The sequence below is a fragment of the Lacrimispora amygdalina genome (genome assembly GCF_900205965.1).
GTDB classification, from domain to species: domain Bacteria; phylum Bacillota; class Clostridia; order Lachnospirales; family Lachnospiraceae; genus Lacrimispora; species Lacrimispora amygdalina_A.
Window position 1 is genome coordinate 1 of record NZ_OAOF01000011.1, and the last position, 57,671, is coordinate 57,671.

Below are 57,671 nucleotides of genomic sequence, written 5' to 3' on the forward strand. Positions count from 1 at the left end.
TTGGCAGGTAAATGATGTTGCGGCTGGCGAACCTTTCAATGAGTCTTTAGACTCCAGTGCCGGTAACAGGCCCTTATAGGGCCAGAGCAAACCACCGGCTAAGCCGGTGGTTATGATTTACCATAGAATCATAAAAGGGGGAGTGCACGATTTTCGCGGCTGTCAGATTTTTTCGTTATTTTGTAGATTAATATTGCAAACAAGTGTTCGCGGTGATATACTTTCAGATAGGGAGTAACGAAAGCAGATTGCTTCCTTTAGAAAGGAGCGGCGTATGAGACATAAATCTACAGAGCTTATGGGTACTATTAAGGCATTTGTAGAGGAATACTACAAGAATTATCGCCACTCACCGTCTACGACAGAGATTGCCAATGCGGTCGGTATTGCCAGAGGAACTGCATATAAGTATCTGTTAGCCATGAGTGACAATGGCATGATCAGATATGATGGCCAGCAGATTTCTACTGAGCAGACCGAGAAGGTTCAGACAGAGTTTACAAGCGTAGCACTTCTAGGTGCTGTTTCCTGCGGTGTTCCCACACTGGAGGAAGAGTACGCAGAAGAATATGTGTCATTGCCTGTTTCTATGTTTGGCAACGGAACTTTTTTCCTACTTAGAGCAAACGGCGAGTCCATGATTGATGCTGGAATCTCTCCCGGAGATTTGGTACTCGTCAGAAAGCAATCAGAAGCCATGGATGGCGATATTGTTGTTGCACTTGTAGGGAATGAGAACACGCTGAAGCGCTATTTTGTAGACAAAGAGAATCAGAAGATCAGACTTCATCCTGAGAATAAGACCATGAAGGACATTATCGTTTCAGATTGTGAGATTCAGGGTGTAGCTGTTAAGGTCATTAAAGACCTCGCGTAATGTGTGCTAAACAGTTTTTACAGATCAGACCAGTCGTGCATTGATAATGGCAGTGTTGACTACACTACGGAAAGGCCATTATCGGGAGATTATAGTATGCTCATCATATCGGTTTCTTTCCCTTTTCCGAATGAGAGATATCAAGCTTGAAAGACAAAGGAGGCGTGATGTTGATGAGTTCAGCGGAGGAAAAAATTGGGGAATGCGTGGTTTGCTGCCACAGATGTGGTGGATTTCTTATGGAGTCAGCTAGTACAACTTCGTATATGGTCTGCCCGGAATGCGGTGCTCGCCTTGTTGTGTGCGTGAAGAAAGGCAAGGTATCCGTATTCGATGACAATAGATCCGAGGAGGAGCTTGCTAAGAAGAGGCATGCTCGTTTAACCGGATATGCTGCGAAGCTTAACAAGTTAGGCAAGTAGCAAATAGATTTACAATTAAATATTTATGAGGATGCCAGGGAGATTGCTGGATTGGTCGTCAGTATGACGTTAAAAGACTTACAAATGAGTGACGTCTGGTATCCAAGAGTTTGTGAAGAGAGTCGTATTTACTACGGATAGATGCAGCCAGGGAGCATAAGACATCTATTCAGATTAAAAAGGGCCTGCAAAACAGAAGCTAACTTGAAGTATGTTTTTACATACCAAGAGATTTAGTAGTTGTTTTGCAGTGCTCTTTTTATTTTTGCGCTCTTTTTCGGTTCGCTTCTGTTTTGGAAGGCACCGGAAAGGGTGCAGATTATGAAGAAGGTAAATAGAAACAATGGAACAATTGATGTAACAACAGTTGGTGGAAGAATAAAAAAGCTACGTACAGATGCAGGATTTACCCAGGAGGAACTTGCAGCAAGACTTCATCTTGAAGGTAAATCTGCTATTTCAAATTATGAGAATAACAGCAGAGGTGTTTCAGCTGAGATGCTTACCCAACTGAGCCGCCTGTTTCATGTATCTGCTGATTATATATTGAACGGTGATACGCCGGATAATCTTGATCCTGTTGAGAATGAAGCAATAGAGATTCTAAATAATCTGAAGACGGATAAGGCAAAGCAGTCTGCACTTGCGATGCTTAGGCAGATTCAGATTCTTGAGGGCTAAGGTACACATTATGTGTACTTTATGTCCACATCCGCGTTAACGATTATAAGGCGCATTCCAATTAGACTAGAACATGTAAAGAGTTACGAAGCGGCGCGCAGCCTAGTGACATAAACACAACTGAATATAGGAGGTGTATATGGCCACTATGGTTAATATCTATGAAAGCTACGGTGACAAATCAGCTAGGGAGAGGGCCGAACTGATTTATTCCAATTACTCTTCCTTCCAGGGAATCATCGAGGATTGCAAGATGAGACTGATCTACGAGATTAAGGCTGAGAAGGAAAGAAAGCGTAGCAATCACAAAGATGAACTTGGAGTCCGTATTCAGAATTTGGGTAACTATAGTAATCCTACAGCGGATGAAGCGGTTCTTGATGTAATGCTTGAGGGAGCTATCAATGGACTGAATTCAGCAGAGGATGCTTTATCAGATCCGGCTCTGGTACAGGAATTCAAACGAAGAGAGTATGTCATTGTGATGATGGCTGATGAATACGCTTCTTTTAGAAGACACCTGCATGCACTTAGCGTGAAGGAGCAGGAGATTATTATTCCGCTTCTTAAGCAGGAGAAGGACTACTACACACTGGCAGAAGAAGCTGGTGTAACGGTTCCTGTAGTCAGGAGAAAGGCAAGCCGTATTCATTGTGAATTGATTTCCTACATGGAAAACTATTTCATTGAGAAGCTTTAGGAGGAGTGATCATGAAGGAATTAAAAGAGATTACATTTCCTCCAGAGGCAGAGGAAATGGCTATTAAATATGCTGCTTTTGACATTATGAAGCAGCTTAACAAAGAAGGAAAGATAACAGACGAAGAACTGAGGTACATTGCGAAAAAACACAATATACCCGTTGAGTAAACAAGATAATAATTATATAATTAAGCTGTGTCTAGATCTCATCTAGTACAGCTTGGTTGTGGAATGCGAGGTGCGACATGGCGAGAAAAGTTGCCATCTACGCCCGTGTTTCTACAGAGCATGAGGCGCAGATATCTGCATTGGAAAATCAGGTGCAGTACTATGATGATATTTTGAGCAGGCATACGGACTGGACGCTGGTAGATAGATATATTGATGAAGGTATTACTGGTACATCAATTCATAAGCGTGAGTCTTTTATGCGAATGCTTAAGGATGCAAAAGAAAAGAAGTTTGATCTAATTGTTACCAGAGAGGTATCCAGGTTTGCAAGAAACACAGTTGATACACTGCAGCAGACCAGAACCCTCAAAACTTATGGTGTGGAGGTGTGGTTCACAGAAGATAATATCTGGACAATGAATGATGAGGATGGAGAGCTTAGGCTTTCTATCATGGCTACGCTGGCCCAGAACGAAAGCAAGAAGATTTCTCAGAGAGTAAAAGCCGGTCAGATGATTTCATTTAAAAATGGAGTCTTGTATGGTAACGGCAATATTCTTGGATATGACAGAGTTGGTGATAAGCTTGTTGTAAATAAGGAACAGGCCGACACTGTGAAAAGAATCTTTGAACTATACCTGGCTGGCAATGGTGTTCGTAAGATTCAGGACATCATGGAGCAGGAAGGGCGTAAGACAGCCACAGGCCTTACAAGATGGCAGTCCGGTAATATCAACAGAGTTCTTAGGAATCCATTTTATTGCGGTAGAATCGTATACCGTAAGCAATATGTTCCGGATTATCTGGTTCAGAAGAAAATCAATAATTATGGGGCCGTTGATAAAGTATATGTAGAAGGATCCCATGAGAAGCTGGTTTCACCGGAAGATTTTGATAGGGCTCAGGAGATAAGAGCAAAACATCGAATTGGAAAGCGTGACAAGAGAGGCAGATCTGTTGGTCAGTCACCATGCAAACATATCTGGGGTAATAAGGTTGTTTGTACTTGTGGTCATGCAATGAATCGAAGGATTGCTCATAAGGCTAATGATGGAACACTTAGTTATATCTATCAGTGCTACGGTCAGTTACGAACAGGTACTCCTGCAGGAAGACTTAAAAAAGGACTTGATATTGAAGGCATTTGTGATAACTCATCATTTATGGAATGGAAATTAGAGGTTCAGGCCGATTTTGTTTTCAAGAAGCTTCTTGGAAATAAAGATGCAATCTATAAGGAAGCTATGGCTATGGCACAGGATGTTGCTGAAGTAAAGGCTCCTGAGAGAAACGATAAAGAAAGGCTTGAAGCAAACAATCGTCAGATTGAGAAGCTGAACAGACAGCTTGCCAATTTGGTTGATATGTGCTCTGAAGGAGATATTTCCAGAGAAGTCTTCCGCAGTAAGAAAAAGAAATTAGAAGATCAGATTTCAAATTTAGAGAAATTAAATGATGAATGCAGACAACGGGTTTTAGAATTGGAAGATAATGGTGCAAAGGACAGACGCATTGATAGCCTTTCTGAGTTTATCAAGATGACTGCCTTTGATGCCAGGGCTAAGATACCTGATACTGTGATTGATAATTTCGTTGATCAGATTGTTTTTGATCACGGAGCATTTATCTGGTATTTAAATCCGACATACGGTAATGAGGTATATAAGCAAGAGGCTTCCGATTGGAAAAAAAAACAGCATCTGCAATCTTTAAATGATAAAACTACGTCATCTGCCTGTTGCAGCACAGGCAGCGCTTAACAATAAATAATTTTGGAATTTCAGCGTTTTTAAGTGATTTGACTTAGGTTATTCTTATTGACACCCTATCATGTAAAAGTGATAGGGTGTCTTTGGTTACATTAAAACATGACATATAGTTGCCGTATTATGCATGTTACAATAAGATAAAAATGATTGGGAGGAATATAACATGAATACAGAAATAATCGCTAAAGCAAATAAGATAATTGAAGAAAAGACGGTAGGCGGAGATGAGGGATTTTGTACGTTAACATTAATCGACTTGGATGACTATCCAACAACCTCAACAATATCCGTATCAAAAGCTGACGGAATAAACTGGCTTACATTCTGTACAGGTTTTGGCAGTGATAAGACCAAAAGAATTGAAAGATGCAACAAAGCGAGTGTTTGTTTTAATTCAGTTAATCATAATATTACGCTTGTGGGTACAATAGAAGTATTGACAGACGCTGAAATGAAAAAAGAGATGTGGTATCATGGACTTGAAAATCATTTCAGCGGTCCGGAAGATCCCAATTACTGTGTTTTACGTTTCATTACAAACCGTTACAATCTTTTTGTGGACTGGAAAGAAGCCAGGGGGGTCTTATAAACAAAATATACTATAAAGCAAAGGAGATCTTCAAATGAACACACTACGAATCTTTCATATGCCCTTTTCAGATATTTATCCGCTATATATAAAAAAAGCAGAGAGAAAAGGAAGAACCAAAAAAGAAGTAGATGAAATTATTTTCTGGCTGACAGGATATGACGAGGATTCATTGCAGCAGCAGTTAGAAAAGGAAGTGAGTATGGAAAACTTCTTTCATCAGGCACCGCAAATGAATTCCAATGCTTCTCTGATCAAAGGAGTTATCTGTGGTTACCGGGTGGAGGAAATCGAAGATGAATTGATGAGAAAAATCCGGTATCTGGATAAATTAATTGATGAGCTTGCAAAAGGCAGGGCAATGGAAAAAATATTAAGAAAATAAAGGGGGAAGTATAATGAATGTGTATGAAGAAGGACTTGGGGTTTTAGAAACATTATTTGCAAGAGATTATCAGTTTGCTCTGGCTACATCAAACGATAATATTCCATCAGTCAGGTTTATTGATACCTTTTATGATAGTGGAGCCTTTTATATTGTAACTTACGGGAATTCTCAAAAAGTAAAAGAGATTGAAAAGAATCCTATGGTTGCATTAAGTAAGGATCTGTATCGTTTTACCGGAACTGCACGCAATATCGGGCACCCATTATCAGAAAAAAACCGGAAAATCAGAGAAAAGCTGATCAGGATATTTGAACCATGGTATTTCGCACATAACAATGAAAATGACGAGAATATGTGTTATGTAAAAGTTGATTTAAATAAGGGATTCTTTTACAAAGACAATACCGGATACAAAGTTGACTTTGACAGGAAATCATCAGAAAAGTTTCCATTTATATTTGATATTATAAAGATAGACTGATGAAACTCGGAGGTAATGTATGTATTATATGAATACTAATGCCATTGAACGAAAAACAGCGGGATATAGAAAGCCTGGTAGCATTGTCTGTATCGTATTAATCATTGCTTATCTGATGAGCCTGTTATTTTATACCTCAGTATCTGCCAATTCAGCGGAAGCTCCCGGTTTCACCATAATCGTATTGAATTCCAGAGAGAATCTTTCGTTATCTCTCCAAATGCCAAATGACAGTTTAAGCGAATTAAGAATCAGAGAAAGCGAAAAAAAAGGCTGGGAAAAATACTATAAAGTATATTTCCATTACCGCGTGTATCCGCCGAAGATTGAGGATATAAAGGATATAAAACTTATTGTTAAAAGCGGCAGTAAAAACTTTTCGTGTAATCTTCCGGAAGGAACCTTTAACAAATACAATAATATTTTAACGCTTGATATGAAGTCGGAAACTCTTACGGTCGGTCAGTCTCCCTTACGGGTGCCTGCTCTGGTGGCTTTGCGGGTTATCCTGACGCTGCTTATTGAAGGTGCTGCCTTTTTTCTCTTTGGATACCGGCAAAAGAGAAGCTGGCTTGTCTTTGCATCGGTTAATCTGCTTACACAGGCAGGATTAAATGCTATGCTTACAGGTCCTAATTTAAGCAATTACTGGATACTTGGTTATATATTTGGTGAAATGGTGGTATTTATCGTAGAGATGATTGCATATCTTATTTTAATAAAGGAATACAGGAAAAGGCGTGTGGCGTTTTACGTAATGATTGCCAATACTGCCAGTCTGATATTAGGAGGTATGTTGATTACATATTTGCCGGTTTAATATTATTTTAAAGCCTTTTGAGGAGCCATAGTGTATAGCTATGGCTTTTTCTACGAACAAAATCGGAATAATTACGAGGTATAAATAATGATTCGAAATAATGGTAAAATAAAATAATTGTGCCCTGTTACAGCAAAACAATAATGCCAAAGAAGTTTAAAGGGGAAAGACTCATGAATAAAAAATTTTTCTTATTATGTTTTTTGGTTATAGCTTTAACCGGCTGCTCGGATTCAGAAAAAACCGCAGCTGCCACAGAGCAGACGCAAGAAAGCCAGACTGCCGCCTTGGTTCAGGATTCTTTAGCCGTTACGAAGCAGGAAGACAGCTGGCAGACGGCCTATAAGGATATAATCAGTCATGGGGGTGGTCATCTGCCTGATCCGTATAAATTAAGGGGAGAAGATGGCTTGAATCCATCGGTCTATCTGGGGATTCATGATTTTAATGGAGACGGGATTCCTGAATTAATATTGGGGGATGGGATTTCTGTTAGTGTGTATACTTATGAAAATCATGGACTGAAAAAGGAAGCGGACCTTTATGAGCCGGAAGGCTGGTATATTATTAATGAATTATACCTGCAGAATAATTGCCTGATACTTGTGAGCAATGGATCGGATGGATGCGGATATGTAGGATTTACCTGGAAGAATGGTGCCTATATTACCGGTACACATGATGATTACAATCCTGACCGTTCTTATTTGGATAATGCCGAGACTGCATACAAAGCTTTTAACGATGTATTTCATATAACAAACTTAGAAATCGACTGTAAAAAATCTTTAATTAAGAGGAACCGGGAGAGCGGTGATCTCACATGGGAGTGGAGCGATGTAAGATGGTAATAATGAATTAATTTAAAGCTATAACCGAATATTGGTGGAACGATAACGGTTTCAGGTGGTAATATGCCGAATAATATGGAGATTTCTCCTTGTTATTCGGCATTTTTTACGTGATTCCATAAAAAGATAGTTTTTTATCTACAATCATATTATGCGAAAAAAATAAAGATTCAGAAGAATTTAGTTTACAATATTACTCTTTTTTTCTTTTTGCCTTTTAGGAGGTAAGAAAATGGGAGATAGTGTTCATGTAATTATTGAGGAAATAAAAAAAGGTAATAAGGAAAAATTCTTACTGATTGTAGATAAAATGGCTCCGTTGATTAACAAGTATGTACGTCTTTTATACAAGGATGAAAAAGAGGACATGCATTCAGAATTTGTACTAAGTCTGCTTGAGGCCATCAATTCAATGCAATATTATAAGGAGGACGGGCAATGCATATATTTTTTAAGCAGAGCCCTAAAAAACAAATTCTTAGAACAGTATAAAAAAAGCAGGCAGCATTTTGACTCTGAGGCTTCTGTTGAGGATGAGTTTTTTACTGAGATCAGCATGGATCAGCCTGTTTACGATGACTGGCTGTTTCATGAAGATCTAAAAACTATGCTTTTAAAAACGGAAGGGAAACAGGCTGTTATATTGTGGGATATCGTCTTTCATGAGGAGTCGGATGCAGTGATTGCAGACCGGCATTTGGTATCCAGACAATACGTGAACCGCGTCAGAAGAAATTTTTATAATCTTCTGAAAGACCATTACTATAAATAAAAGAAGATGTTTAAGGAGGTGCATTTATGGAAAAAAAACTGGTTTTGGAAAGAAGTGCAATGGGAATCATCAGTGCCTGGATTATGGATCAATTCGGACTTTTATTTCCTGCTGTTTCTTTATTAACCATACTTATGATTACGGATTACATATCAGGTATGCTGGCTTCGAAAAAGGAAGCGCTGGACAACCCTGACAATAATCTGTATGGGTGGAGCAGCAGGAAAAGCCGGATTGGCATCTATAAAAAGGTGAGTTATATATTTATTATTCTGGCGGCAGTCAGTACGGATTATGTCATCTATAAATTTTCTACTGAGATTGGAATTAAATTTGAGCATAAAACAATCTTTGGATTATTGGTGTCTGTCTGGCTTATCATCAATGAATTAATATCTATTTTAGAAAATGCGGGACGGATGGGTGCCAGAATGCCGGAGTTTCTTCGAAAAGTCCTCACAGAATTACGGGGCAAAATGGATAAAGACTAAAAAATCGGCTCAATCCTTTCGTGTGGTACTGCCGGTAAATTTGGATAATATAAGGGTGGAAAATACTAATATATAAATCAGCGCCTCTAAGAAAATATATTTTTCCAGATTCAAAAATAGAAAGCTCAGTGCAGCAAGGAAGCTGATGAACAGTGTCCGGTCAGTTTTATGAGTAAATGTCTGGTTTTCATCTTTATCAACCGGTCGGTTGGGATGGTCGACAGCTCCTGTGAGTTTGATCAGTACCATAAAAACGAAGTACAGCAGAAACGAAACTGGAGCTGTCAGGCTGCAATATTTTACCATCAAAAGAATGACAGTCATGGTGGCGCAGGAGAAAAGCAGACAGGAGAAATAAGACTTTAAATGCAGTCCTCCGTTAAAGGAGCGGAGGGGAATAAACAATAAAAAGAACAGCAGACATTCCACTTCCATATGCAGGAAAGCCGCAATACAGAGACTGCAGACCAGATTTAAAAACAGTTCCAGAAAGCTTTGAAACCCATATAAATAAATTTCATAGTCTTCCTTTGAAATGACTTCTTTTTTAAGTATATAATTGGTAAATGCGATAGACAGCCGTTCCATATGATGATCCTCCTTTTCATTATTCCGATTCCTGATATAAGATCACGACCGCTTTAAATATGTTCCCCTGAACCTGCGTGATGGCTTCGCCGTTACAGGCCGCTACAGCCTGTTCAATAGAAAACAGACCAAGTCCATGATGGGCAGGATTTTTCTTAGTGGTCAGAAAATGTTTCTGACCGTCTGTAAAGCGTTCCCCTTCAAAGGTATTCCAGACAACAATAGAAAGGATTCCCTTCTGATAAGACATTTCCAGTTCTATTTTCGGATGCCCGCTTTTCATCTGGCGGCAGGCTTCCAGAGCGTTTTCTAACAGGTTGCCAAGAATGATGGTCAGATTTCCGTTCTGGAAAGGCATTGTGGGGGGAATAAAAATATTGGTGCTAAATTCTATATTTTGTTTCCGGGCGACGGAACATTTATAATTCACAAGAGAATCCACCACAATATTACCGCTGTGAGATATTTCGTGTATTTTTTTGGAGTTTCCCTTTTCTAAAAGCGCGGTAAGATAAGTGGCGGCATCTTCATTTTCCCCTGAATTTACCATGCCCAGTAAACTGATTAAATGTTGCTTCATGTCATGGCGCAGCAGACGGATTTCCGTATTTTGTATCTCCCGTTCCTCTGCCTGCCTGCTGCAAAGCTCTAATTGCTGCTCATAGAGCAAAGTCTTTTTTTGATACTCCGAACTTGCTGCCAGCGATTCAAATACCTCAAAAATAATATAATTAATAAGCATCAGTAAAATTCCTGAGACAAAGGAGAAAAAAAGCTCATTCTCAGCAGTGCTGCTGATCACAAATATGTTATGCATTATATAGATACTTCCAGCAGGTACCATAAGCAAAATTGCCATGTACCGGAATGAAATATCACCAGTGCTTTTATGCTGCAGACAATGTCCGGTAACAATTGCAAAAACAAGCATTACGATTTTAGATATAATGGCTCCTGAGAGACCGGCTTTATCATCTAAATGCAGCATATTTAAGATCATATGTATGATAATTTCCACCAGCATCCAGATTGCACAGATTAAAAAAGAGAACAAGGCACATTTTTTCCAGCTTTCTGAATAAGAAATACTGGTTGCAAGAAAGACAAAGACCATGTTCAGTAAAAGTGTCAGTACTGGTGAGATTCCGCTTCCAATGTCCAGAAACAGCTGAAAGATATAATAGGCCACCCAGATAATATACGTTGTAGGCTTTTTCCAGGAGGGTACAAAAAAAGCATTGATGCACTTACGTATGACCAAAATATAAAATAGTGAGAGAAACGGGCTTACAACAGTTGCAGATAGAATTTTCATACTATTTTACCCCCGCTTTCTTACTGGCCAGATCACATAACTGTTTGCGGATTTTCTTTTGTCTGTCTTCACTGATCTGCAGTGTAGTTGATTTACCTCCGTTTTCTATAACAAGACTGGAAAAATTCATGGTGCTGACATAATCATAATTTACAAGATAAGACTGGTGTATCCGTAGATATCTCTGTTTGTTATCGGCTAACTCTTTCTCAACATCGTTGAGTTTTCCGTAGAAAAACTCCTCTCTGCCATCCTTTAGATAAATATATACAATCCGGTTGCGGCTTTCAAAATAGACAACATCCTTTAACGCTACTTTTTTAATCTCTTTATTAAAATTAAATTGAAAATAGACATTGTTTTCATTAATCCGTTCATACGCTTCTTTAAAATACCGGGAGAATTTTGCAGTATCCAGCGGCTTGGATAGAAAACGGAACGGCTCCACCTCAAACAATTCTTTTAAATACTGCTCGTATCCGGAAATATAAATTAACAATGCAGTCTTATCTTTCTGTCTGATGTGTCGGGCAGTTTCAATACCGTTTTCCTGTGACATTTCTATATCAAGAAAAATCAGGTCAAATACGTTACCCAGATGTACGTATTTCGTCAGCATGGAACCATCAAAAAATACGTCGACTTCAATATCAATACCGTTCGCCAATGCTTCTTCCTTTATTAATTTCTCTAACATTCCTGTAAAAAGAACGTCATCATCACAAACTGCTATTCTTAACATACTTACCCTTCCCCATTAAAACTGTGTACTTTATTTACTTTGTTTATGCAAAAATGAAACATGTATATATGTATATCGTATGTTACCTCCCATTAATTAAAAGGGAGAAATAGGAGCTTTTGTCGCATTTTGTCTAATTAATCATATTAAAAATTACTTGCAGGCCCGAAATTTCAACATGATGTAATTTATTCAATGGAAATATAATATTTTCTTATTGCACTAAAAATATTATATCACATTTTATGGAGGTAACAAAATTGAAACCCTATCTTTTTTTAATTATTTCTCTCTGTACCCTGTTTTTAATTGTAAATCTAATTCATCTCATTCTGGAAAAATATGATAACCGAAAATCCAACAAAAAAATTTATGTAATAAATATGATGGCCGCTGTTGTAATTTCCAATTGCATTGAGTGGAGTGAAATGCAGTTTGAAGGGAGAACTGCATTTATGGGGGAAAGTTTTATATCCCTGCTAAATCTTATTAATATACTGTTATGTCTGGTTCTGGTGCTGTTCATGCTTTTTGTTAAGAATGACAAAGAAAGGATTCATCAGTATCAAAATCGGGAATAATTACGAGCAGTGTCGTTATTTTTACAACTTGTCATTATTAAGCTGCTGAACTTGTATAATTGCATTATCTAAATTTCTTTATAATAATGGAGGTAGAAAGAATGGAACGTAAAAGTAATATTGCAGCTAAATTCATGGAACAGGTAGCCAGAAAATCTGTGGAGATGGCATCTCAAAGCAGATGCATGTATATTTATCATCAGCCGAAGATGCCGGCAGAGCTTAAGAATTTTAAGAAATAGGTATCAGGGCATTTTCTATTACAAAATTTTCTGCCGGACATGATATCCTTTGAAAAAGTTGGCTATAATTTTAACAGGACTTCCTCAAAGGGAACCAATTATGGAGGGCAGATAATGAGAATTCCAAAACACATCGGAATCATTCCTGACGGAAACAGACGCTGGGCTGTGGAGAACGGCATAAAAAAAGAAGAAGGGTATGATAAGGGCATCTCGCCTGGTATGACCCTTTACCGGCTCTGCAGGGATCTGGGAGTGGAAGAAATGACCTTTTATGGCTTTACTGCAGATAATACCAAACGTCCTGCAGTACAGCGGGAAGCATTTTCCAGGGCCTGCGTGAAGGCTGTGGAGGTGCTGGCTAAGGAGGATGCACAGCTGCTGGTGGTTGGTAAGACTACTTCGGCCGTGTTTCCAAAAGAGCTGAAACCATATACAAAAAGGGTGTGTTTCGGTAATGGGGGAATGAAAATCAACTTCCTTATTAATTATAGCTGGGAATGGGATTTGGGACTGTCAGACGGGACCATAGGCCCAAAGCTTAAAACCGCGGATGTATCCAGAATGGATCTGATAATCCGATGGGGAGGAAGAAGAAGACTTTCCGGTTTTCTTCCGGTCCAGTCCGTTTATTCGGATATGTTTGTAATCGATGATTACTGGCCGGATTTTAAAACGGATCATGTTTACAAAGCACTGGAGTGGTACTCCAGACAAGATGTGACCCTGGGGGGGTAAAAAGAGAATTGTATATCATAAAAAAGGCAGCCTTGAGTGGCAGCCTTTTTTATGTGGTTATATGAGATTATTTAATATGAAAAATTCCCTGATATTGGTAAAATATGCTATAATAGTATGGTGAATTAGAATAAAATTATCTGAAATATACAATTAAAGGAGCAGAGCTTGATCGGACGATTACCAAAAGGAGGATTTTAACGTGTTATTACTAAAAGAAAGAATCGGAAAGCTGTTAAATGATTTGCAGTCATTAATTTACAGAGAAGAAATTTCTGTATCAGAGTACCGGGTGCTCAAATCACGAGAAAGGTTTGATAAGGTATCTGATTTGGACACACATTCCTGGGAGACGCTTGCAAAAGAAGAGTTTTGGGGCGGGCACAGAGAATATTTCTGGTTTGAAACGCAAGTTACCATACCGGAGGAATGGGAAAATCAATGTGTGGTTTATGAACTGCGGACAGGACGGGAAGGGTCCTGGGATGCAACAAATCCACAGTTTACCATCTATGTAAATGGTATCAGGCGTCAGGGACTGGATGTAAATCACCGGGAAGTGCTTTTGACCAGACAGGCAAAAGCGGGAGAGACTTTTCGTATTATTTTATCTGCGTTTACGGGAGATCAGAACTTTAAGCTGGTGATGGATTCTAAAATCAGAATTTTAGACCAGGAGACGGAACAGTATTTTTATGATGTATCCGTTCCTTATGAAGCTGCAAAACTGCTGCCTGACGGAGACAGCAGCTGTATTGCTATTATAACGGCAGCAAATGAATCTTTGAATCTGCTGGATTTAAGAAAGGAGTATTCGGCGGAATACTATGAGAGTTTAAAGAAGGCTTCCAGCTATATGAGGGAAGAGTTTTATAACCGGTACTGCGGCAAGGAAAGTAGGACAATATGCTGTGTTGGGCATACCCATATTGATATTGCATGGCTGTGGACTCTGGCTGTTACAGAGGATAAGGCAGTGAGAAGCTTTTCCACTGTTCTGGAGCTGATGAGACAATATCCGGAATATATTTTCATGTCCAGTCAGCCCCAGCTTTATAAATATGTAAAAAAGAATGCCCCCGATGTGTATGAAGAGATTAAAAAGCGTGTGGCAGAGGGAAGATGGGAAACGGAAGGCGGCATGTTTGTGGAAGCGGACTGTAATTTATCCTCTGGAGAGTCACTGATCAGGCAGTTCCTTCACGGGAAGGAATTTTTTCGGGAAGAGTTTGGAAAAGATAACGTGATTTTATGGCTGCCCGATGTATTCGGCTATTCTGCTGCACTTCCCCAGATCATGAAAAAATGCGGAATCCGGTATTTTATGACAACCAAGATCAGCTGGAATGAATTTAATAAAATGCCCTATGACACCTTTTACTGGGAGGGAATTGACGGAACCAGAATCCTGACTCATTTCAGCCCAAGCAGGGAATATAATAAGGCTGCAGTTTCAGGGGGTACGGAGACAGAGCATTTTACCACCTATAATGCTTATTTAAATCCCACTTATGTAAAAGGAGCATGGGAACGATACAGTCAGAAATATTTAAATGATGAAGTGCTGATGTCCTTTGGTTACGGGGATGGGGGCGGCGGACCCACAAAAGATATGCTGGAGAACCAGAGAAGGCTTGAAAAAGGAATTCCAGGCTGTCCCAAAACACGAATGACAACCTCCAGAAAATTCTTTGAGAATCTGGAAAAGGAGGTGAAGGGACAGAAATATCTGCCCTCCTGGGTAGGAGAGCTTTACCTGGAATATCACAGAGGTACTTATACCTCTATGGCAAGAAATAAAAAATACAACCGTAAGTCCGAGTTTCTATTTGAAAATGCGGAATGTTTCGGAATGCTTAACCGGATACTGACAAACAGCACCTATCCGAAAAAGACCATTGACGAAAGCTGGGAAGTCATTTTAAGAAATCAGTTTCATGATATTCTTCCAGGCTCATCCATTAAGGAGGTGTATGAGGATTCCAGAAATGAGTATGAGATAATTACGAAGACCGGAGAGGAATTGGTGGATCTGGCTTTACAGCATGTGACGGAACAGATTGCCGGAACTAAGAATACACTGGTTGTCTTTAATCCTAACAGCGTCACAGGGGAGGGACTGGTGTCCGTAAAGCTGCCGGAGGGCATGAAACATCCTGCAGTAAAAGACGGAGATAACAGGCTGCCGGTTCAGATTACAGAGGAGGGGGCAGTATTGTTCAGCGCGTCAGGGGTACCATCAAAGGGCTATCGTACCTTTGTTCTGACAGAGGATGATGAAAGCGGGGATAAGACCTTTCTCTCGGCAGATGAAAGACATCTGGAAAACCAGTATATCCATGTTGTCTTAAATGAGAAGGGGCAGATATCCTCCATCTACGATAAAGTTATTAAGCGTGAAGTCCTGCCGGATCACAAATGCGCCAATGTACTGATGACCTACGAAGACCGTCCCCACAATTATGATGCATGGGATGTAAATAATTATTATGTGGAAAAATCCTGGGAGATTTCGGAGGCTGCTTCCATGGAGCTTGTAGAAAACGGTCCGGTCCGTGCCACTGTCTGTATAAAGAGAAAATACCTGGATTCTTATATTGAACAGTATATTTCCCTTACTTATAACAGCCCTGAAATCCTCATCCGCAATGAGATTGACTGGAGGGAAAAACATATTTTCATGAAATCAATCATTCCTGTTGATGTTCATACTGACGAAGCTGTCTTTGATATTCAGTATGGAAATGTGAAACGGAAAACCCACTTTAATACCATGTGGGATTATGCCAGATTTGAGGTCTGCATGCATAAATGGCTTGATGTATCTGAGGGTGGTTACGGAGTCAGTGTTTTAAATGACTGTAAGTACGGCTGCCACGTTCATAATGGAGAGATTGGTATTTCCATGTTAAAATCAGCTGTATATCCCAATCCTGACGCAGACAAGGAGCATCACAGCTTTGTATTTTCCATCTATCCCCATAAGGGGGGCTGGAAAGAAGCAGGTACGCCAAAGAGGGCTTATCTTCTTAACAATCCCTTGGCTGCAAGAGTAAAAGAATCGGATGAAGGCAGTCTGCCAGGTGAGTTTTCTCTTGTTAAAACAGATGCAGACAATGTGATTATCGAAGTGGTAAAGGAAGAAAGAAAAGGAAATGACATGATAATCCGCTTCTATGAGACTGCAAATGAAAGAACCAGTGGGGAGATGATCTTTGGAAGAGAGATCCTGGGCATCTGGGAATGCAGTATGCTGGAGGAAGAGGAACAGGAAATCCCATTTACGGATGCCGCAGCTTCTTATAACATAAAACCTTATGAGATTAAGACCTGGAAAATAAAATTGAAATAGGCAGTCTGCTCATGCTCCTTCCTGCTTGCATAATTGAACAACCCGTAATAGAATAGATAGGAGAAATTTAAGCGGGTTTACCAGGGAGAGGAAGGAGCATGGTATGATTACAATTAAAAAAATGGCAGAAATGCTTGGCACCAGTACAACCACCGTTTCCAACGTGATTCATGGAAAAGCAGGGGAAGTATCTCCTGTTATGGTGGAAAAGGTGAAGAAGCTGATTGAAGAATATGACTATGTTCCAAACAGAAATGCCAGAAATCTGGCCAGGAACCGGTCCGGGATAATCGGGCTGGCTATGAAAGCCAGTGAAAATAAGTACGATAACTTTGTAAAAGACCCCTTTGCAGGGGAGTTAATTGGAGCAGTGGAACGGTTTGTACGGGCAAGGGGGTATTTTACCATGCTCTATGTTTCCAGCGACATAGGGGAAATTATCAGCTCGGTTTCCAGCTGGAATGTGGATGGTCTGATTCTTCTTGGAATGCAGAAAGAAGATGGGGAACTGTTAAATCAGAAAATGAAAACGCCCATGGTTTTTGTGGACGCCTATTTTGAAGATGCCTCTTTTGAGTATGTGAATGTAGGAATCGACGACAGAAAAGGCGGCAGGGAGATTACGGAATATCTCCTGCAGGCCGGTCATAAGAAAATCGCTTTTCTGGCAGATAACTGTATGGGAGTAGACTATCAACGGTTTATGGGGTACCGGGATGCGCTGACGAGTTCCGGTCTGCCATGGAACGAAGACAACTTTGTCAGGCTGAAACCGAGCGGTGCTGATTTATCCTTTCTTTTATCCCAGGCTTATGAGCGGGTCTCAGATTTTACCGCTTTTATCTGTGCATCGGATTATTATGCGGCTTATATTTTGAATGATTTAAAGGACAGGGGAATGAAAATTCCACAAGAACTTTCCATCGTTGGATTTGATGATAATGTCTGCAGCCGGCTGGTAAGGCCTGCATTGACGACGGTGCATCAGGACGTAACGGAAAAAAGCCGGATCACTGTGGAAAAGCTGTTTCATATCATTAACGAAGAGGATTACGGAGCCAACCTTGAACAGCTTCCGGTTTTTATTGTAGAACGCTCTTCTGTGAGAAAAATGTAAGGTTTCCTGTAAAGGGAGCCTTTTTTTTAATATCTTAAAAAATGAATGAAAAAACCCTTGTTATATCATTCATAAAGTGCTAATATACTTTATAGATAACTTATGCGCATAAGTTACAATATATTTGTAAAAACGCCACATATTAACAGCATATTTAATAATGGAGGGTGAATTATGAAGAAATACTTATGGGTTATGGCATTGGCGGGAGCAGCGGCAGTTTTATCACTTACAGGCTGCGGGAAGAGCGCACAGTCTGAAGGAACAGTGACGTCATCCGCGGGCAGCCAATCCGCACAAAGCGAGGGCGATGGCCAGGCAAAGTCCGGCGGGGAGGCCATTCGGATCGTCAACGGAAAGATTGAAATAGATGAGCCGTTAAAAGCCTTTGCCAAAAAATATCAGGAAAAAACCGGTCAGGAGGTTGTGATTGAGTCACTTGGAGGCGGAGTTGACATCAATGGTACCATGAAGGGTTACTTAGCAGCAGGTAACATGCCGGATTTATTCGTCTTCGGGGGCGAAGGGGATTATCAGACCTGGAAGGATTATATGACAGATTTAAGCGGGGAGGAGTGGGCTTCCCAGACCGAGTTCGGTTTTAAGTCAGAGGATGGGAAAACAGTAGGATTTCCTTATGCAGTAGAAGGGTATGGTATTACATATAATAAAGATGTTTTGAAAGCAGCAGGAATAGATCCTGCTTCTCTCACCAGCTATGACGGATATAAGAAAGCCTTTGAGACCATTGACCAGAAAAAGGGAGAACTGGGGCTGACTGCCGTATGCTCGGTTGCAGCTGAATCCGGACAGATGTACTGGTCAACAGGAAACCATCTTTTTGGTTATTATTTATCAGGTGGGTTAAAGAGAGGGGATACCACATATATTGATCTGTTAAAATCCGGCAAGACGGATACAGAACGTCTGGGGCAGTTTGCTGATTTTATGAAGCTGCTGTTTGATTATTCGGATAAGAATACCCTGATATCCGGAACCTATGACGATCAGCTTGCGTTATGGGCACAGGGAAAAACCGCATTTATTACTCAGGGAAACTGGATAGATCCGTCTCTTCCTGACTACAATGTGAAATTTGAATGTGGAATTGCACCTCTGGCATTTACAAAGGAAGAGATGAAAGGCGTACTTGCAGACTGTCCATCCTGGTGGGCTGTTTATAATAAAGGCAGCAACATTGATGCTAGCAAAGCATTTTTGAAAGAGCTGGCCCTGACAGAAGAAGGACAGGAATGTCTGGTAAGTGACTGCGGGATGATTTCTCCTTACACGACCTGTAAAGTCAGCCCTAAAACACCTCTGGCCTTGAGCTTAAAGACCTATGTGGATGCAGCCAATACTTATTCCTGGGAGTGGACAAAGATGCCGGAAGGAATTTCAATGAATTCTACTGGTGCCGTGTTTGAGCTGTATGCAAAAGGTGAGATTGATAAAGATGGATTTGTGAACATGATGCAGACGGCCATTGCAGACTACGTGAAAAAATAACAGGGAAGGGCGGCCTAAAGCCGCCCGTATCCATATGACAGCGTGAAAGCAGAGATAAAGGAGAAAACGTATGGAGGGAAAAGCAAAAAAAATAATGAATGTTTTACCGGTATTGATCGGTATCGGTATGGTTTGCTGCGGCCTGTATTTTGATTTTTTCAACCGAAATTTCAGGGGAAGGGGTCCATTGCTTGCAGGCGGGCTGCTTCTGGTTATCATTGGTCTATATCTGTTTCCGGGAAGAAAGCACCGGGAGATCGTAAGTGGTTTATTTCTGCTTCCTCTCATAGGCGCTTTTTTCATAACCGTACTGATCCCTTTCTTATTTGGGATTTTCTATTCGTTTACGGACTGGAATGGAATTAAATTCACCCAATTTGTAGGACTTAAGAATTATGGACAGATGTTCCACGCACCGGACTATTTATATTCGCTGCTTATTACATTCTTATTTACAGTTTTTAATATGGTTTCTGTTAACTTTGCGGCATTTTTCCTGGCACTTTTATGCACCTCAGAAGTAAGAGGAAGAAATTTTTACAGAGCCTCTTTCTTTCTTCCCAATTTAATCGGTGGAATTGTACTGGGATATGTGTGGCAGTTTATATTTAATAAAGTATTTACAAGCCTGATAGCAGGAAGTGTTTCCATGCTTACCAGCCCTAATCTGGCATTTTTTGCAATTCTCATTGTCAGTACATGGCAGTATGCCGGGTATATTATGATGATTTATGTTACCGGACTTCAGGGAGTTCCAAGAGATATTCTGGAAGCATCGGCGGTAGACGGGGCAGGAGTGTTAAAAAAACTTTTACATATCAAGCTGCCGATGATTGCCAATACCTTTACCGTATGTATTTTCCTTACACTGGTTAATTCCTTTAAGCAGTTTGACTTAAATTATGCCATTACAAACGGAGCACCCAGCCGGATTCTGGGAGCGAAGGCGGTGGCCTCCACTGAGTTTCTGGCCCTTAATATTTATAATACGGCAATTGCCAGAAACAGATATGCACAGGGACAGACAAAAGCAGTGGTATTCTTTCTCATACTGGCAGCGGTCTCTCTGACACAGGTTTCGATCAGTAAGAAAAGGGAGGTAGAATTATGACAGGAAATATTAAATTCAAACGACTGGTACCGGAACTTGCCGGTTTTGTGCTGTCACTTTTCGTACTTTCTCCCTTTCTGCTGGTTATATTCAATTCTGCCAAAAAGAGCGCGGATATTGTGATCAGTCCCATAGCACCGCCTTCTGACTGGGGACAGATGTTTATTAATTTAAAAAATGTCATTGGAAATCAGAATTTCAGTTATTGGAGATCTTTTGGAAGCTCCTTGTATATCACCACTGTCAGTCTGGTGCTGCTGACCGTATTTTCCAGTATGGCAGCATGGGTATTGGTACGGAATAAGACAAAATGGTCACAGGTGATTTTTATGATGTTTGTGGCCTCCATGGTCATCCCTTTTCAGGTGGTAATGCTTCCTCTGTTGTCAACCTTCCGTAAGTTGTCTGAATTTACGGGAATAGCTCTTTTAAGCAGTTATACTGGAATTATTATTGCTTATCTGGGCTTTGGCGGTTCTTTATCCGTGTTCATTCTTCATGGTTTTATTAAGGGAATTCCAAAGGAACTGGAAGAAGCAGCATGGATCGATGGCTGCAGTCCTGAGAATACATTTTTTAAGATCGTATTTCCGCTTTTAAAGCCTGTGCAGATGACGGTGCTGATTTTAAACGGAATCTGGATCTGGAACGATTATCTTCTTCCATCTCTGATGCTTGGGCTCAATGGAAGAATTAAAACTCTGCCTGTGGCAGTAAGCAGCTTTGTAGGTTCCTATGTCAAGCAGTGGGATTTGATCCTGGCAGCAGCATTTCTGGCTATGATCCCAATTGTTATTTTGTTTTTATGCGCCCAGAGGCAGATAATTCAGGGTATGGTAGAAGGTGCGATCAAATAATGGAGAGGAGTCTGCTATGGAACGAAAATGGTGGAAAGAGGCAGTGGTATATCAGATCTATCCCAGAAGCTTTCAAGACAGCAACGGAGATGGGATCGGAGACTTAAACGGGATCAGAAAAAGGCTTGATTATTTAAAACAGCTGGGAATTGATGTGATTTGGCTTTCTCCCATCTATCAGTCACCCAACGATGACAATGGATATGACATTAGTGATTACAAAAAGGTTATGGATGAGTTTGGAACCATGAAGGATTTTGATGATCTTTTAAAGGATGCACATGAAAGGGGGATCAAAATCCTGATGGATCTGGTTGTGAACCACACATCCGACGAACACCCATGGTTTTTGGAGAGCCGGAAAAGCAGAGAGAATCCTTATAGGGATTATTATATCTGGAAAGAAGGAAAAGGGGAAGGAGAGCCGCCCAATAACTGGGGGTCCTGTTTTGGAGGTTCTGCATGGAAACTGGATGAACAAACGGGTATGTATTACCTTCATTTGTTTTCTCCCAGGCAGCCTGACTTAAACTGGGAGAATGAGAAGGTGCGAAATGAAGTATTTGAGATGATGGACTGGTGGTGCAGGAAGGGAATAGATGGCTTCCGTATGGATGTGATCAGCATGATATCCAAGGATCCGGCGCTTCCGGATGGGGAAGTAAAGGATGACCTTTACGGTGACTTCTCCCCTTATGCCGTTCATGGACCGAAGGTTCATACCTATCTGAAGGAGATGAATCAGAAGGTATTGTCTAACTATGATTTAATGACGGTAGGGGAGACCGCCGGTGTTACGGTGGAGGAAGCCGGAAAATATGCGGGTGCCAGGGAACATGAGTTAAATATGGTATTTCATTTTGAACATGTGGAGGGAGATGGAGAGCTGTTAAAATGGACGGATAAAAAACCGGATCTGTTAAGATTAAAACGAATTTTGTCCAGATGGCAGGAGGAGTTGGGAGACGATGCCTGGAACAGCTTATACTGGGATAATCATGATCAGCCACGAGCAGTATCCCGCTTTGGTGACGACAGCAGCCGATACAGGGAGGTTTCTGCAAAGATGCTTGCAACCTGCCTGCATATGATGAGAGGCACTCCTTATATCTATCAGGGTGAGGAGCTTGGGATGACCAATTTCCCGTTTATGGAATTAACCCAGTTCAGGGATATTGAGAGTCTGAATGCTTATAAGGAGCTTACAGGGAAAGGGCTTGTAAACCATGAAAAAATGATGAGTTATTTAAGGTGTAAAAGCAGGGACAATGCACGAACCCCTATGCAGTGGGATGATGGTCCGGCCGCCGGATTCAGCGATGGAATCCCCTGGATATCCGTAAATCCCAATTATTCAGAAATCAATGCTAAGAGAGAACTGGCTGATAAAAATTCCGTATTTCATTATTACCGGAAACTTATCAGACTGAGAAAGAATTATAAGATTATCGTATACGGTAGCTATCAGCTGATTCTGAAAGAGGATATCAGGATATTTGCTTATATTAGAAGCCTTGGAACGGAGAGACTTCTGGTACTTTGCAATTTTTCCAATGAGGAGGCAGAGTTATCTGTTCCGGAGGATTTTAAAGGAGCAGAGGCGGAGTGCCTTATTTATAACTACGATTGTCCTCCGGATATAAGACAGGGCAGACTGCGTCCTTATGAAGCAGCAGTTTACTATATGCAGAAAGAAAATAACCTGAATGGAGAAATATAAAATGAAGAAACAGTGGTGGCATGATAAAGTCGCTTATCAGATCTATCCAAAGAGCTTTTATGATACCAACGGTGATGGAATCGGAGATTTAAGAGGCGTAATCTCAAAGTTAGATTACTTAAAGGAACTTGGAATTGATATTATATGGCTTTCTCCCATATATCCTTCGCCCTTTGCAGATCAGGGATATGATATCTCGGATTATTATAATATCGACCCCAGATTTGGTACCATGCATGATTTAGAAGAGTTGATAACGGAGGCGAAGAAACGGGAACTTTCCATTCTGCTTGATCTTGTGGTCAACCATTGTTCTGATGAGCATGAATGGTTTTTGAAAGCCCTGAAGGATCCAACGGGGGAATATGGCAGGTATTTTTACATCAGGGAAGGAAAAGATGGAAAAGAGCCTTCTAATATCCGTTCCTATTTCGGAGGAAGTGCATGGGAACGGATCGGAGATACCAATCTGTACTATCTGCATCTTTTTCACAAAAAACAGCCGGATTTAAATTGGGAGAATCCAGTTGTCCGCAAAGAAATTTACGATATGATCAACTGGTGGCTTGAAAAAGGCATTGCCGGATTTCGGATTGATGCCATTATGAATATAAAAAAAGCCCTTCCTTTTCATGATTATCAGGCTGACCGGGAAGACGGTCTGGCTGACTGCAGGTTGATGTTAAAGGAAAATGATGGTGTGATGGAGTTTTTAAAGGAGATGCGGGATGCGACCTTTAGTAGGTATCAAGCGTTTACAGTAGGGGAAGTTTTCAATGAGAAAAAGGATAACTTATCTGATTTTATAGGAGAAGATGGGTGCTTTTCCAGTATCTTTGATTTTAGCCAGACGGTATTCGGAGCCAGTGAAAAGGGCTGGTATGATAATCAGCCGGTTACTCCCGATGATTACAGGCAATGCTGCTTTGACAGCCAGAAGAGAGCAGGGGGAATCGGTTTTCTTTCCAACATCATTGAAAATCACGATGAGCCGCGGGGAGTAAGCCGATATATTCCGGAGGGAGAATGTTCTGATGAAGCAAAGAAGATGCTTGCAACACTTTATTTCCTGTTACAGGGAATTCCCTTTATCTACCAGGGACAGGAAATAGGAATGGAAAATGTTTCCTTTGACTCCATTGACCGGTATGATGACGTTTCCACTTTGGAAGAATACAGGGTGGCACGGTTAAACGGGCTTACCAATGAGCAGGCTCTTGAGGCTGTAAGACGTTACAGCAGGGATAATGCAAGGGTACCCTTTCAGTGGGATAACAGTGAAAATGCCGGTTTTACCAAAGGAACGCCATGGCTTCCGGTCAGCCCGGATTACCCTGGTGTTAATCTAAAGTGCCAGTCTGAAGATCCTGCATCGGTCTTTAGTTATTATAAAAAGCTGATTGCATTAAGAAAGTCCGGAGAATATAAGGATACCTTTATATATGGTCAGTTTATACCTGCCTATACTGATAAGAAAAGAGTGATGGCTTATTACAGAATCGGAGAAGACCAGAGAATTCTTGTAATAGGAAACTTTAAAACGGAGGAACAGGAAATAATATTGGAACAGCCATACAGAAAGGTTCTGCTTCATAATTATGAAACAGTTAACGGGAATAAGACAACGCTTTTACTGAAGGGATATGAGGTTGTTGTCCTGGAATTATAAATAATATGATTGTCCGTGGAATCGTTGACATTGGTTCTGCAGAGGAATATAATGAACGAAGGGGTATATACGTGGGTATATACCCCTTCGTTTCTCAAACAAAGGAGGAAAATAATCATGGGTGATAAAAAATCAGATCAGCTTCATTGTCCCTGCTGCAAACGGCATTGTCCGTTTCATGATCTTCACTGCAGCAAAGGAAAGGTTTATGTAAAATCAATGAAGGCCAAAGAAGACGCAGTTTTACAAACGAAAACTTATGAACCGTCTTTTGGCAGAATTCTTCTATATTATAAACTTGGATTTGACCGCCTGTTTGGGCAGAAGGATCATAAAATCAGCGGTAAAAAGCTGAGAGTCCTGGTGATGGGAGCCTTGTATAAGGCAGACCAGAAGACGGCAAAACAGCTGAACGCGGATACAGGCATGGGAAGTGAGAAGTTAATGGAGTGTCTGGAAAAACTTGAAAAAAAAGAATATATCATAAAAAAGAAAGCGTCCCAGGGAGAACTTCATTTTTCCCTGTCGAACAAAGGTGTTAAGGCAGCAGAAGACTGGATCAAAGAGGCAGATAAGGAAGTGCTGTCCCGATTAAGTGAAGAGGAAAGAGACCAGTTGGAACAGCTTCTGAAGAAACTGCCAGTATTGTAGAATTTTGTCAGCATTGTAACGTTGTATTTTTATAAATTTATGTTACAATGCAACAAGAATAGAAACAGGGGGGGAACATATTGGAAATCAGGAAGAAACCAGGATTTATCCGTCTGATACTGGTATGCCTTTTTTGCACGGCATTATTTGTTACACAACTGAATACCGCTCAAGTGGTGAAGGGTTTCGGACATCCCGGCTATGTTTCAGCAGACACTGTTAGCAGTGGTAACCTGTTTCATAAAAAAACGGCTGGGCTGATTGAATTCAATGATGTGCTGGGAGAAGAAACAGTCGGTGATGTTTTGCTCAACATCACAAGGCGTTCAACCGGTCAGAGTATTCCCCTTGATTTTGTCAGCTTAAAATCAATCTATTTATTGATTCCTTTTGCGTTCTGTCAGCTTCGCACAGTTCTATGGCAGGAGGGATCCATAAGCAGAATGTTTGTGATCCATTACATTCATAATTCAGACGGAGAGAAAGAGGCAGCAGGCAGGCTATGGCAGAAAGAATAAAATAGAAAACGAGGAAAATTTTATGAAGCCAGGAAAGAATATGCTTGCTGCATTAGTTTTAATCATTGCAGCTTTTGTTGCTGTTGCCGTGTTTGGAGCGGGAGATAGTGTTAAGGGAATTTTTGACATGCGGTTTGGAATTGATATCCGTGGAGGCGTGGAAGCCATCTTTGAACCACAGGGATTAGACCGGAAACCAACTGCCCGGGAACTGGAATCGGCAAGAGAAGTGATTGAGAGCCGTATGGACAGTCAGAACATAACAGACCGTGAAGTAACTGTGGACAAGAATGCAGGATATATTATCGTACAGTTCCCATGGAAATCAGGAGAGACGGATTTTAATCCGGAAGATGCGATTTCAGAATTAGGTGAGATGGCAGAACTTACATTTAAGGATCCCGATGGAAAGGTTTTAATACAGGGAAAGGATGTGGAAAAAGCCACTCCCCAGACCAATAACTCCAATGGAATCAAAACTTTTGTTGTGTCTCTTACCTTTAACAGCGATGGATCGAAGCTGTTTGAGGAGGCCACAGGAAAACTGGTGGGAAAAAGAATGGGAATCTACATGGATAATAATCTGATATCCAATCCCACGGTGAAGAACCAGATATCAGGAGGACAGGCAGTCATTACCGGTATGAAAAACTATGATGAAGCTAAGGCACTGGCTGAAAAGATTAATGCAGGTGCGCTTCCTTTCTCTTTACAAACCACTAATTTTTCCACAATCAGTCCGTCTTTAGGAAGCAATGCCCTGACAATCATGGTATATGCGGGAATCGTAGCTTTCTTTGCGATCTGCCTGTTCATGATTGTGTTCTACCGTATGCCCGGAGTAGTTGCATGTATCACTCTGATTTTGCAGATGGTGATCCAGATGCTGGCTGTTTCTGTGCCGCAGTATACCCTGACCCTGCCCGGAATCGCGGGAATCATACTGACTCTTGGTATGGCAGTGGATACAAATATTATTATTTCAGAACGTATTTCAGATGAATTAAAGAAGGGGACATCTGTAAAGGGAGCTGTTATTTCCGGTTATAAGAATGCCTTTTCTTCTGTGTTAGATGGGAATGTAACGACTGCGATTGTTGCCGTTATTTTAATGATCTTTGGATCAGGTACCATGTTAAGCTTTGGCTATACCCTGTTAGTTGGTATGATCGTAAATCTTCTGATTGGAGTTACCGTATCAAAGCAGTTCATCTTGTCATTGGTACAGTCTGATTTCTGGAAGAATGAAAAGTGGTTCTGGATCAGAAAAGATAAGAAAGTTATCCCATTTTATCAGAAAAAATATATCTTTGCCATTATTTCCGGATTGGTGATTGTGTCCGGTATCGCAGGGTGTTTCATCTTTGGCGTGAAGCTGGATACCCAGTTTACAGGAGGCGCCGTGCTGTCCTATTCCGTATCGCAGGAGGAAGATACCGATCAGATTCAGGCAGCGATCGAAAAAGAAACGAATCGTCCGGTAACCGTTCAGATCAAAGAAGATAATATGACCGGGTTAAAGCGGCTGTCTGTAACCCTTGCAGGAAATGCAGGTATCTCACCAGAGGAGCAGAAGACAATCACGAATACAATCAACAGTACCATTGGGAAGAAAGATGCCAAACTCACCGAGACCTTTGTGGTAGAACCTTATATCGGGGCAAAGGCACTGAAGAATGCCGCCGCCGCTATTATACTGTCAATCATTTTCATTGTAGTGTATGTATGGATCCGTTTTTCCGTTATATCCGGTCTTCCGGCAGGAATTACGGCAACGATTGCGCTGATTCACGATGTCTTTGTGGTATTCTTTGCATTTGTATTGTTTCAGATACCGTTAAATGATGCATTTGTTGCTGTGGTTCTCACGATTATTGGTTATTCTATTAATGATACAATCGTCGTATATGACAGAATCAGGGAAAACAGGAAACGGGATTTGAAAATGCCGGTAGATACGCTGGTGAACCTAAGCACCTCCCAGACACTGGGAAGATCCATCAATACGTCCTTTACAACTGGAATTTGTGTATTGATTATCATGGTGGCATCCGTTTATTTCCATATTGAATCAATCATGGAGTTTTCACTTCCAATGTTCTTTGGTATCCTGACAGGCTGCTACTCATCTATCTGCGTGGCAGGTACCCTTTGGGCGATGTGGGAGAAAAAGAAAGAAAAATAAGAAAGAAAATGTGATCAACTTCTTGAATGTTTTTGATAAAAATGTTAGAATAAAACAATAAACAAGCTGATATAGAAAAAGATTAATAAATATCAGAAATCTTTGTTTATAAAACAATCATTTACAGAATAAAGGAGGATTACGATTATGCTTAACAAAGAGATAGTTGCTAAGATAAATAAACAGATTAATTTCGAACTTTACTCCGCATATGTATATCTGGATATATCAAATTATTATGCTGACCAGAATTTAAACGGGTTTGCAAACTGGTTTAAAATACAGACACAGGAGGAGCGGGACCATGCAATGCTTTTCATGGATTATCTCCTTCAGAATGGAGAAAAGATCGTTCTTACGGATATTAAGGGTCCATCGTTTGAGTTCACGGATTTCCGTCAGCCCGCCGTGGAAGCATTTGAGCATGAGGTAAAAGTAACTGCTGCGATTCATGATATCTACGGAGCAGCATATGAGATCAAGGATTTCCGTACCATGCAGTTCCTTGACTGGTTTGTAAAAGAACAGAGTGAGGAAGAAAAGAATACAGATGAGATTATTAAAAGATATGATCTGTTCGGCAATGATGCAAAGGGACTTTATCTCCTTGATTCAGAGCTGGCGGCCAGAGTTTATACTCCGCCTACACTGGTTATCTGATGTTGTGAAAGAAAGTTTAGAGATTTAAATAAATGAGCAGTCTCTGCCGGAATGTACTTAATTATATTCTGGCAGAGACTGCTTTTTTAGCATGTTGGGTATAACTGATTACCCAACTTTTCGAAGCGCTGACATGGGACCAACCAGAAATTTTAGGTATGAGATATAAAAAATCGTGTCCACGGAATGGAGCTGTTCAAAAAGTTGGACATAAAAAAATTTTTTCCGTGTCCACTCTATTGGGTACATTATAATCTTTTTTATCCCTATAAGGGTCATATCAGCAGTCGAATCATCAAATATACCCCGCAATTATGAGCTAGCGGGGCATATTTAAAATTTTTTTCCTATATATATCCCATTTCTTTGATTTTATAATCCATACTATAATATTGGGGGGCATAGCATCTGATAGTTAACTGCCTATGCCCCCAATTAAGAATATGGATTTGTGTATATGGGTTTAATTAAAAATCAGGAATGTTTGAGGATAAGATGTTGCATATGAAACTGATATCCTGACTCAGAAATCAGGACAATAATTGCAAAGAAAATGGACACCGGCTTTTTAATATAGTAAAATGAACCAAACAAGAGAAACAAAAGGAAGGAATCCATATGGGAAAGATCGCATTGCTTGTTTCCAGAGAAGAGATGATTTATCAGGCGCATAACATTCTTCAGGAAAAAAATTATGAGATTGGGGAAATGAGAGTCATTAAAACAGAAGATACGGTTTCCGAGGCCCGCCAGTCCATTGCAAACGGTGCGTCTATTATCATTGCAAGAGGCCTTCAGGCTTCTCTTATCAAGCAGTATACGGATATTCCGGTAGTGGAAATTGTGATAACAGCACAGGAGATGGCGCTGTTAGTCAGCAAGGCAAAGCAGATCTTAAAGAAGGACAATCCTGTTCTCGGAGTGGTTGGATTTAAAAATATGTTCTGTGACATGTCCTATTTTGATATTATTTATGGGATTGAGATGCGGACCTATTTTGCTGAAAAAGGAGATCTTTTGGAGGATATGGCCAGACAGGCTGTTCGTGATGAAGTGGATCTGATCATTGGAGGGGATACGGCAGTGGGGATAGCAGGAAAGGCAGGCATGCCATCCCTGTTTCTTTCCAATACGGAGGATTCCATGAGAAATGCTCTGTCTATGGCGGAAAGTGTTGACTATGCCATGGGAGTGGAAAAACGCAATGCTGCCCAGATCGAGACTCTTCTTGATTATTCCTTTAACGGTGTGGCCAGGCTTGATGCTTCTGGTAATATTGTGGATATCAATGCGATCATGGAAGATATACTGGAGAAAAAAAAGGAGGAAATACTTCTGAAGACTGCGACAGAAGTGTTCCCTGAACTTTTGGGTGATCCGTTTTGCCAGGTTCTCCAATACGGTAAGGAATCGTATTCTTTATTTATGGAGATCAACCGGACCTCTGTATTTGCCATTGTAGCTCCGGTGGTAATTGAAAAAAAGGTGGAGGGAGCCATACTCACCTGCCATCGGATGAAGCGCAGGCAGAATAAAGGACATGATTTAAAAGGGAAAAATCACTTAAGAGGTGCTGTGGCGCTGGGCGAATTCAGTGATCTTTTACAGGAATCGGGGCGCATGCAGGATTGCCTGCGGATCGCCAGGCTGTATGCACTTTCGGAAAAGACGGTATTTATTACTGGAGAAGCGGGCACAGAAAAGCAGCTTCTGGCTCAGTGTATTCACAATGCAGGACTTCATAAAGAGGGACCTTTTGTCAATATATCCTGTGAGGGGCTGGGGGAAGAGGCTCAGTATGACATGATATTTGGAGATAAGGGTGCAGTTGTCCAGGCGAAGGGCGGGTCTTTGCTGATTGAAGATGTGCAGGCTTTAACGAAGGCAAACCAGTACCGTCTTTATCAGCTGATCCGCCACAAGCACCGGTTGGGAAGAGACGGGCAGCGTTATGCCGGAACAGACTTAAGGATCATGGTGACTTCACCGGCTCCTTTCTCTGCAATGGCACAGGAGGGGACGTTTCGGAGAGAACTCTATTATCTTTTAAGCGGGCTGGTAGTTGAGATTCCCTCCTTAAGAGAAAGAAAAGAAGATTTAGAGCATAAGATCAGGGAGACTCTGCGGGACTGCTGTGAACATTATTCCAGGTATCATGTGCTGACGAAAGGGGCGTTTCAGGCTTTGCTGGATTATCCGTGGAACGGCAATCTGATCCAGGTGGAGAATTTTTGCGAACGCCTCATTCTCACCGCAGAAAAGAGGAGTCTTGATGAAGCTTTTGTGGAACGGCTTCTCAGTGAAATGTACCCGGGAGAAGGAGAGGAGAAATCTTTTAATGATTTTGTAAGAGAGCAGGAAGCCCCATATCCCATAGAAGCCAGGGAAATCAGAGATACTCTTTTGAAACTGGGGGGAAGCCGGGAAAAGACAGCAAAAGAGCTGGGGATCAGCAAGGCTACCTTATGGAGAAAGATGAAAAAATATCATCTGGAATGAAATTAAAATGAAATGATAATGATATAATAATGAAATTATAGACGAATTGTATAAATGTATTCCTCCCATTCGTTGATTCCGCCCATAGCAGAACGTTCTTTTTTTATCTATAATCACAGCAGAGATGGGACATACCCATCGGTAACTGCAGACAGAATAAAAAAAGTGAGGGTAAGCATATGAAAATTGGATTTATCGGTTTAGGAATTATGGGAAGACCTATGGCAAAGAATCTGTTAAAAGCAGGTCATGAGTTAGTAGTATTTGATTTTAATAAAGAAGCAGTTGCAGATGTAGTTTCCTGTGGCGCAGTTTCCGCTGAGACCGGAAAAGACCTGGCTTCCCAGTGTGGCGTTGTGATCACCATGGTACCTAACTCTCCTCATGTAAGAGCAGCAGTTTTAGGAGAGAACGGTGTAGCAGAAGGTGCGAAGCCCGGTACTGTAGTCATTGATATGAGTTCAATTGATCCGACGGAGAGCAGAGCCATCGGAGCAGAACTTGAAAAGCTTGGAATTGATATGCTTGATGCTCCGGTATCCGGCGGAGAGCCAAAGGCAATCGACGGAACCTTATCTGTCATGGTGGGCGGAAAGAAAGAACTGTTTGACAAATATTATGATATGCTTATGGTTATGGCAGGATCGGTTGTTTACGTTGGAGAACTTGGTGCAGGAAATGTGGCAAAGCTGGCAAACCAGATCGTTGTTGCTGTGAATATCGCAGCTGTATCAGAAGCACTTACTTTCGCTAAAAAAGCAGGAACTGATCCGGAGCTTGTATATCAGGCAATCCGCGGTGGTCTGGCTGGTTCTACCGTTATGGATGCAAAAGCACCTATGATGTTAAGCAGAAACTTTAAGCCTGGTTTCCGTATTGAGCTTCATATCAAGGATTTAAACAATGCATTGAATGCAGCACATAATGTAAGCTCTCCAGTTCCTTTAACAGGACAGTTAATGGAGATTATGCAGGGACTCAGAGCAGACGGCTTTGACAAAGAGGATCATTCCAGCATCGTGAAATACTATGAAAAAATAGCAAATACAACGGTTGAACCGCAAAAATAAGCCGGACGGAGAGGACAAAAATCATGAATACAGATTTTATTAAAGGCGTTATTGTGCCCATCCTTACGCCCATTGACGAAAACGAGCTGATTGATGAAGCAAAATTAAGAGATCAGGTTGATTATGTAATTAACGGCGGCGTGCTTGGCATTCTGGCATTCGGAAGCAACGGAGAGTTTTATGCAGTGGAAGACGACGAGATGGAGCGCGGACTGAAGATCATGGTAGATCAGGCAGCAGGAAGGGTACCGGTTTACTTTGGCATCGGTGCCATCAGTACCAAAAAATGCTGTCGTCTGGCAAAAATGGCTGTTGAAAACGGTGCGGCAGGTATTTCCGTTCTTCAGCCCATGTTTTTAAAGCCTACAGAAACAGAGCTTTATAACCATTTTAAAACAATTGCAGAATCCGTACCACAGACTCCCATGCTTCTTTACAACAATCCGGGACGTGTGGGCTATACCATGTCCGCCGGTCTGGTTGAGCGTCTGGCAAAGGAATTTGATAACATCGTCGGTATGAAGGATACCAGCGGTGATATCACCCAGACAGCGGAATTCATCCGCAGAACCCGGGGAACAGACTTTAAAGTATTTGGCGGAAAAGATACACTGTTATATGCATCTATGTGCCACGGCGCAGTAGGCGGTGTTTGTACAGCTGCCAACTTTATGCCGGAACTGATTACGGATGTGTACAATAAATTTGCAGCCGGCGATTTAAAAGGCTCTCTGGAAGCTCAGTTTAAGTTAAATCCGGTCCGTCTCTCCATGGATCCGGCAAGCTTCCCTGTGGCAGCTAAGGATATGGCAAATTTAAGAGGAAGAAACGTTGGACTTCCTTATAAACCCAATATTGCCACTCCCGAAGGACCAGTTCTTGGCCAGATCAGAAAAGAGATGGAAACCGCGGGACTGATATAACATCTATATAAGAAAGCAGGCAGGCTGGTGGCTGTAGTGATAGGCTGCCGGTCTGCTTTTGGTTTCAGCGTAAGAGGAAAGGGGCAGGCGATGAAATTTTTATTTGCATCTGATTCATTTAAAGGATCCTTATCATCTGAGGAGATTACAGGAATCCTGACAGAAGAAGCAAAAAGTATTTTTCCGGATTGTGAGTGCAGCGGAGTATCCGTGGCAGATGGAGGGGAAGGAACCATAGAGGCGGTGATCGACGCGATGAACGGGCAGATCCGTACCGCCTTAGTACACGGTCCGCTGATGGAAGAGACAACGGCAGTATACGGTGTGTTTGGCGGCAGTCATGCAGTGATCGAGATGGCAAAAGCTTCCGGACTTCCCATGGTCCCTGCAGAAAAGAGAAATCCTCTTCACACCACCACATATGGGACCGGTGAACTGATTAAAGCAGCTTTGGATGAAGGCTTAAGAAACATTGCCATTGCAATCGGCGGAAGCGCAACCAATGACGGCGGCATGGGAGCCATGACTGCTCTTGGAGTGAAATTTTTTGATAAAGCTGGAAACCTGCTGACTGGTTACGGTGCTGATCTGGGGCAGATAGACCGTATCGATGTAAGCGGGCTTCATCCGGCTGTGAAAGAGACCGAATTTACGGTGATGTGTGATGTGACAAATCCGTTGACTGGACAAAATGGCGCTACTTATACCTTTGGAAAGCAAAAAGGGGGGACTCCTGAAATCCTTAAACTGTTAGAGAGTAATATGAAATCCTATGCAGGAAAGCTATTGGATCTGACCGGCATTGATGTGGACCAGATTCAGGGAACCGGAGCAGCAGGGGGACTTGGAGCAGCATTAAATGTATTTTTAAATGCCAGTATGAAATCAGGGATTGAGACTGTTCTGGATCTGATTGGGTTTGACACTCTGTTAGAAGGGGTAGATCTGGTTGTTACCGGAGAAGGCAGAATGGACTGGCAGTCTGCGTTCGGAAAGGTTCCCAGCGGAATCGGGATGCGCTGCAGGAAAAGAGGCATTCCGGCTGTTGCCATAGTAGGCGGCATGGGAGACGGAGCCGAGAAAATTTATGAATACGGAATCGAAAGTATCACCACAACCATTCAGGGAGCAATGCCCGTAGAAGAGGCGATGGAACGGTCAGTGGAACTGTATCGGGGAGCGGCACAGCGTACGTTTCGCATGCTGAGAGCAGGGATGAGTCTGAAAGGATAAAAAGGGGAGAAAATGGATATAACCGGATTATGGTCCCTTCAGTGCATGATGTTTCTGCTCACTGGGGCAGGTGCCATATTAAAGAGGAAAGGTATTTTGAAGGATTCAGGAAAGACAGTGCTTACAGATGCAGTTCTGTATTTCTTTCTGCCCTGCAATATCATCAATTCTTTTCGTATGAAATTTGACAGTAAAATACTGCTCCGGTTTGGGGCAGTTCTTTTCCTGTCTGTTTTTGTACAGATCGTAAGCTATATTTTAAGCCGGATATTGTATAATAAAAAGCCTGATTCGGCAAAACGGGTACTTCAGTACGCAACCATAGTCTCAAACTCCGGATTTTTAGGACTTCCTATTGCAGAGGGGATTTATGGTGCGGAAGGTATGATGTATGCTTCAATATTTATCATTCCCATGAGGATTATGATGTGGTCTGCAGGAATTGCATGTTTCACGGAAAGTCCAAATTTTAAGTCAGTTGTGAAAAAAATCGCAGTACACCCCTGTATAGTGGCTGTTTATATTGGTTTGTTTCTGCTTTTGTTTCAGGCACCCATTCAGGCATTAAATGCCGGTATCATGATTTATCTGCCGTCCTGGCTCCATACAATAATAAACATCCTTGGTCTGGCACTTGACAGAGCGGTCCGTTCTGCAGGGAACTGCACCACGGCTTTGACCATGCTTTTGATTGGCATGATGCTTTCTGAGGTGAGTTTAAAAAGTCTGTTTCACCGGGATGCTCTTTTCATATCTCTGATGCGTCTGGCGATTCTGCCTTTTTTAACTCTGTTACTTTGCAGATTTTTTCACATTGAAAGTTACCTGACGGCGATCTGTGTATTGATGACAGGAATGCCGGCAGGAAGCACTTCAGCCATACTTGCGGCGAAATATGACTGCGATTATGTATTTGCAACCAAATGTGTGGTAATATCCACACTGTTATCCATGCTGACAATTCCTCTCTGGTCTATGGGAATTTCATAAAAATCATACTGAGATTCGATAGATTAAGAAGGAGAAAAGGAGGAAAAAATGGAAAAGAGCAGACAATGTATTATGCTGCCGGACGGAACTGCGGTACCGTCTCTCGGTCAGGGAACCTGGTTTCTTGGGGAGCGAAAAGAAAGGCGAAATGAGGAACTGGATAGCTTAAAGGCTGGGATTTCAGCTGGAATGACCATCCTTGATACAGCAGAGATGTACGGGGATGGGAAAGCGGAGGATCTTCTCGGGGAAGCCATAAAGGATTTTGACCGGAGCAGTCTGTTTCTGGTATCTAAGGTATATCCCCATAATGCCGGCAGAAAAAACATATTTAAAAGCTGTAAAAAGACTTTAGAACGTCTGAATACGGATTATCTTGACTTATATCTTCTGCACTGGAGAGGGAGCATTCCTCTCAGTGAGACTGTGGAATGTATGGAACAGCTGAAAAAAGAAGGGAAGATCAGGCGCTGGGGAGTATCAAACTTTGATACTGCCGACATGAAGGAATTATGGAGTGTGAAAGGAGGCAGTAACTGCCAGATCAATCAGGTTCTTTATCATGTGGCCTCCAGAGGAATTGAATATGATTTAATCCCATGGATGAAAGAACACGGGGTACCTGTGATGGCATATTGCCCTCTGGCACAGGCGGGTGATTTAAAAAGGGGTCTCTTTGAGAATCCGGTGTTAATCCGTATTGCGGATGCCCATCAGTGTACGGTATCCAATATTCTTCTTGCTTTTGTTATACGCAGTGGAAATGTGGTGGCTATACCCCGCACAGGTAATAAGCACCATGCACTTGACAATGCAAAAGCGTGGGAAGTAGTTCTGACAGAAGACGAGCTGAAAGAGATAAATCAGGCTTTCCCCGCACCAGTGAGAAAGATGTATCTGGATATTGTATAATTGACTGAAATCTTTTGAAATGAGGGCAGATATGGAACAGATTGCGATTCTTCTTCCAAGACAGACCATTTTAAAATATGCGCAGAATGTATTGGAGAAAGAAAAAACTCAGGTTCAGATTTTAAAGGTGGTGGAAAACTCCAATGCAGCAGCGGAGGCAAAAGAGGCAATTGATGCAGGTGCCCGTGTTATTATTGCCAGAGGGCTGCAGGCTACGCTGATTAAAGAAAGTTTAAACATTCCTGTCGTTGAAATGCCTATCACTGTGCGTGAGATCGGATTCATGATCTTAAAAGCAAAAAATATGCTGAAAAAGGATCACCCCTCAATTGGAATTGTGGCATTTGAAAATATGTTTGAAAGCCTGGATGAGCTTGACGAACTGTTTGATTTTGAACTGCACTTTTATAAACTGAATGAGCTCAATGAGACCAGGAATTTAGTTAGTCAGGCTATTAAAGATGGTGTGGACTTAATTATCGGGGGAGTAAAAACCAATCAGATTGCCTTTGAAATCGGATTTCCCAGCCTGTTTATGGAAACAGGTGAGGAGTCCATTAAGAAAGCTCTCCAGATGGCAGTTCATATGCTTGAGCTGGCAGAGCTGGAAAAGCACAACAAGGCTCAGCTTGATACGCTTCTTGATACATCCTTTAGCGGTATTATTAAAATTAATGCTTATCAGGAGATTGTGGCAGTAAACCGGGTCATTGAGCAGCTGCTTGAGAAACCAACCAGTGAGGTAATCGGTTTTCCCATAGACAAGGTATTTGACGGAATCGATACAGATAGCATAGATGGGATCTTAAGCGGAAGAGAGGAACTTTACTCCACATCTTTTTCCATAAAAGACCAATTGTTAATGGTGATCGGAGCCCCTATTCAATACGATGGGCATTACAGCGGTGCTATTTTAACCTGTCATAAAGTCCGGACTGTGCGGGATGAAGGATCAGAGCAGGGAGCCAGGCTGGCAGGCAGTCATCTGGCAGTCCATAATTTTCACCACATCCAAAGAGAATCAAACGAGATGAAACGGTGTATAAAGCTGGCAAGAGCTTATGGAATTTCCAGGAATCCTGTTTTTATTTATGGAGAGACAGGCACGGAAATAGAAATCTTTGCGGAAGCGATTCACAATAACAGTCCTCAAAAGGGAGGTCCGTTTATCCGTATGAACTGCAGTACACTATCGCCGGAGGAGCAGAAACGGGTTCTGTTTGGTTTTGGGGAGGAAAACAGGAAAAAGTCAGGGTGTGCTTTGGAAGCGGCCGCTTCTGGAACGGTATTTTTAGAAGAGGTGGACCGGTTATCGCCAGAATGCCAGTACCTGCTTTTTAAAGCAGTTCGTGACAGGCTTTTCTGGGATCATGATTCTATGGTAAAGCGTGTTCTGCCTGTGCGCCTGATTGCTGCTTCCAATAAAGAACTGGCGGTACTTGTAAAACAGGGAAAGTTCCGGGAGGATTTTTATATTTTCATTTCCCCTTTAAAGATTTCTCTGCCCCCGCTTCGCACAGAACCGGAAGAAATACGCCGTTTTACCGGGCTGTATCTTGAAAAATATAACACAGCTTATTCCAGATATGTGGAAATAAGTGAGGCTGCTTTGTGTGTAATGGAAGAATATTTCTGGGAAGGAAATATACTGCAGCTGGAGAGCTTTTGTGAGCGTCTGGTACTCACTGCCCACAGAAGAAAAGTGGAAGAGGGAATGGTAAAGAATTTATTACAGGAGCTATATCCCGTGATCGGAAAAGAAAATGGAAGCGTTCAGATCGTAAGAAACCAGAATCCGGAAGCTCTGCGCATAGAGAGGCTGATGGAACGTTATAATGGAAGACGGACTGAGGTGGCAGAAGCAATGAAGATCAGTACAACAACTTTGTGGAGGAAGATGAAGCGTTACGGTATTGGAGACAACTATGACTTATAAAGGCGAGAATACCGATGAAGAAATGAGGATTGCAAATAATTGCATTCCTCATTTCATTTTTTGAAAGAATAAGAAAGATGACAAAAAAAGACAAAATGCTTGTGTTGTCTGCCAATAGAATGATGGACAAAAGAAAGATATAATCAGTTCATAAAAGTCTATATGGTATTTGATGAAGGAGATCAAGATGACACCAGTGATAACTAAAATGGAGGTTTATCCAGTAGCAGGAAAAGACTGCATGGAATTAAATTTAAGCGGAGCCCATGCACCGTTTTTCACCAGAAATATTGTAGTCCTGTATGCAGATAACGGAGAAATGGGAGTGGGAGAAGTGCCGGGAGGAAAGAAAATAACCGATGCACTTATCGATTGTATTCCACTGGTAACAGGCACTAAAATCAGTGAATATAAGAGTACTCTTTTAAGAGTAAAGAAATATTTGGACTCCAGAGGGGAAGAGGATGTAAGAGGAAACCAGACCTTTGATTTACGGACAGGAGTTCATGTGATTACAGCCATTGAAGCCCCTTGCCTGGATCTGTTGGGAAAATACTTAGATGTTCCGGTCTGCGAGCTGTTAGGAGAAGGAAAACAGAGAGACAGCGTGCGTATGCTGGGTTATTTATTTTTTGTAGGAGACAGAAGGAAGACGGATCTGCCATATGATTCGGAGCCGGATTCTGATTGTGAGTGGTACCGCATCCGTCATGAGGAAGCCCTGACTGCTGACAAAATTGTGGCATTTGCAAAAGCCACCAGAGAAAAATACGGATTCCAGGACTTTAAGCTGAAAGGCGGCGTGCTGAAAGGAAATGAAGAGATGGATGTGATCCGGGAGTTAAAGAAAGCATTTCCTGACGCGCGCATTGATTTAGATCCCAACGGAGGGTGGCTCCTTGAGGAAGCTGTTGAGTATGTCAAAGGGATGCAGGGTATTTTAACCTACTGCGAGGATCCATGCGGAGCAGAGGGCGTTTATTCCGGAAGGGAGATTGTCAGCGAATTCCGCCGCCGCACCGGTTTTCCAACAGCTACCAATATGATTGCGACAGACTGGAGAGAGGTAGGACATTCCCTGGAATCCCAGGCTGTTGATATTATACTGGCAGATCCTCATTTCTGGACGATGAACGGTTCTGTCCGGGTTGCGCAGATGTGCCATGATTTCGGATATACATGGGGTTCCCACTCCAACAATCATTTTGATATTTCCCTTGCCATGTTTACTCAGGTAGGTGCGGCAGTTCCTGGTGAATACAATGCACTTGATACCCACTGGATCTGGCAGGAGGGCTTAGAGCGGCTGACAAAAGAACCTCTTAAAATCGAAAACGGCAGTATCCAGGTTCCAAAGAAGCCGGGTCTGGGTATTGAGGCGGATATGGATCAGATCAAGAAAGCCCATCAGCTGTATCTTGACCACTGTCTGGGAGGAAGAGACGATGCCATGGGTATGCAGTATCTGATACCAGGGTGGAAATTTAATCCAAAAAAACCATGTCTGGTTCGTTAAATTGACGGATTATTACTATTTCTTATTGCTTCAATCGGTATTAATTATTGGATTTATGGAAGATGTATTGGTATAATGCGTATGAAAGAAAGAAAAATAAGATGAAACATATGCAATATGACCAAAGGAAGGAAAAGAAAGATATGGAGCACGCAGGAACACCGGTTGTTACGAAAATGCAGGTTATTCCGGTAGCTGGCTATGACAGCATGCTGATGACGCTGAGTGGAGCACATGCACCGTGGTTTACCAGAAATTTAGTAATCCTGGAGGACAGTGCCGGGAATATGGGAATCGGTGAAATTCATGGGGGAGATTATACCTGTGAAGCATTAAGAAGCTGCACCTCACTGGTAGTTGGCCAGCCAATCGGGAAATACCGCAGTATTTTAAATTCCATTCATAAGGCGGGGACAAGATCACACGAAGACGATGGGGAAGGAATACAGACTCTGGATATCAGCAAGCTTAAGTTTGTTGTAAAAGCAGAATGGGCCATTGAGTGTGCACTTCTCGATCTGTTAGGACAGCATCTGGGACTGCCTATGTGTGAACTCCTGGGAGAGGGGAAGCAAAGGGACAGGGTTGAGACACTGGGATATTTATTTTATGTCAGCAGCAAAGAAAAGGCTTCTCCAAAGCTTCCTTATCTGGATGAAAGCGGCAGCAGCGATCCGTGGTTCCGTCTGCGCCGTACACAGATGCTGACTCCGGAACAAATCGCTAAGCAGGCCAGTGTTCTTCACGAAAAATATGGATTTAATAATTTTAAGCTCAAAGGCGGCGTGCTTGAGGGTGAAAAAGAGATGGAAGCAGTCAGGGCGTTAAAAGCTGCATTTCCGGAAGGCAGAATCAACATAGATCCCAACGGAGCATGGAGTCTGAAGGAAGCAATCAATCTTTGTAAGCCGATGGAGGGAATCTTATCCTACATAGAAGATCCGTGCGGTCCGGAATCGGGCTTTTCAAGCAGGGAGATTATGGCTGAATTTAAAAATGCCGTCAATCTGCCGGTAGCAACTAATATGATCGCAACAGACTGGAGACAATTCTATCATTCAGCAGCACTGAAAGCGGTGGATATCGTTCTGGCAGATCCTCATTTCTGGGGATTTGAAGGAAGTGTGCGAATGGCACAGATTCTAAATGACTGGGGGCTGACCTGGGGGAGTCATTCCAACAATCACTTTGATATTACCCTGACAGCATTCGCCCATGTGGCGGCTGCAGCACCGGGTAAGCCAACTGCTCTTGATACCCACTGGATCTGGCAGGATGGACAGAATCTGTTAAATGATACTCCGTCTATAAAGAACGGTTATTTAGAGGTACCCGACAGACCGGGTCTGGGAGTAACCATAAATATGGAGCGGGTTATGGAGGCAAATGCCCTGTATAACAGTCTTTCCTCTCATGACAGAGATGACGCTCTGGCAATGCAGTATTTAATACCAGGCTGGAAGTATGACTGTAAAAAACCGGCATTGGTAAGATAAAAGGAGGAGAACAGTCAATGTTTATTAAAAAATATGGGGATATCATTGTAGGTGGATTTTTTATGATCCTGTCTGCAGGAATGATGATTATGGCAAAGATGCTGCCGAAATCAGCAATTATGGATATCGGACCGGATTTCATGCCCATGTGCATCGGTATTGTGACCTTTGCACTGGCAGCAGTCCTGGCATTTTTAAATATTAAAAACTTAAAGATTAGAACAGCAGAAGCAGAAACAATGGAAAAGGAAAATCTGGATTACAAACGAATGCTGATCAGCTTTATTCTGATTCTGGTATATGTTTATTTACTTCATCCCATTGGCTTTATTGTTTCCACCATTCTTTATTTACCTTTACAGATGTATATTCTGGCTCCTGATGATAAGAAGAAAAAAAGGGATATCATACAGCTTGCAATCATCACTGTTATATTTACCTTTGTTGTATTCTTCCTGTTCCGGTACGGATTTAAGATCATACTGCCTGCCGGGATATTCACCATTAACTTATAGGAGGGGAAACTATGAACGCATTAATATCTTTGGGAAGCGCGTATGGGAGAGTCTTTACTCCGTCTTCTCTTCTGCTTATGGCTGCAGGAGTGACTGTCGGAATTATATTTGGTTCCATTCCCGGTTTATCCGCCTCTATGGCTGTGGCATTATTTCTGCCTCTTACCTTCAGCATGTCACCTTCCATGGGAATGAATATGCTGGTTGCGGTTTATATCGGCGGTATATCAGGAGGTCTGATCTCCGCTATTCTTCTTAATATGCCGGGTACAGCCTCCTCCATTGCAACCTGTTTTGACGGGCATCCCATGGCAAAGAACGGAGAAGCCGGTAAGGCACTGGGATACGGAATTGTCTTTTCCTTTATTGGCTCAATCTTTTCCTTTATCGTCCTGACATTCTGTGCTCCGCTGCTGGCGGATATTGCACTGAAGTTTACTCCAGCCGAAAACTTTGGTATATCCTTTTTTGCACTTACCATGGTTGCGGTGCTGGCTTCCGGCTCCATGGTGAAAGGTGTTCTGGCAGGTATGCTGGGACTGATCTTTGCACTGGTAGGAATGGCTCCTATTGACGGTACGGCCCGTTTTACCTTTGGGTCAAGCTCCCTGATGGCGGGCTTTGATACCCTTCCTACTCTGATTGGTATCTTTGCGATATCGGAAATTCTGATAACAGCAGAATCCATGGGGAATGGAACACTGGATGTGATCAAAATGAAGCCGATTAAGGGCTTTGGATTTTCCTGGAAGGATTTTGTTTATCAGATACCAAATGCCATACGTTCTGCTCTGATCGGAACGGGAATCGGTATTCTTCCCGGAATCGGAGGAAGTACTTCAGGAATGTTATCTTATGTAACTGCTAAAAACATGTCAAAGCATCCGGAAGAATTCGGGAAAGGCTGTCCTGACGGAATCGTAGCAACTGAAACAGCCAACAACGCTACCATCGGCGGTGCCATGATCCCGCTGCTGGTTCTGGGAATTCCCGGAGATGGAGTGACTGCCATGATGCTGGGAGGATTCTTGATCCATGGTTTATCAGCAGGACCTCTGTTATTTGTTAAAAATGCAGATGTGGTATACGGAATCTTCGCAGCCTGTATGATCTGTGTTACTCTGATGCTTTTAATTGAATTCTTTGGAATCAGGGTATTTGTACAGCTTTTAAAGATTCCGAAGCACATACTGATGCCTCTGATCCTGGTTTTATGCTGTGTGGGTGCTTACGCCACCAATAACCGGATCTTCGATGTACAGTCCATAATTTTATTTGGACTGGTTGGATACTTATATCATAAGTTCAGACTTCCGACGACACCGTTTGTATTATGCTTTCTCATTGGAAAAATGCTGGAGACATATCTCCGAAGAGGAATCATGCAGTACAAATCTTTTGGAGCTTTCTTCCAGAGACCGATTTTCGACGCATTCTTTTTTGTCGCAATCGGGGTTGTGGTTTGGACAGTTTATAAAGAATACAAGATGTACTTAAACAAAAAGGGTGTAAAGGCAGCTGAACAATCATAAAAAAGGAGAGCAGAAACTATGAAAAAAAGATTTTTGGCAGCAGTAATGGCGGCGGGGCTGGTTCTTAGCATGACAGCATGTGGAGGAAGCCAGACACAGACAACAGCAGCAACAACAGAAGCGCAGAAAGCGGCAGGCACCGAGGCAGCAACCACAAAGGGATCAGAAGCGGCAAGTACTGAGACAGCAGCATCTGCCTGGAAGCCGACCACCACCGTATCCATCGTGGTTCCGGCAGGAGCAGGCGGTAACACAGACCTTTCCGCCCGTGTATTTGCAGAGTATGCAAAGAAAATGACAGGTGCTGATTTTATCGTGGTAAATGCCAATGGAGCAGCCGGTTCCGTAGCGGCAAATCAGGTTCGTTCCGCAGCACCAGATGGACATACCTTCCTTTATGGACACAACCTGGTAAATGTGGCAAACATTGCCGGCGTTACCGATTATAACTACACCGCATTTAAATTAGGACCGACATTTGCGCTGGATCCGGCACAGCAGTTATATGCAAATCCGGAAAAGTATAAGACACTTGATGATTTTATTAAAGCAGCAAAGGCAAACCCAGGAAAATTAAAAGCATGTACCGAAGTAGGTGCTTATACTTACTATGAGCTTCTTGCATTTGAAAAGGTGGCAGGTATTGATCTGGATCTGGTTGACGTAGGATCCAACTCCGATAAGGTTGCAGCCATGCTTTCCGGTCAGGTGGATTTAATGCCGGGTGCTTATATCAACTGTAAGGATTATCTGGAAGCAGGACAGTTTGTATGTCTGGGAGCTCCTACAAAAGAGCGTTATGAATTAATTAAAGATATTCCTACTTTAGCAGAGCAGGGCGTAAATTTAATCTATCCAAACTGCGAGTTTTCCTTCTATTTCCCCAAGGATACATCGGATGATGTAATAGCCTGGTACGATCAGCTGGTTAAGAAAATGACCGAAGATCCGGAAGTAAAAGAGGCGATTGCCAAAGTGGAAATGATGCCTTACTACTTAAGTTCCGCTGATTCTGAAGCAAATGACGAAAAGATTTACAATGAGATTAAGCAGATTGCAGACGATCTTGCAAAATAATTCATTCCGTGATCAGTAAGACAGCCCTGGGTGTCGGTTTCGTACCGGCGCCCAGGGCTGATTTTAATGGAAGTAGTTCTTTATGGTATTGCATAAGTATTCACATGCCTGACTTTGAACCCAGTTTTTTCTTGTTACCAGAACGTTTAATCTGGTAAGCTTTGGTTCTACACTATAGTATGCTACATGCTCACGGTCGGTGGAACAGGATTCACTGATAAAAGTGACTCCAATTCCCATCGCTACCATACTTCTGGTTGTGGAAATGCTGTTGGTTTCACAGACCGTACTGGGAATCCAGCCGGCATCTTCCAGAATCATGTCGGTAAGGTGCCGCAGAGTGGAACCTTTTTTCGATAGCAGAATATTCTCTTCCCCGAAATTCTTTGCAAATTCCCTGATCCCGATGGGCCTGTCCGGATTGATTTTGCGGTAGGGGTGATTAATGGGAATGGAGAATAATACTTCTTCCTTCTTAAGAATGCTTACCTGGTCAGAGGAAAAGGGAGAGATTTCATTCATGGCCATGATCCCGCAGTCGATACTTTCCTCCAGTATCATCTTTGTAAGTGACGGAAGATTTGTTTCTGAAATTTCAATGATAATATCCGGGTATTGGGATTTAAAGGCAGGGATAATATCGGTCAGCATGTCAAGGCCGAACTGTGATGTTACTCCCACAGTTATGTGACCGCGGTTGTCAATATTCTGTATATTCTGATAGAGAACATTTTTGATGGACAGGACTTTTTTTGCAGCTTCTATATAAAGTGAGCCTGCCGGAGTGAGGGTTAACCGGCCCTTGCTCCGGTAAAACAATGGGGTTCCCAGCTCACTTTCCAGCTTTGAGAGGTACTGGCTTAAGGTGGATTGGGAGACAAAAAGTTCTTCGGCGGCTTTTGTCATGTTTTCTTTTTTGGCGATTGTCAGAATGTAAGTCAGATAGCGGGTGTCCATAAAAATGCCTCCTTGTTATGCTGTGTGTATTGTGGGTAGGGAGTGTGGTTATTACTTATTATCATATCATAGTTAAGGTGATTTTGCATTAATTGGGTTTCTTTTGTCACAATATGTCAGCTGGTTATTCTTGCTTTCTATCACTTGGTGTGTTAGTATTGTGATAGTAAAGATAGAAAGCGATAGAAGGGGTGGAACCGTGAAGTTATATGAAAGTGAAACAATTGAGTTAAAAGAGATTTATACAGCCGATTTAAAAAAAGAAATTGTTGCTTTTGCCAATACAAATGGTGGGACAATCTATATAGGTGTTAATGATAATGGCGAGATCGTTGGTCTTGATGATGCTGACTTTGTAATGCAGCAGATATGTAATTCTATGAGAGACAGTATACGTCCTGATGTGTCAATGTTTACAAATATTGAACTGCTACAGGAAAAAACTAAATTTTTTATTAGGCTGACTGTCAGTCAGGGGACAAAAAAACCTTACTATTTGTCTGACAAAGGGCTTAAACCTACAGGAGTATATGTCAGAAGCGGGACTACATCAGCACCTGCTTCTGAAGATGCAATACGCATGATGATAAAAACCACTGACGGTGATTCATTTGAAACAAATCGATCCCTCATTCAGGAACTGACTTTTTGCAGACTGGATGAGGAGTTAAAAAAGAGAGGGTTAGAATTTACCGAAATTCATATGAAAAATTTAGGAATTCTTTCTTCCGATGGTATTTATACAAATATGGGTTTACTTGTTTCTGATCAATGTAAACATTCTATTAAATTTGCCATATTTCAAGGTACAGATAAGCTGGTTTTCAGGGATAGAAAAGAATTTACAGGCTCCCTGTTTACTCAGCTTAATGATGCTTACAGGACCATTGATTTCTACAATGGGACAAAGGCTTCTTTTCATGATTTGCTTCGAACAGATGAAAGAGATTATCCGGAAGATGCTGTTCGCGAAGCATTGTTAAATGCAATTGTTCACAGGGATTATTCTTTCAGCGGCAGTACTTTCATTAATCTTTATTCAGACAGATTGGAGATAATATCCTTAGGAAGCCTGGTACCTGGATTATCATTAGAGGCAGCTATGTTAGGAGCGTCTCAATCCAGAAATGAAAAACTTGCAGCACTTTTTTACAGGATGAAGCTTATTGAAGCATATGGGACAGGAATCAGTAAAATAATCAGCTGTTATAAAGAATTTTCAGTACAGCCTGAGTTTGAAAATGTGGAAGGTGCATTTCGGGTAGTGCTGCCTAATATACATGCCAGAGTATTGACGAATGAAAACGAAAAATATTTACCTATAATAAAATTATTTGAGAGACAAAAAGAAATTACCCGCTCCGATGTTGAAGAAACCTTGGGGTCTGGGACAACTTATGCAATTAATATGCTTAAGGAAATGCTGGATAAAGATTTGATTTGTAAGGTTGGGAATGGTAAATTAACAAAATATGTGGCGAAATTTTAAGTTAGCAGCAGAAAGTTGGAACGTTTATGGCAAGTATTAAAGAAATAGCAGAGATGTCCGGTGTTGCGAAAAGCACAGTATCCAGGTATTTAAATCAGGGTTCTGTCAGTGAGAAAACAGCCGAACGGATAGAAGCAGTCATTAAAAAAACAGGATATTCCCCCAACCAGTTCGCTCAGAGTTTAAAGGCGAAAAAAACAAAAATTATCGGAGTGATTATTCCAAGGCTGAACTCCAATGCCATGTCGGAAACACTGCTGGGTATTGATGATGTATTGCAGGATAACGGATTTCAGATAATCATTTCCAATACAAACCAGAATAATGCCAGAGAGATTGAAAGTATCTATTCTCTTGCAAAACAGAAGGTTTCCGGTATCATTCTGGCTGCCACGGTAATCACGGACGAGCATAAAAGAGCTTTTGATGAGATTTCGATTCCCATAGTTGTTATCGGTCAGCAGGTGCCTGGTGTTCCCAGTGTGATTCATGATGATTATCAGGCTGGATATTGTCTGGGAAACTATATTTTCCAGAGAGGGCATCGGTTCGTCACTTATCTCGGAGTTCCTGAGACAGATGTGTCTGTTGGAATAAAAAGGAAACAGGGTGTGATAAAGGCTTCCGGGGAATATGAAAATATAGTTCTTAAAGTTGAGGAAACTTCTTTCTCTTCCCAGGATGCTGTGATTATGGCAAAGAAAATTCTTACAGAAAAAAATCAGCCTACTGCGATTATTGCCGCAACCGATAACATTGCAGTGGGTGTGTTAAAAGCCTGCTGTCTTCTGGGTAAAAAGGTACCGGAGCAGCTCTCAATCGTGGGAGTTGGAGGAGATAAGATCACGGATCTGGTATATCCTGGAATTACAACAGTTAAATTCTTTTTCCGGGAAGCCGGAGGCACTGCGGCAAAAGGTCTCCTTAAGCTATTAGAACATGAAAAAACGGAAGAGGTCATTGTCTCTCCCTATGAATTAATTGAGCGTTTTAGTGTTGACAAACCACAATAGAAGAAGTAAAATTCAATTATAAGGAACCGGTTCCAAGACGAAACTGTTCCTTATAATTTCACCCATTATTGGAACCGGTTCCAATAATGCGGAAGTTGAGGTAATCTATGAAAATAAGTTTTACAAAGCCAGATAGCATAACAGAAGAGGAGTATCTGGAACTGGCAAGAAAAGTTCAGAACAGTCCATGGCGGCAAAGCTATCATATACAACCGGTAACAGGACTTCTGAATGATTCCAATGGTCTGGCCTGGTACAATGGTTACTATCATTTGTTCTATCAATGGTTTCCCTTCGGACCGGTTCATGGTACAAAGTACTGGTATCATCTCCGTTCAAAAGACCTTATGATCTGGGAGGATTTAGGGATCGGGCTGGCACCGGACCAGAGTTTTGACAGCCATGGCGTCTATTCAGGCAGCGGTATAGAAAAGGATGGTCTTTTGTATCTGTTTTATACCGGCAATCACAGAGATGATGACTGGGTAAGGCACAGCAGCCAGTGTCTTGCGGTTATGGATCAGGAAGGCAGAATCCGAAAAGAGACCTCCCCCCTGATACAAGAGCCGCCGGATGGAATTACAGAGCATTTCAGAGATCCTAAAGTATGGAAGGGGAAGAATGGTTATCTGATGATAACAGGCGCCCAGACAATCACACAGTCAGGTACGGCATTGATTTATCAGAGCATTGATTTAAAAAAGTGGGAGTATCGGGGCGAGCTGACAGTTCCATGGAAGTCCAATGCTTATATGTGGGAATGTCCTGATTATTATGAGTCAGATGGATATGGCATTTTAATGTTGTGTCCCCAGGGACTGGAAACAGAGGAGTCTTCGAATTCCAATATTTATGAATCAGGATATCTGATAGGCAGTCCTATGGATGAGGAGACATTAACCTTTGACGGAAACCGTTATGAGAAACTTGATTATGGTTTTGATTTTTATGCACCTCAGACCTTTTTGGATCCTTTGGGAAGAAGAATTTTGTTTGGCTGGATGGGACTGCCTGAGATTTCATATCCTACGGACCGGTATGGCTGGGCCCACTGCCTGACAATTCCCAGAGAGCTGACAATTGCAGAGGGGCGTATCAGGCAAAATCCGGTGAAGGAAATGGAACTGCTTAGAAGTGAACCGGTCTGTGAGACTGTTCTCATGGAGGATGAAAGCTATCAGGATGTAAGATTTTATGGAAGTCATTATGAGCTGATGGTTCAGATCATAAATCAGACTGCAGGAATTTTTGAGATTCATGTAAGGCAGAATAAACAGGAACAGACAACCATCCGGTATTCCGGCAAAGATCAGATGATTTATGTGGACCGAAGTGCATCGGGAGAATTATTTGCGAAAGAATACGGCAGTATCCGTAAGGCAAGGCTTAAGAGCGGGTTGCGGGAGCTTCGGATATTTTCAGATGAATCTTCATTAGAAATTTTTGTTAATCAGGGAGAGGTTTGCTTTTCATTAAGAATCTTCCCCCAGGAATCAGGTGTTGAGACGGTATTTACAGCAAGAGAGGGTTCTGTAAAAGCAGCAATTCAGAAATGGAACTTAAAAGTTTAGTTAAGAATGGAGTGTAATCATGAGCGATAAAAATCTGGCAGAAAAGATTGTGGAAAATATTGGCGGAAAGGAAAATATGCAGAGTCTGACTCACTGCATGACCCGGCTGCGTTTCGTTTTAAAGAATGAAGATAAGGCAGACAAAGAAGCTTTGGAGAAGTTAGATATTATGCAGGTGGTACGGGGCGGGGGCCAGTATCAGATTGTCATCGGGACCAATGTAAAAGATGTATATGAAGAGGTAGTAAAACTGACAGGAGAAGGAAAGAGCGGAAAAACGGAAGAAGGGGGAAAGGAACAAAAGCTGTCAGCGAAGATCTTCAATGTAATTTCAGGAAGCTTTACCCCCATTATACCGGCTATATTAGGCTCCGGTATGTTAAAGGCATTGCTTCAGATTCTTGTTTCAGCAGGGGTAATGCAGTCATCATCTGGAACCTATGCAATTTTAACAGCTGCCTCAAATGCAGTGTTTTATTTTCTCCCCATCATTCTGGGAATAACATTTGGCACCCGTATGAAAGTAAATCCTTATATATCCGGTGTCATTGGAGCAGCTCTTCTGGAGCCAAACTATACCAGGCTTTTAACAACAGCCGGGGGGCAGACGGATTTCATGCATATACCGGTGGTGTTAATGGATTATTCCTCTACTGTTTTCCCGGTAATACTGGCAATCTGTACCTATGTTCTCATTGACAGGCTGTTAAAAAAGATTATACCAGGCGTATTTCAGGTGTTGTTTGTTCCCATGTTGTCTCTGATGCTGGTCGTTCCCATCACATTAATTGTGTTTGGACCATTCGGAATTTATACAGGCACGTTCATTTCAAATATATTAACAATTGCCCTGGGAAAAAATGCGGTACTTACAAACATCGTATTTGGTTTCATTGGAATTCCTACGGTTATGCTTGGACTTCACTGGGCGCTGATCCCTGTTATTATTAATAACTTATCCACAGCAGGTCAGGATTTTCTTCTTCCAACCGTTCAGGCGACGGCTTATGCTGGCGCAGGTGCGGCACTGGGGGTATTTATTAAAACCAAAGATATCAAATTAAAAGAGCTGTCATTTTCTGCATTTGTACCTGCTTTTTTAACAGGAATTACAGAGCCTGTAATTTACGGAGTATTCTTTAAATTCAGACGGGTTCTGTTATATGCCATGTCCATGAGCGCTGTTGCAGGCGGTCTTTGCGGAATTTTCCATATATACGCTTCCCAGATGGCAGGAGGTATTATGGTTATTCCTTCCTATACTCCGGCTGTCAGCTTTGCAATTGCCATGGCTGTGGCATTTGGGGGAACGTTTCTTCTGACTTATATATTTGGTTACGAATCTGCGGGGAAAGATACGTCAATGACAGCAGGAACTGGTTCGCCGCAGGAAAATGTGACGGTGAATAAGACAATGACTGTACCAGCAAAAGGAACGGTGGTTAAACTTAGTCAGGTTGCAGATGAAGTATTCTCATCAGGCACATTGGGAAAAGGAATCGGAGTGATTCCAGCCAGTGATGAAATTCTTGCGCCGGCAGATGGAGAGGTGGTTTCTGTATTCCCTACAAAGCATGCAATCGGGATCAGAACGGAATATGGAGCAGAGATGATCATTCATATTGGAATTAATACGGTTGAGCTTGATGGGAAATATTTTGATATTTATGTGCAGGAAGGGGACAAAATCACCTCCGGCCAGGTGATCGGAAATGTGGCATTTGACAAAGTAAAAGAGGCGGGATATGATACGACTGTGATGCTGATTGTGACTAATACAAATCACTTTCAGGAAGTGAAGATAATGGAGCCGGGCAGCCTGAAAGACCCGGTAATCCAGGTTGAGTAGGAGGTTGGTTAATGAAAGTAAGAGAAATCGTTGACAGTATCATCAGAGAGACTGGGGTGATTCTGGATCAGGGAAGAACCGTGGATCAGATCATCATCGGTGATCCGGATACGGAGGTTACGAAAACAGTCACCACTTTTATGGCCACTGTTGATGTGATTTTAGAAGCGGTCAGATTGGGAGCTAATTTTATTATTACCCATGAACCAACATGGTTTAACGGAAGGGATGAAAAAGAATGGCTTTTAAATGATCCCGTTTATATGAAAAAGAAACAGCTGATCGAAGAGAACCATCTGGTAATATGGCGGTTCCATGATTATATGCATGCGGTTTCTGATGATATGATTTATCAGGGCTTTGAACAGGATATGGGCTGGGGAGAGTATAAAGAAAGAAGTAAAATCAGTCAGGAGGAGAAGAATCCTCTGATGAAAGCCCGGTTGTGCTATCAGATTCCGGAGATGAAGCTTAAGGATCTGGTGATGAAAGTAAAGGAGTCTCTGGAGGTGAAATGTGCAAGAGTAATTGGTAACCAGGAGGGAATCTGCCACCGTGTCGGTGTATTGGTGGGAGGCGGCAGCCTGGGGCTTGGAAACGAGAAAAATACCATGGAGTTCATGCGCAGAGAAAATATAGATACCGTTATATGCGGAGATATCACCGAATGGACGCTAAGCGCTTATATAAGAGATGCCTCTATGCTCGGGCTTAATAAATCCATGATTATTATCGGTCATGAAAGAAGTGAGGAGTCCGGAATGAAACATCTGGTGAGCTGGCTGAAACAGCTTCTTCCGGAGCAGACCGTTTCCTTTATTGATGCGAAAGAACCCTTTGATTATTTGTAATTTCGTTGTAGTTCCTTTCATTATTCTTGTGTTATAATGTTTATAAGATACGGACAGCGTAGTACTTATAGAAGAATGAAAGGGATGAGGGTTATGAGAATTTTATTGGTGGAAGATGAACCGGATTTAAATGGACTGCTTGTTAGAAAGCTTAAACTGGACCATTATACGGTAGACTCCTGTCTCAATGGACTTGAAGGACTGGAGTATCTTGAGAAGACAGATTATGATGCTATCATACTGGACACTATGATTCCGGGACTGAGCGGACCTGAGCTTTTAAAGAAGATCCGAAGCCAGGGAAAGAAAACACCGGTGCTGTTAATGACTGCAGGGGGAACCATGGAGAATTTTGTGGGCAGTCCGGTGGCAGGGGCGGATGAATATCTGCAAAAGCCATTTTCCGCATATGAGCTTTTAACGAAAGTAAGGGGCATGGTAAGGCGGTGCTACGGAAATATCAGCAATATATTTGAGGTTGGTGATTTAACGGTTAACTGCGATGCCCGCAGAGTCATAAGAAATAAACAATTTATTCGTCTTTCCTCCAAAGAATTTTCAATCCTGGAATATCTAATCCGCAATACCGGGGTTGTGTTATCCCGTGATAAAATCAGTCAGCATATATGGAATTATAACTATGAAGGTGAATCCAATATGGTTGATGTATATATTCGGTATTTAAGAAAGAAAATCGATGAAGGCCAGCCGGTAAAGCTGATTCATACGGTCAGAGGTGTTGGATATGTTTTAAGGGTTGGGGGTAATGGAAGAAGATAAAGACAGGGCAGAAATCAGTTTTTTAATCTGATTTCTGCCCTGTCTTTTTCGCGAATTCGGGGTTTTTTAACACGCCATGGCTCATGAAACTGCTAAGAAGCTCAGCCATTCTTTCAATATCAGGGTGTTCTTCCGTTGTAAAGCAATATGTTATCATTCCAATAATAGCTGACATTGCATACTCTAAACCGTACTCCAATGTGTAATCATCCGTTTCGGTGGATTGAAGTATGGGACGTACCAGGTCTTTGTATGTATTTTTCATTTTATCCCGAAAAGCCGGATCGCCGTTTTTTCCCAACAGGACGATAAGATATTGTTTGTTTTTATTAAACACTTCCACAAGATGTCTGATTGGGAAGTGTATACTTTTTATATGTGCAATTTTTTTGTGCTTTTCAATATCTGGTAAAACTGAAGATTCAATTTGCTCCAGCACATCGTACACATCAAATTGTTGGTTGATGAAGAATCTTAATATCATTACAATATGATAATCCAACAGATTGTTGGATTAAGTAAAGTTAAAAGTTTATTACAAGGAGGCTTTCATATGACAGAAAGTATAGCAAATGATTCCAATAAGCAAAAAGATAAGATTGATCCTATACTGCTTAAAGTATCAATAATTCTGGTGTTTGGTACTCTTGCACCTTTGTTGGATTCGACAATGGTGAACGTGGCCATAAAAACAATAGCTGGCGAATTAAAAAGTACTGTTTCCGTTATTCAGTGGGTTATAACCGGATATGTGCTTGCAATGGCAATAGCCGTTCCCATTTCCGGCTGGGCGATTAACCGTCTTGGCGGTAAGCGGCTGTATGAATTCTCACTGGCTATATTTCTTGCAGGTTCCATTTTATCATCACTTTCATGGAATATAGGAACTCTGATCGGGTTTCGGCTTTTGCAGGGAATTGGCGCAGGTTTATTAATGCCGACCATGACTAACATGCTGGTTCAGATTTCGGGGGGACGAAATATAGGACATATGGCGTCAATCGTCAGCCTGCCCATGCTTCTGGCACCGATTCTGGGACCGGTTCTTGGCGGTATTATCGTAAACAGTCTGGGCTGGCGCTGGATCTTCTATGTCAATATTCCGGTGTCCATTATCGCTTTATTGCTGGCTTTCTGGGGTATACCAGCAGATAGTCCGGCAAAGGAGAAACAGCCTCTTGATATTGCCGGCATTCTTTTGCTGTCCCCGGCATTTGCCTTACTCATTTATGGAATTGCGCAGATAGCATCACATGACGGATTAAACAGCAGTGCAGTACTTGTTCCTGTGCTGATGGGACTGATAATGATGGCCGCATTTGTTTTTTATGCCTTACATACGAGAATTTCGCCGGTGCTTGATCTGCATCTATTTCGGTCACGCAATTTTTCTGCTACGTCTGTTTTGCTTTTTATGTCAGGCATTATTACAAATGGCGGCATGCTTCTGCTTCCGTTATTTTATCAGCAGGTGCGTGGTGAAAGCGTTCTTTACGCCGGACTTATGCTGATCCCCCAGGGAATTGGTATGTTACTCACAAGAAGCCAGATGGGTAAACTGACTGACCGTATAGGAGCACGCCCAATCGTTCTGGTCAGCCTTATAATCACGGCTGTTGGTACTCTGCCATTTGTTTTTGCCGATTCCACAACAAGTGAGATTCTGTTAGCTGTGGCACTTTTGATACGGGGGGCTGGTCTTGGAGGAGTATTCATCCCGCTCATGGTATCTGCGTATGTGGGATTAAACAGCGGGCAGATTCCTCATGCAAGTATTGCCACAAGAATACTGCAGACAATCGGCGGTGCATTCGGATCTGCAGTTTTTGCAACAATTGTAGAGCATCAGTTAGCCAGCCGCTCTGCAGCAGGAATACACAATGCTGCCGGTGCGTATAATTTTGCTTTTGGGTGGTCTGCCGGCTTTACAGTGGCCGCAGTGATTCCTGCACTGTTTCTGGCTGTATATAAACAATCGGAAACACGAAAGGAGAGTAATTGATAAGTTTATTAAACGTCTGTCCTGCAATAACAAGGGAAAATATATTTTCGCCGTCGCTACCAACGGGGGCAGGGCAGCCGGAGCTTTAGTACTTGCCCGCAAAATGCTGCGGGCAAGGGGGCTCAGACTTTCTGCGGGCTATTCTGTAGTAATGCCTACCAACATGATCTTATTGCATGAAACCAGTGAAGAAAAAAAGAAAATACTCTTTGACTCACTGGAGAAGAAGGTGAGTGAGATTGTCACTGCAGTTAAGTCCCATGAGTATCATGCAGTAGAAACGGGCAGCTTGTCCGACAGAATTATAAGAACAGGCATTTTATATAGGTCTGTCTCGCCGTTCGTTAAAAAAATGGATTATTTTTTCAAGGTGGATCAGGGCTGCATTGGCTGTAGATTATGCAGTCAGGTTTGTCCTGCCCATAACATTGAAATGAAAAATGGAGTGCCGGTGTGGAAGCATCAGTGTGAAATGTGTCTTTCATGCTTAAACCTATGTCCAAAGGAAGCCATACAATGTGGAGGTAAGACAGAAGGAAAACGGAGGTATAAGAACCCTTATGTTGAGGTAAAAGATCTTATGTACCGGTAAGCGTGCCATCTCTATTTTCTGTGAATAATGTCAGCAGTCGGACCATTTCCGGCCATATTCACGGCTCAGTGCGATCAGTGACTTTATGGCCGGAGAGATCCATTTCTTTTTATGATAAACAATCTGGGTAAAAAAAGTAAGATCTGTCTGAATGAACTTTGTGCGAAGGCTTTTGCTTTCGCTTTCTTTTTTTACGGAATAATAAGGCAGGTATGAGACGCCAAGACCTGAGGATACATATTTCTTGATTGCCTCTACACTGGAGGTTTCCAGTATATTGGCTGGGACTGTGTGATGCCTTTGCAGATACCGGTCAAATTCCTGGCGATAGGAGCATTCCTTTTCTGTGTAAAGCACCATCTGCCCGGGTTCAGGTAAAAAATCCTGCTGTGTATGTCCGGCTGGAGCGATCAGGCACATTCTTTCCTGGGATAGCAGTTCCGTGCACAGATTCGGATCCATGCATTCTGGCTGAAGAACAAAACTGATATCCAGCTGTCCGGCAGATAGATCCTTTAACAGCATTTCGCAGGGACTGTTGATCATACGGACTTCCACCTGCGGATAAGCAGATTTATAAGCCATGATCAGAGGGTGTAACCGGTACAGCGTCAGGGATTCGGGTGCCCCGATCCGTAAGCAGCCACGGGGGGCAGCATCGCTTCTGCCTAACTGCTCCAGGGCATCATATTCCTGTAATACCGAATTGGTATGTTCCAGCAGCTGTTCGCCGAATGCAGTGAGTTTAAGGACCTTTCCGGTACGGTCAAAGACGGGACAGTTGTAATAGGATTCAATCGCACCTACCTGGAAGGTCAGGGTTGACTGGGCATATCCCAGGGCCTGGGCTGCTTTTGTATAGCTTCCCAGCTCTGCTATTTTCACCAGTGTTCGTAAATTTCGTATTTCTATCATATTGTAATACCCCTTCCGTTTCTTCTCCCATTATTTTATCATCAATAATTTTGAAGTCAATATTTAATAACTTCAATTATACAAAAGTAAGATTTTTTATTATGATTGATATGACAGAAGGGAGAGAGATTTATATGAAGAAAAAATTAAATGTTTTTACGGTAAGCGGGCTGATGACAGGTCCACTTCTCGGGTCCGGGATTATTTTTCTGCCGCCTCTTGCTTACGATAAGCTGGGGGAGCATGCTATTCTTGCATGGGTGATCATGATGGCACTGAATGGTTTGTTTGCCTATGTTTTTGCTAAAATGACAGTTGAGGTATCGGATAACCGGGGAATCAGCGCGATTGTGGGGGATACGTTTGGTACCAGATTCGGAACGCTTGCTGCCAATTACCTTACGGCTGCCGTGTTCTTCGGGCCTGTTGCAGTGGCTCTTACTGCCTCGGAGTTTATTCTGCCTGATGCTGGTAATACGCCTGCCTGGGGAATAGCCGGTGCAGTTCTTCTTATCTGTGCCATAATCGTGATATCGGGAGTGTCCTTTATGGGAAAATTCATGCTGGTTTTATCCAGTATCACAGCGGGTCTGCTGCTGGCAGGAAGCGGAGCGACGTTATTTCAGTTACCAGCTCTTACCATACCCCACAGTATTCCACAGCCAGGAGTTTTTGGGCAGACACTTCTGCTTATTTTCTGGGCAATTGTGGGGTGGGAGATACTGGGTAATTATGTTGAGGATGTGGAAAATCCGAAACGGACCATAATGCGGGCCATGCTCATCAGCCTGACAGCAGTTGTCATGGTTTATCTGCTTACGGCTTTCGCATATCAAAACAGCCCAGGTCACTTCATGCCGGATCTGCTGATCCCGGTAACAGGCAGATTTTCAGGAGCCGTATTTTCAGGGCTTGCCGCATGTCTTTGTATCTGCACGATTACCACTTTTACAGGGGGTGTGGTCCGGCAGACAACGGTACGTTTTAAAAATGCCGGCTTGCCGGAGATTTTTCATCATAAATGGATGACCGCTGTAATGCTTCTCATTGTGGATTATATAGTTCTTTTCCTTCATGCGGCGGGGATACTGTCCTTTCAAAACATTATAGGCATTGCAAATGCCATGTTTATCGGGAATGCTGTTCTTGACCTTGCCTGTGGTTTTAAACTCCTGAATCATATTCTGATACGAATAGGAATTGGAATCCTGCTGTTTTTACTTTTGCTGATTTTCCTGTTTTCGTCAGGCTATGCGCTGGTGCTGTTTCTGCTGATTACCTGTGCAAGTCTGATCATAACAGTACCCATCCGTAATCCGGTATTCTGAACGCCGGTGGAATGAAAAGGTCTTGTGCTTTCTGCGTACAAATGTTATAATCCTCC

54 protein-coding genes are annotated in these 57,671 nt (G+C 42.1%); 48 read left to right on the forward strand and 6 right to left on the reverse strand.

Annotated elements, in window-relative coordinates:
* Positions 1-274: 274 nt before the first annotated feature.
* From lexA to CRO04_RS14910, 13 genes are all read left to right on the forward strand, one after another.
* Positions 275-877: a transcriptional repressor LexA gene (gene lexA, locus CRO04_RS14855; RefSeq protein WP_097005050.1), complete on the forward strand. Its 603-nt coding sequence runs from the start codon at positions 275-277 to the stop codon at positions 875-877.
* A gap of 173 nt (positions 878-1,050) precedes the next feature.
* On the forward strand, positions 1,051-1,299 hold the full coding sequence (locus CRO04_RS26295; RefSeq protein ID WP_022518945.1) for a hypothetical protein: 249 nt from the start codon (positions 1,051-1,053) through the stop codon (positions 1,297-1,299).
* A gap of 321 nt (positions 1,300-1,620) precedes the next feature.
* Positions 1,621-1,980: a helix-turn-helix domain-containing protein gene (locus tag CRO04_RS14865; RefSeq protein WP_141400991.1), complete on the forward strand. Its 360-nt coding sequence runs from the start codon at positions 1,621-1,623 to the stop codon at positions 1,978-1,980.
* Between the two features lie 139 nt (positions 1,981-2,119).
* A complete protein-coding gene (locus tag CRO04_RS14870; RefSeq protein ID WP_097005052.1) occupies positions 2,120-2,680 on the forward strand; it encodes a hypothetical protein in 561 nt (186 codons plus the stop codon).
* Between the two features lie 11 nt (positions 2,681-2,691).
* Complete coding sequence (locus CRO04_RS26300; RefSeq protein ID WP_166432579.1) at positions 2,692-2,850, forward strand: hypothetical protein; 159 nt, start codon at positions 2,692-2,694, stop codon at positions 2,848-2,850.
* A 77-nt stretch (positions 2,851-2,927) separates the two neighbouring features.
* Positions 2,928-4,613 carry a recombinase family protein gene (locus CRO04_RS14875; protein WP_097005053.1) on the forward strand — a complete coding sequence of 562 codons (1,686 nt, stop codon included), beginning with the start codon at positions 2,928-2,930 and terminating at the stop codon, positions 4,611-4,613.
* Positions 4,614-4,785: 172 nt separating this feature from the next.
* Positions 4,786-5,211: a pyridoxamine 5'-phosphate oxidase family protein gene (locus tag CRO04_RS14880; protein WP_097005054.1), complete on the forward strand. Its 426-nt coding sequence runs from the start codon at positions 4,786-4,788 to the stop codon at positions 5,209-5,211.
* Between the two features lie 34 nt (positions 5,212-5,245).
* Positions 5,246-5,596: a DUF2200 domain-containing protein gene (locus CRO04_RS14885; RefSeq protein WP_097005055.1), complete on the forward strand. Its 351-nt coding sequence runs from the start codon at positions 5,246-5,248 to the stop codon at positions 5,594-5,596.
* Positions 5,597-5,609: 13 nt separating this feature from the next.
* Complete coding sequence (locus tag CRO04_RS14890) at positions 5,610-6,080, forward strand: pyridoxamine 5'-phosphate oxidase family protein (protein WP_097005056.1); 471 nt, start codon at positions 5,610-5,612, stop codon at positions 6,078-6,080.
* Positions 6,081-6,099: 19 nt separating this feature from the next.
* The gene (locus CRO04_RS14895) at positions 6,100-6,900 is read left to right on the forward strand and encodes a hypothetical protein (protein ID WP_097005057.1); all 801 of its coding nucleotides are present in this window, start codon (positions 6,100-6,102) and stop codon (positions 6,898-6,900) included.
* 173 nt (positions 6,901-7,073) lie between these two features.
* Positions 7,074-7,751: a hypothetical protein gene (locus CRO04_RS14900; protein ID WP_097005058.1), complete on the forward strand. Its 678-nt coding sequence runs from the start codon at positions 7,074-7,076 to the stop codon at positions 7,749-7,751.
* Between the two features lie 232 nt (positions 7,752-7,983).
* Positions 7,984-8,523, forward strand: coding sequence for a sigma-70 family RNA polymerase sigma factor (locus CRO04_RS14905; RefSeq protein ID WP_097005059.1), 540 nt, complete (start codon positions 7,984-7,986; stop codon positions 8,521-8,523).
* A 26-nt stretch (positions 8,524-8,549) separates the two neighbouring features.
* Complete coding sequence (locus CRO04_RS14910) at positions 8,550-9,014, forward strand: phage holin family protein (protein WP_097005060.1); 465 nt, start codon at positions 8,550-8,552, stop codon at positions 9,012-9,014.
* Between the two features lie 9 nt (positions 9,015-9,023).
* On the opposite strand, the gene CRO04_RS14915 is transcribed toward CRO04_RS14910, so the two are convergent.
* The 3 genes from CRO04_RS14915 to CRO04_RS14925 are packed head-to-tail and all read right to left on the reverse strand — an operon-like array spanning position 9,024 to position 11,659.
* The gene (locus CRO04_RS14915; RefSeq protein WP_097005061.1) at positions 9,024-9,602 is read right to left on the reverse strand and encodes an accessory gene regulator B family protein; all 579 of its coding nucleotides are present in this window, start codon (positions 9,600-9,602) and stop codon (positions 9,024-9,026) included.
* 19 nt (positions 9,603-9,621) lie between these two features.
* Positions 9,622-10,917, reverse strand: coding sequence for a sensor histidine kinase (locus tag CRO04_RS14920; RefSeq protein ID WP_097005062.1), 1,296 nt, complete (start codon positions 10,915-10,917; stop codon positions 9,622-9,624).
* A gap of 1 nt (position 10,918) precedes the next feature.
* On the reverse strand, positions 10,919-11,659 hold the full coding sequence (locus CRO04_RS14925; protein ID WP_097005063.1) for a LytR/AlgR family response regulator transcription factor: 741 nt from the start codon (positions 11,657-11,659) through the stop codon (positions 10,919-10,921).
* 260 nt (positions 11,660-11,919) lie between these two features.
* Between CRO04_RS14925 and CRO04_RS14930 the strand changes: the two genes are divergently transcribed.
* From CRO04_RS14930 to CRO04_RS15055, 26 genes are all read left to right on the forward strand, one after another.
* Positions 11,920-12,240 carry a hypothetical protein gene (locus tag CRO04_RS14930; RefSeq protein ID WP_097005064.1) on the forward strand — a complete coding sequence of 107 codons (321 nt, stop codon included), beginning with the start codon at positions 11,920-11,922 and terminating at the stop codon, positions 12,238-12,240.
* Positions 12,241-12,341: 101 nt separating this feature from the next.
* Complete coding sequence (locus CRO04_RS14935; protein ID WP_097005065.1) at positions 12,342-12,482, forward strand: cyclic lactone autoinducer peptide; 141 nt, start codon at positions 12,342-12,344, stop codon at positions 12,480-12,482.
* A 114-nt stretch (positions 12,483-12,596) separates the two neighbouring features.
* The gene (locus tag CRO04_RS14940; protein ID WP_097005066.1) at positions 12,597-13,220 is read left to right on the forward strand and encodes an undecaprenyl diphosphate synthase family protein; all 624 of its coding nucleotides are present in this window, start codon (positions 12,597-12,599) and stop codon (positions 13,218-13,220) included.
* A 202-nt stretch (positions 13,221-13,422) separates the two neighbouring features.
* Positions 13,423-16,572, forward strand: coding sequence for an alpha-mannosidase (locus CRO04_RS14945; RefSeq protein WP_097005067.1), 3,150 nt, complete (start codon positions 13,423-13,425; stop codon positions 16,570-16,572).
* A 103-nt stretch (positions 16,573-16,675) separates the two neighbouring features.
* Entirely contained in the window at positions 16,676-17,689 is a 1,014-nt protein-coding gene (locus tag CRO04_RS14950) for a LacI family DNA-binding transcriptional regulator (protein ID WP_097005068.1), read from the forward strand.
* A gap of 174 nt (positions 17,690-17,863) precedes the next feature.
* Complete coding sequence (locus CRO04_RS14955) at positions 17,864-19,198, forward strand: ABC transporter substrate-binding protein (protein WP_097005069.1); 1,335 nt, start codon at positions 17,864-17,866, stop codon at positions 19,196-19,198.
* 70 nt (positions 19,199-19,268) lie between these two features.
* Positions 19,269-20,309, forward strand: coding sequence for a sugar ABC transporter permease (locus tag CRO04_RS14960; RefSeq protein WP_330400857.1), 1,041 nt, complete (start codon positions 19,269-19,271; stop codon positions 20,307-20,309).
* Positions 20,306-21,166 (forward strand): carbohydrate ABC transporter permease, encoded by an 861-nt coding sequence (locus CRO04_RS14965; protein WP_097005070.1) that lies wholly within the window; start codon positions 20,306-20,308, stop codon positions 21,164-21,166. Before CRO04_RS14960 ends, CRO04_RS14965 begins: the two co-directional genes overlap by 4 nt.
* A gap of 16 nt (positions 21,167-21,182) precedes the next feature.
* Positions 21,183-22,886 (forward strand): glycoside hydrolase family 13 protein, encoded by a 1,704-nt coding sequence (locus tag CRO04_RS14970; protein ID WP_097005071.1) that lies wholly within the window; start codon positions 21,183-21,185, stop codon positions 22,884-22,886.
* Position 22,887: 1 nt separating this feature from the next.
* Positions 22,888-24,555: a glycoside hydrolase family 13 protein gene (locus CRO04_RS14975; protein WP_097005072.1), complete on the forward strand. Its 1,668-nt coding sequence runs from the start codon at positions 22,888-22,890 to the stop codon at positions 24,553-24,555.
* 117 nt (positions 24,556-24,672) lie between these two features.
* Positions 24,673-25,206, forward strand: a complete 534-nt coding sequence (locus CRO04_RS14980; RefSeq protein ID WP_097005073.1) for a transcriptional regulator — start codon at positions 24,673-24,675, stop codon at positions 25,204-25,206.
* A gap of 80 nt (positions 25,207-25,286) precedes the next feature.
* Positions 25,287-25,724 carry a hypothetical protein gene (locus CRO04_RS14985; protein ID WP_097005074.1) on the forward strand — a complete coding sequence of 146 codons (438 nt, stop codon included), beginning with the start codon at positions 25,287-25,289 and terminating at the stop codon, positions 25,722-25,724.
* Between the two features lie 22 nt (positions 25,725-25,746).
* The gene (gene secD / locus CRO04_RS14990; protein ID WP_097005075.1) at positions 25,747-27,909 is read left to right on the forward strand and encodes a protein translocase subunit SecD; all 2,163 of its coding nucleotides are present in this window, start codon (positions 25,747-25,749) and stop codon (positions 27,907-27,909) included.
* 147 nt (positions 27,910-28,056) lie between these two features.
* The gene (locus CRO04_RS14995; RefSeq protein ID WP_097005076.1) at positions 28,057-28,569 is read left to right on the forward strand and encodes a ferritin; all 513 of its coding nucleotides are present in this window, start codon (positions 28,057-28,059) and stop codon (positions 28,567-28,569) included.
* Between the two features lie 618 nt (positions 28,570-29,187).
* The gene (locus CRO04_RS15000; protein WP_097005077.1) at positions 29,188-31,068 is read left to right on the forward strand and encodes a PrpR N-terminal domain-containing protein; all 1,881 of its coding nucleotides are present in this window, start codon (positions 29,188-29,190) and stop codon (positions 31,066-31,068) included.
* A gap of 179 nt (positions 31,069-31,247) precedes the next feature.
* A complete protein-coding gene (gene garR / locus CRO04_RS15005) occupies positions 31,248-32,138 on the forward strand; it encodes a 2-hydroxy-3-oxopropionate reductase (protein ID WP_097005078.1) in 891 nt (296 codons plus the stop codon).
* A 23-nt stretch (positions 32,139-32,161) separates the two neighbouring features.
* Positions 32,162-33,061, forward strand: a complete 900-nt coding sequence (locus CRO04_RS15010; protein WP_097005079.1) for a dihydrodipicolinate synthase family protein — start codon at positions 32,162-32,164, stop codon at positions 33,059-33,061.
* A 90-nt stretch (positions 33,062-33,151) separates the two neighbouring features.
* Entirely contained in the window at positions 33,152-34,294 is a 1,143-nt protein-coding gene (locus tag CRO04_RS15015) for a glycerate kinase (RefSeq protein WP_097005196.1), read from the forward strand.
* Between the two features lie 12 nt (positions 34,295-34,306).
* On the forward strand, positions 34,307-35,284 hold the full coding sequence (locus tag CRO04_RS15020) for an AEC family transporter (protein WP_097005080.1): 978 nt from the start codon (positions 34,307-34,309) through the stop codon (positions 35,282-35,284).
* 48 nt (positions 35,285-35,332) lie between these two features.
* Entirely contained in the window at positions 35,333-36,196 is an 864-nt protein-coding gene (locus tag CRO04_RS15025; protein ID WP_097005081.1) for an aldo/keto reductase, read from the forward strand.
* 31 nt (positions 36,197-36,227) lie between these two features.
* Positions 36,228-38,132 (forward strand): sigma-54-dependent Fis family transcriptional regulator, encoded by a 1,905-nt coding sequence (locus tag CRO04_RS15030; RefSeq protein ID WP_166432580.1) that lies wholly within the window; start codon positions 36,228-36,230, stop codon positions 38,130-38,132.
* 187 nt (positions 38,133-38,319) lie between these two features.
* A complete protein-coding gene (locus CRO04_RS15035; protein WP_097005083.1) occupies positions 38,320-39,648 on the forward strand; it encodes an enolase C-terminal domain-like protein in 1,329 nt (442 codons plus the stop codon).
* A 110-nt stretch (positions 39,649-39,758) separates the two neighbouring features.
* Entirely contained in the window at positions 39,759-41,144 is a 1,386-nt protein-coding gene (locus CRO04_RS15040; RefSeq protein WP_334293625.1) for an enolase C-terminal domain-like protein, read from the forward strand.
* Between the two features lie 17 nt (positions 41,145-41,161).
* Complete coding sequence (locus tag CRO04_RS15045) at positions 41,162-41,659, forward strand: tripartite tricarboxylate transporter TctB family protein (RefSeq protein WP_097005084.1); 498 nt, start codon at positions 41,162-41,164, stop codon at positions 41,657-41,659.
* Between the two features lie 11 nt (positions 41,660-41,670).
* On the forward strand, positions 41,671-43,191 hold the full coding sequence (locus CRO04_RS15050) for a tripartite tricarboxylate transporter permease (RefSeq protein WP_097005085.1): 1,521 nt from the start codon (positions 41,671-41,673) through the stop codon (positions 43,189-43,191).
* 18 nt (positions 43,192-43,209) lie between these two features.
* Positions 43,210-44,268: a tripartite tricarboxylate transporter substrate binding protein gene (locus CRO04_RS15055; RefSeq protein WP_242974509.1), complete on the forward strand. Its 1,059-nt coding sequence runs from the start codon at positions 43,210-43,212 to the stop codon at positions 44,266-44,268.
* A 63-nt stretch (positions 44,269-44,331) separates the two neighbouring features.
* Here the strand turns inward: CRO04_RS15055 and CRO04_RS15060 are convergent, their stop codons facing one another.
* On the reverse strand, positions 44,332-45,225 hold the full coding sequence (locus CRO04_RS15060; RefSeq protein WP_097005086.1) for a LysR family transcriptional regulator: 894 nt from the start codon (positions 45,223-45,225) through the stop codon (positions 44,332-44,334).
* Positions 45,226-45,424: 199 nt separating this feature from the next.
* Between CRO04_RS15060 and CRO04_RS15065 the strand changes: the two genes are divergently transcribed.
* From CRO04_RS15065 to CRO04_RS15090, 6 genes are all read left to right on the forward strand, one after another.
* On the forward strand, positions 45,425-46,714 hold the full coding sequence (locus tag CRO04_RS15065) for an RNA-binding domain-containing protein (protein ID WP_097005087.1): 1,290 nt from the start codon (positions 45,425-45,427) through the stop codon (positions 46,712-46,714).
* A 26-nt stretch (positions 46,715-46,740) separates the two neighbouring features.
* Positions 46,741-47,727: a LacI family DNA-binding transcriptional regulator gene (locus CRO04_RS15070; protein ID WP_097005088.1), complete on the forward strand. Its 987-nt coding sequence runs from the start codon at positions 46,741-46,743 to the stop codon at positions 47,725-47,727.
* Positions 47,728-47,834: 107 nt separating this feature from the next.
* Entirely contained in the window at positions 47,835-49,298 is a 1,464-nt protein-coding gene (locus CRO04_RS15075; protein WP_097005089.1) for a glycoside hydrolase family 32 protein, read from the forward strand.
* Positions 49,299-49,317: 19 nt separating this feature from the next.
* Complete coding sequence (locus CRO04_RS15080; RefSeq protein ID WP_097005090.1) at positions 49,318-51,147, forward strand: beta-glucoside-specific PTS transporter subunit IIABC; 1,830 nt, start codon at positions 49,318-49,320, stop codon at positions 51,145-51,147.
* 11 nt (positions 51,148-51,158) lie between these two features.
* The gene (locus tag CRO04_RS15085; RefSeq protein ID WP_097005091.1) at positions 51,159-51,998 is read left to right on the forward strand and encodes a Nif3-like dinuclear metal center hexameric protein; all 840 of its coding nucleotides are present in this window, start codon (positions 51,159-51,161) and stop codon (positions 51,996-51,998) included.
* 93 nt (positions 51,999-52,091) lie between these two features.
* Positions 52,092-52,778 carry a response regulator transcription factor gene (locus CRO04_RS15090; protein ID WP_097005199.1) on the forward strand — a complete coding sequence of 229 codons (687 nt, stop codon included), beginning with the start codon at positions 52,092-52,094 and terminating at the stop codon, positions 52,776-52,778.
* Positions 52,779-52,800: 22 nt separating this feature from the next.
* Here the strand turns inward: CRO04_RS15090 and CRO04_RS15095 are convergent, their stop codons facing one another.
* Entirely contained in the window at positions 52,801-53,262 is a 462-nt protein-coding gene (locus CRO04_RS15095; protein WP_097005092.1) for a TetR-like C-terminal domain-containing protein, read from the reverse strand.
* Between the two features lie 69 nt (positions 53,263-53,331).
* Here CRO04_RS15095 and CRO04_RS15100 point away from each other — a divergent pair, with 69 nt between their 5' ends.
* Positions 53,332-54,780: an MDR family MFS transporter gene (locus CRO04_RS15100; RefSeq protein ID WP_097005093.1), complete on the forward strand. Its 1,449-nt coding sequence runs from the start codon at positions 53,332-53,334 to the stop codon at positions 54,778-54,780.
* Between the two features lie 43 nt (positions 54,781-54,823).
* Complete coding sequence (locus CRO04_RS26595; RefSeq protein ID WP_242974519.1) at positions 54,824-55,372, forward strand: EFR1 family ferrodoxin; 549 nt, start codon at positions 54,824-54,826, stop codon at positions 55,370-55,372.
* A 30-nt stretch (positions 55,373-55,402) separates the two neighbouring features.
* Here CRO04_RS26595 and CRO04_RS15110 read toward each other — a convergent pair whose 3' ends face one another.
* A complete protein-coding gene (locus CRO04_RS15110; RefSeq protein WP_097005095.1) occupies positions 55,403-56,287 on the reverse strand; it encodes a LysR family transcriptional regulator in 885 nt (294 codons plus the stop codon).
* Positions 56,288-56,421: 134 nt separating this feature from the next.
* Here CRO04_RS15110 and CRO04_RS15115 point away from each other — a divergent pair, with 134 nt between their 5' ends.
* Positions 56,422-57,615 (forward strand): APC family permease, encoded by a 1,194-nt coding sequence (locus CRO04_RS15115; protein ID WP_097005096.1) that lies wholly within the window; start codon positions 56,422-56,424, stop codon positions 57,613-57,615.
* Positions 57,616-57,671 lie beyond the last annotated feature (56 nt).

Excerpts from the sequence above, each read along its gene's own strand:
- CRO04_RS15010 (WP_097005079.1), top strand. The coding sequence starts at position 32,162 with ATGAATACAGATTTTATTAAAGGCGTTATTGTGCCCATCCTTACGCCC.
- CRO04_RS15110 (WP_097005095.1), bottom strand. The coding sequence starts at position 56,287 with ATGATAGAAATACGAAATTTACGAACACTGGTGAAAATAGCAGAGCTG.
- CRO04_RS14935 (WP_097005065.1), top strand. The coding sequence starts at position 12,342 with ATGGAACGTAAAAGTAATATTGCAGCTAAATTCATGGAACAGGTAGCC.
- CRO04_RS14900 (WP_097005058.1), top strand. The coding sequence starts at position 7,074 with ATGAATAAAAAATTTTTCTTATTATGTTTTTTGGTTATAGCTTTAACC.
- CRO04_RS14895 (WP_097005057.1), top strand. The coding sequence starts at position 6,100 with ATGTATTATATGAATACTAATGCCATTGAACGAAAAACAGCGGGATAT.
- CRO04_RS14920 (WP_097005062.1), bottom strand. The coding sequence starts at position 10,917 with ATGAAAATTCTATCTGCAACTGTTGTAAGCCCGTTTCTCTCACTATTT.
- CRO04_RS14880 (WP_097005054.1), top strand. The coding sequence starts at position 4,786 with ATGAATACAGAAATAATCGCTAAAGCAAATAAGATAATTGAAGAAAAG.
- CRO04_RS15000 (WP_097005077.1), top strand. The coding sequence starts at position 29,188 with ATGGGAAAGATCGCATTGCTTGTTTCCAGAGAAGAGATGATTTATCAG.
- CRO04_RS15080 (WP_097005090.1), top strand. The coding sequence starts at position 49,318 with ATGAGCGATAAAAATCTGGCAGAAAAGATTGTGGAAAATATTGGCGGA.
- CRO04_RS14865 (WP_141400991.1), top strand. The coding sequence starts at position 1,621 with ATGAAGAAGGTAAATAGAAACAATGGAACAATTGATGTAACAACAGTT.
- CRO04_RS14980 (WP_097005073.1), top strand. The coding sequence starts at position 24,673 with ATGGGTGATAAAAAATCAGATCAGCTTCATTGTCCCTGCTGCAAACGG.
- CRO04_RS15055 (WP_242974509.1), top strand. The coding sequence starts at position 43,210 with ATGAAAAAAAGATTTTTGGCAGCAGTAATGGCGGCGGGGCTGGTTCTT.
- lexA (WP_097005050.1), top strand. The coding sequence starts at position 275 with ATGAGACATAAATCTACAGAGCTTATGGGTACTATTAAGGCATTTGTA.
- CRO04_RS14950 (WP_097005068.1), top strand. The coding sequence starts at position 16,676 with ATGATTACAATTAAAAAAATGGCAGAAATGCTTGGCACCAGTACAACC.
- CRO04_RS14925 (WP_097005063.1), bottom strand. The coding sequence starts at position 11,659 with ATGTTAAGAATAGCAGTTTGTGATGATGACGTTCTTTTTACAGGAATG.
- CRO04_RS14955 (WP_097005069.1), top strand. The coding sequence starts at position 17,864 with ATGAAGAAATACTTATGGGTTATGGCATTGGCGGGAGCAGCGGCAGTT.
- CRO04_RS15040 (WP_334293625.1), top strand. The coding sequence starts at position 39,759 with ATGCAATATGACCAAAGGAAGGAAAAGAAAGATATGGAGCACGCAGGA.
- CRO04_RS14905 (WP_097005059.1), top strand. The coding sequence starts at position 7,984 with ATGGGAGATAGTGTTCATGTAATTATTGAGGAAATAAAAAAAGGTAAT.
- CRO04_RS14965 (WP_097005070.1), top strand. The coding sequence starts at position 20,306 with ATGACAGGAAATATTAAATTCAAACGACTGGTACCGGAACTTGCCGGT.
- CRO04_RS15035 (WP_097005083.1), top strand. The coding sequence starts at position 38,320 with ATGACACCAGTGATAACTAAAATGGAGGTTTATCCAGTAGCAGGAAAA.
- CRO04_RS14995 (WP_097005076.1), top strand. The coding sequence starts at position 28,057 with ATGCTTAACAAAGAGATAGTTGCTAAGATAAATAAACAGATTAATTTC.
- CRO04_RS14975 (WP_097005072.1), top strand. The coding sequence starts at position 22,888 with ATGAAGAAACAGTGGTGGCATGATAAAGTCGCTTATCAGATCTATCCA.
- CRO04_RS15030 (WP_166432580.1), top strand. The coding sequence starts at position 36,228 with ATGGAACAGATTGCGATTCTTCTTCCAAGACAGACCATTTTAAAATAT.
- secD (WP_097005075.1), top strand. The coding sequence starts at position 25,747 with ATGAAGCCAGGAAAGAATATGCTTGCTGCATTAGTTTTAATCATTGCA.
- CRO04_RS14875 (WP_097005053.1), top strand. The coding sequence starts at position 2,928 with ATGGCGAGAAAAGTTGCCATCTACGCCCGTGTTTCTACAGAGCATGAG.
- CRO04_RS15020 (WP_097005080.1), top strand. The coding sequence starts at position 34,307 with ATGGATATAACCGGATTATGGTCCCTTCAGTGCATGATGTTTCTGCTC.
- CRO04_RS15025 (WP_097005081.1), top strand. The coding sequence starts at position 35,333 with ATGGAAAAGAGCAGACAATGTATTATGCTGCCGGACGGAACTGCGGTA.
- CRO04_RS15060 (WP_097005086.1), bottom strand. The coding sequence starts at position 45,225 with ATGGACACCCGCTATCTGACTTACATTCTGACAATCGCCAAAAAAGAA.
- CRO04_RS15015 (WP_097005196.1), top strand. The coding sequence starts at position 33,152 with ATGAAATTTTTATTTGCATCTGATTCATTTAAAGGATCCTTATCATCT.
- CRO04_RS14890 (WP_097005056.1), top strand. The coding sequence starts at position 5,610 with ATGAATGTGTATGAAGAAGGACTTGGGGTTTTAGAAACATTATTTGCA.
- CRO04_RS14970 (WP_097005071.1), top strand. The coding sequence starts at position 21,183 with ATGGAACGAAAATGGTGGAAAGAGGCAGTGGTATATCAGATCTATCCC.
- CRO04_RS15050 (WP_097005085.1), top strand. The coding sequence starts at position 41,671 with ATGAACGCATTAATATCTTTGGGAAGCGCGTATGGGAGAGTCTTTACT.
- CRO04_RS15070 (WP_097005088.1), top strand. The coding sequence starts at position 46,741 with ATGGCAAGTATTAAAGAAATAGCAGAGATGTCCGGTGTTGCGAAAAGC.
- CRO04_RS15085 (WP_097005091.1), top strand. The coding sequence starts at position 51,159 with ATGAAAGTAAGAGAAATCGTTGACAGTATCATCAGAGAGACTGGGGTG.
- CRO04_RS26295 (WP_022518945.1), top strand. The coding sequence starts at position 1,051 with ATGAGTTCAGCGGAGGAAAAAATTGGGGAATGCGTGGTTTGCTGCCAC.
- CRO04_RS26300 (WP_166432579.1), top strand. The coding sequence starts at position 2,692 with ATGAAGGAATTAAAAGAGATTACATTTCCTCCAGAGGCAGAGGAAATG.
- CRO04_RS15045 (WP_097005084.1), top strand. The coding sequence starts at position 41,162 with ATGTTTATTAAAAAATATGGGGATATCATTGTAGGTGGATTTTTTATG.
- CRO04_RS14960 (WP_330400857.1), top strand. The coding sequence starts at position 19,269 with ATGGAGGGAAAAGCAAAAAAAATAATGAATGTTTTACCGGTATTGATC.
- CRO04_RS14940 (WP_097005066.1), top strand. The coding sequence starts at position 12,597 with ATGAGAATTCCAAAACACATCGGAATCATTCCTGACGGAAACAGACGC.
- CRO04_RS15075 (WP_097005089.1), top strand. The coding sequence starts at position 47,835 with ATGAAAATAAGTTTTACAAAGCCAGATAGCATAACAGAAGAGGAGTAT.
- CRO04_RS15115 (WP_097005096.1), top strand. The coding sequence starts at position 56,422 with ATGAAGAAAAAATTAAATGTTTTTACGGTAAGCGGGCTGATGACAGGT.
- CRO04_RS14915 (WP_097005061.1), bottom strand. The coding sequence starts at position 9,602 with ATGGAACGGCTGTCTATCGCATTTACCAATTATATACTTAAAAAAGAA.
- CRO04_RS15095 (WP_097005092.1), bottom strand. The coding sequence starts at position 53,262 with ATGATATTAAGATTCTTCATCAACCAACAATTTGATGTGTACGATGTG.
- CRO04_RS14870 (WP_097005052.1), top strand. The coding sequence starts at position 2,120 with ATGGCCACTATGGTTAATATCTATGAAAGCTACGGTGACAAATCAGCT.
- garR (WP_097005078.1), top strand. The coding sequence starts at position 31,248 with ATGAAAATTGGATTTATCGGTTTAGGAATTATGGGAAGACCTATGGCA.
- CRO04_RS15100 (WP_097005093.1), top strand. The coding sequence starts at position 53,332 with ATGACAGAAAGTATAGCAAATGATTCCAATAAGCAAAAAGATAAGATT.
- CRO04_RS15090 (WP_097005199.1), top strand. The coding sequence starts at position 52,092 with ATGAGAATTTTATTGGTGGAAGATGAACCGGATTTAAATGGACTGCTT.
- CRO04_RS14910 (WP_097005060.1), top strand. The coding sequence starts at position 8,550 with ATGGAAAAAAAACTGGTTTTGGAAAGAAGTGCAATGGGAATCATCAGT.
- CRO04_RS14885 (WP_097005055.1), top strand. The coding sequence starts at position 5,246 with ATGAACACACTACGAATCTTTCATATGCCCTTTTCAGATATTTATCCG.